The following is a 49,472-nucleotide window of genomic DNA, read 5'->3' as shown; positions in this document are numbered from 1 at the left end:
TAGAAGCCCCGCAAGGGGTTCCAAGCTGACTGGTACTAATCGGCCAACACTAAACAACAAACAAAACACGCATAACAACCTGACGCGAACAACCACTATACAACATCACTACCAACCCAACCCCCCCCAAAAAAAGGGGGGCCACGGAAAAATAAATACAGAAAACGGTAGACCCACTTTGGGGGGTCACAGCGACCAGGAAACGCCCGGACCCATTCCGAACCCGGAAGCTAAGCTGGCCAACGGCAAAGGTACTGCACCCGAGAGGATGTGGGAGAAAAGCACACCCCCCAAAACCAACCAAACCGAGATAGCCCCACACCACACGGTGCGGGGCTATCTCGCTTTAATACCATACACACACTATGTATTGGCCCATGGATCGAACTTTTGAGCCAAAATAGTCCAGTACTCCAGTGCGGGACACGCCAAATTTTTGTCGGCAACCTCCTCCAAAGTCCCCTGAGGGGATCTTTTTATTCCGAAGATGGCTAGCGCAAGAACAAAATTCTCTTCGTATTTCTTGGGACCTGCTGCGGTCATCGAATGTACAGTGACCGCGTTTTGGCTATTTTCCGTATTCTGGATTTACGAGAAATCTCCACAAGACAGCGATTTTCTACAGATGAGTTCACGTGTTAGCAGCACTTACTTACAAAGCGGTTATACCGTCGCCTCGAACAAGCGATGCCCCACCTATTCTCCTTCAGTAATACCCGCAGGGACGATAAAGGCACATGTGGCAGTAGTTTTGAGGTACTCAATAGACATGTCATCACGTGACATATTCTTGAAAACCTGTGCGAAGCGGTCTGGATCGTTGACGTAGGCTATGAAAAACAGTCCAGCGTCCAAACGGCCTAACTCATCGTTTCTATCGACAAAGTTGTATCCGCGACGAGGGACTGTGCTTAGAAGCATCACACTTATAGAGCATCAGTCCCGACCTACCCGAGCTATCTTACACTTGGGACTGGTCAGTCAGCTCTTGGCGTCTTTATTAGGCGGCGAATGATGCCGTCGATAACCACGATGGTCCAAACGGCCAGAGCTACCCACGTGAATGCGTGGCCCAGAGTATGGAGTGGGTCTGATGATGTGACGACTCCGACTCGCACGCACATAGAGGCAAAGGTGGCGATAGGGAAGACCAGTGACCACAGCTCAATGCTGTAGCTGACGGGGATACGCCTCACGCAGAGGCGCCACGCACTAAGAAGTATTAGTCCTACAGTGAGCCACGCCGCAATTCCCCACAGTGCAACGGAAATATTCGCTGCTACATCATGTACAGAGGCTGCCAGATTACTTCTTTGTGCTAGAAGTGCGATTTCCCCCCCAGCTAAACCTGATGTTGCAAGAGATCCCATGACCACCCAAAATGAAGGACCTAGATCCTTAGGTGGGATTCCGTATCGCAGAATTCTCACTGATAGCAGCCCGGCACTGATTGCATAGAGGGCCAAACCACTTGCCCACCCGATAAGTGCCACGATAACGAGGGCTTCTTGAGTTAACCCCGAGAATCGGCCAGCGACCAACGCGCTGAGCATTGCTACTGTTCCCGCCGCAGTGGTCCATAAAAACCAGCTGCCATTGACTTTTGTCAGCAGGTGGTTTCCCGCGCTGGTTTCTTGGGTAAATGTTGGAGTAGTGGTACCGAAGAATCCGTGGGTATGTGCGATGGCCGACCAGGGCACGGCATAGCTTAGTGGTAGCCACACTACGGTTGCGCAAACCCACAGGGCAAAAGCCCACGTCCACATGCCAGCAAAGGCGAAGCGTGATCCCAGTACTGCAAAAGCTGAGGGAATGGTGAGGAAACCGAAAGCGGTGGTGGGGTCTGCAAACTGAGTGCGTACTGACTGCCATCCAATGATGAGGCGAATGACAAATAGGCATGAAATCACAAGGAGAGCCAAAGCAGCGATTGCCCACAGCACCTCAGAGAGAAATGCGTAGCCTACTAGATGCAAAGCAATCGATAATGCGCTTGAAGCCATGACGAAGGAAAAGGTGGCTGGTTGCCAAGTGCGAATGGTGTGTGCCAACTGATGCATGCACTTCTCCTTAGGCTCTAGTTCTTTATACCGCATCCTGGGCGATGTGGTAGGTGCCGGGGCGGTATGCCGCCCCGGGTACAGTTTTATGACCCCGTACGTGGGAAAGGGGGAGCGTCCTGCTCAAGCTGCTCTTGGAATCCTGAGCGTGTAAGAGGTTTGACCCCAGTTTCAGGGGACGTTAGCGCGGTCTTCAGTCTGTGAATTCCGATCAACGCACCTCCTTGCGCACTTGCAAACTGGTCGAGAGTAGAAGCCGTTGTTACAGGTGGAATAGATACTGCCTGGCGTATCTTTGTCTTCAATGCGGGGAGATAGTGCGGCGCCAGTGGAGTGAGCGGTCCAGCTAGAACAAAAACAGCCGGGTCAATGACAGAGATTGCAAGAATGAGGGCATCAGAAATGCTCTCTACGTAATCTTTGACTCGTGCGATTGCGGAAGTATCTCCTTCAAGGCCGGCAATGATTGTCTCGTGCAGGGGATCTTCTTGGGGGAGGGAAGAAAGCCAGTCAATGTGTTCTTCAGAGGGAAGAAGAGTGCTGCGTGAAAGGTCACCAGCAATCCCATGGGAACCTAGTTGTGGTTTCCCATCGACAATGAGGCCCAACGATGGTCTGCGTCCCAGCTTTACAAAGAGCATATTGGAGTATTGCTGCGCAGCGCCAATACATTTTTCTGCCCACGTTGCTGCACGCACGTCGTTAAGGGCGATGATCGGCGAGGAGAAGACATCGCGAAAAATATCTGCCGGATAGGCACCGTGCCATTCGGGGACCACCACAGAATCAACGACGCGTCCATCTTCACTCACGTGGCCAGGTAGGGCGAGGACGGTCAGCCACACGGCGGGGTTGCCAAGCTTCTGTAAAAGGTCGACGGTAAGATGCTTGACTGTTTTCCGGCGCTGTTCAGTATTTGCTGCGGGAGTCAGCCTATCTTCGGCAGTTCCCAGTTGCTTACCCCATAAATCGAGTACTGTCAGTCTCACCGCGTGTGCACCGATGTCAACCCCGACCACGCACCCTTGGGGCTGACGTAGTGAATACAGTTGAGCTGGCCTTCCACGTCCAGGCGTGTCTGGCTCACTTGAGCGCACCCATCCTTTTTCTTGGAGCCCCCGCAGCACGTCCCCTAAGGCGGGTGCTGTGAGACCGGTGCTGAGTGTGAGCTCGGAGATTCGCTGAGGAGTGGATGTCAGCTTGTTCAACACGACGTATTCATTCCACGAGCGCATAGAACTGGGGCTTGCTGGGCGCCGAAGATGCTCCGTTACCATTCTGTTGCCTTTCTGTTCTTGCGCTGCGCAAGGGGACGCCTCTATACGAACAAAAGAGTCTTATGGAAAGAGTCTTTAAATAATAGGTCAATGTGGACGTCAAAAGGCTTTCACCTGAGGAATATCAGGAACTAGGTCATGTCCCGGTCTAGTTGGATGCACATATTGAGGAGACAAGGGTGAATACCAGTAAGTTACGAAAGACTATGGCTCTGAGCCTCGTGCTCACATTAGGTTCGGGTGTGCTTGCCGCGTGCTAGGGCTCTGGGGATAAAACGGAGCAATCTACTTCTTCAGGATCGCAGTCGGCCGAGGCTGGCGAAGCTGCGACCATCGAATACCTACACCGTTTGCCAGATGGCGATGGCATGGTCAAAGTTGATGAAATTGTTGCCAAGTGGAATGCCGAACATCCTGATATTCAGGTCTCAGCCACGAAATCTGATGGCAAAGCTGCTGAGATGATCAAAAAGCTGGAAACTGATATCAAAGCGAACAATGGGCCTTGCCTAGCTCAGCTTGGATACGGTGAGGTTCCCGAGATGTTCGTCAAGGGAATGACGGAAGACGTCACTGAGTACGCAAAAGAATACGAAAAGAACTTTGCCGGGGCTTTCTCACTCATGAAGGTAGGGGAAACCGTAGTTGGTCTTCCACAAGATACTGGCCCACTGGTCTACTACTACAACAAGGCCGCTTTTGATGAGCTTGGTATTTCGGTCCCCACCACTATTGATGAGTTCCAGGCTGCTGCTGCGAAAGCCGCCGAGAACGGCAAATACATCGCCGCTTTTCAGCCGGACGAGGCGCAATACTGACTCTCAGCTCAGTCGGCTGCCGCGGGTGGTAGCTGGTATAACGCCGAAAATGATGCGTGGAAGGTAGATGCCAATGGCAAAGCCTCCGAAACGGTCGCTTCTTTCTGGCAAAAGATGCTTGACGATAAGACAGTGGTCTCGCTAGAACGCTGGGGAGAAGCCTTTAGCAAAGCCCTTGTTGATCAGCAGCTCATCGGTACAATCGGTGCTGCGTGGGAGGCTCCTTTGCTCATGGATACGATGGCGGGTACCGCTAACGACGGACAGTGGGCAGTGGCGCAGATTCCTGATTTCGGGGCGGGCGCTCTGACCGGACCCGACGGCGGCTCAGGTGTGGCAGTGATGAAGGGGTGTGCTTTCCCTGAACAGGCCATGGAGTTTAACAACTGGTTCAACACGCAAATTGATGACCTAGTCAGCCAAGGACTTGTCGTAGCCGCTCGCGGTGACGTGAAGACCCCAGAAGCATTGCAGAAATTCTATGGTGGCCAAGACATCTACGGAGAACTAGCAACGGCCAATGCCAATATGACCGCTGATTTTGGGTACATGCCCTTCTTCTCAGCAGTTGGTGCGCAGATGATGGAAGCTGCTGCAGCGGCTGGAAGCGGCAGCGGGTCGGTAGCCGACGTCTTCACGGTTGCGCAAGATACCTCAGTTCAGGTACTCAAAGACAACGGTCTTCCAGTAGCTGAGTAGAACATTACAGTCAGGGGCGGGATGCTCATCAGTGGTGTCCCGCCTCGACAACAGTCGATTCTTTAGGAGACTATCTTGCCGGTCACAGCGGCAAAAACCGCCCCAGTAACACCGCGTAAATCTCACAGTCGAGAGCGGCGTGAGAGCATCACAGGATGGTGTTTCGCACTGCCATTCTTCATCTCATTTGCCGTCGTCTTCCTCATTCCCATCTGCGTCTCTGCATATTCGTCTTTTTTTTAAAGCGCAACCCAAAGGCGGGGGCCTTTTCGGCGGAGGTGAATCGCAAGATGTATTCGTCGGATTTCACAACTATCAAGAAGTTCTCACCAACGGCCGGTTTTGGGCAGGTATGGGGCGTGTCATCGGATATGCACTATTCCAGATACCGGTGATGACGCTCATGGCCTTGGGGCTGGCACTCCTCCTTGATTCATTTCTCACCAGGCACGTCACGGTGTATCGTCTGGGATATTTCCTTCCCTACGCGATCCCAGGGATCGTTGCCGCGATGGTGTGGCTTTACCTCTACACACCTGAAATCTCTCCGCTTGTAAAAGGGCTTGAGTCCATAGGTATTCACATAGATTTCATGGGGTCAGGAATGATCCTGGCATCGATGGCCAATATGACCACATGGACATACACCGGCTATAACATGCTGATTTTTCTTGCGGCCTTACAGTCAATTCCGAACGAGCTTTATGATGCGGCATATATCGATGGGGCTAGTGGATGGCAGACTGCCCGCCACGTAAAAATCCCCATGGTTCGCGGCGCAGTACTTCTCTCAGTGCTCTTGTCGATTATTGGAACCATCCAACTCTTCAACGAACCGACAGTGATGGAAACCGTCAACCCGTGGATGGGGAAGGACTACACGCCAATGATGATGTCGTACAACACGATGATGGGGACGATCTCACCCTCTGGCGATGGTCCTGCCTCTGCTGTTTCCATCGTCATGGCGATCATCGCAGGTCTGTTAGCTGTCCTTTACGCATTTGCTCAAAGGAGGTTCAGCAAGTGAGTACCACCGAAGAACTCATAGAAAAACGTCCTGACGCAAGGAAACGCAAGGCCACAACTACTCACTCGTCGGGGCGTGTCCTTCCTCCCAAATCACTCCAGCCCTCATCACTGGCTAGGACTATTACCCTCGTGGTTTTGATTGCGGCTCTACTCTATTTCCTCTTGCCGATCATCTGGGTGATCATTGTCCTCGACAAAGACGAATGCCGAGCTCACCTCGACGAATGGCTTTTGGTTTGGCACCATCAATCTTGCTGAAAACTATGAAAAATTGATGTCCTGGACTCAGGGTCTCTTCTGGCGTTGGGTGGGGAACTCGCTGTTTTACTCTCTTACTGCTGGGATCATAGGTACTCTCATTTCGGTTGCTTGCGGCTACGCGCTGTCTAAGTTCCAGTTCCGCGGCAAAAAAGTCGCCACTGCATTCATCATGATCGGTATGCTCATCCCCGTCGCGATTTTGACGGTACCTCTCTACATTGTTTTTCACTCTGTTGGCATGACCGATACCGTCTGGGCCATCATCATTCCCAGTTGGGTCTCACCTTTTGGGGTGTTCCTTGGCATGGTGTATTCCGACTCTTCAGTTCCAACGGAACTCCTGGAAGCTGCTCGCATCGACGGAGCCTCAGAAGCAAGAATCTTCTTCACCATTGTTTTGCGTCTTTTAGGACCAGCAATGGTAACAATCTTCCTCTTCATCTTCGTTGCCACCTGGAATAACTTTCTTTTGCCCCTGATGATGGTGAGCTCAGCTGAGATCAAACCGGTCACGCTGGGATTGTATGGAATGATGAGCTATTTTGCTCCGCAAAAGGGTGCCGTCATGTTGGGTGCGCTCCTTCGAGTAGTCCCACTGATCGTCCTATTCCTGACCCTACAGAAGTATTGGCAGGCGGGGCTTGCAGCAGGAGCAGTCAAGGGATAACGCGCGCAGCGAAGCTCGATGCTTCGCTGACCTGATTTGGAGAAAACAATGACCAACGATTTACGCCTCACTCTACCCATTGAGCGGGGACTAGATGAAGAGATCCGCGCGCTCATGCAACGCCTGGGAGCAGACGCGGTGCGAAACTTAGATGGAACAGAACTTCCCGACTGGGTAATCGATGAATCAGCTAAGGTCTATGCCACATATTTTTGCGCGCGAGGCGACGAAGAGTGGGCAAGCCTTGCTGGCGAAGAGCGTGTCCGCCAGTTCCTGATGTCAACGCCCACGACGGCGCCGTCATCCGCACCCCTCACCATCAACGTTATGGAAGGCTATTTGCCAGCGCAGTTCGCCCCCGATCCTACCGCTGACATTAACCGCTACTGGCAGGTTATCGACAGGACTACTGGCAAGACCTTGCCCCACGAGTCCTGGTCAGTGGTTGATGCCGCGCCACTTCCTCTACGAGACCCAGTCAGACTCGTTGGTGAACTTCCCGTTGAAGCAAAGTCAGCGATCGTCACCATCGCTAATCCAGAACCGTTCCATGTCTACACCGTGAACTTCCTGGCCAAACAGATTTGGGACTCAACTCAGATCTACAACTACTTGACCAACGAGTGGGCAAAAGATCCCAACCGCGTGAAATCGCGACCCTACGACGTTGCGTATCCTCGCACCTGGGAGCGTGTGCAGTCATCCTTATCCCAGTGGTTACAGTCCCATCCAGAAGTTGACGTTGTCCGTTTCACAACTTTTTTCTACCACTTCACTTTGACTTTTGATGATCGTGCCAGAGAAAAATATGTCGATTGGTTCGGGTATTCAGCGTCCGTTTCAGTGCCGGCACTTGAAGATTTTGCTAAAGAATACGGATATGCGCTCACGCCCGAAGACTTCGTTGATGCCGGATATTACAACTCTCCCTTCAGGCCGCCCCGTGCGCAGTTCCTCGACTGGGTAGATTTCCTTTCACGCCGCGTGAGCCGCCAGGCACAAACCCTAGTGAAAACCGTTCACGACGCTGGGCGCGAAGCCATGATGTTCCTTGGCGACAACTGGATAGGCACCGAACCTTACGGAAGATACTTTTCCGAGATCGGACTCGATGCAGTTGTTGGCTCAGTGGGGTCAGCGGCCACCTGCCGGATGATCTCCGATATACCAGGTGTTCGCTACACGGAAGGCCGGTTCCTGCCCTACTTCTTCCCCGACGTATTCTCTCCAGGCGGCGATCCCGTCGCCGAAGCTAACGAGTCATGGCTGGCGGCCCGGCGGGCAATAGTGCGATCGCCGCTCGACAGAATTGGCTACGGAGGGTACCTGTCCCTCGCCATGAAATTTCCAGATTTTATTGACCGCGTTGAAGAGATCATCAACGAATTTAGGCAAATTCATCAGCGCAGTGGAGGCCATCGTCCCGCAAACGCGCAACCCGTTATAGGGATCCTTAACGCATGGGGGGCACTGCGAACCTGGCAAACGCACATGGTCGCACACGCCCTGTGGTACAAGCAGATCTACAGCTATCAGGGGGTGATCGAGTCCCTTGCAGGACTCCCATTTGAGGTTCGCTTCATTTCTTTCGATGAGGTCATAAACGATCCTCATGCCCTTGCAGGCATTGACGTCATCATCAACGCTGGCGCGCGTGGAACTGCCTTTAGCGGCGGACCCGCCTGGAATGACATCACATTACAAGAACGCCTGCGCGCATTCGTATATGCCGGAGGTGGACTTATCGGAGTTGGATCACCCACTGCGCGTGACGGAGAGGTCGGAACGACGTTTGCGCTTGCGGATGTCTTTGGTGTGGATCAAGAAATAGGTTGGGGCCTGTCAACGGACCGCTATAGTGACCATGCTGCATCTTCGCACTTCATTACCACCGACATTCCTCAGCCTTATGATTTCGGAGAAGACCCAGGCGATATCGTCTCTCTTGGTGCAAAAGTCCTGTATGAAAGTGATGGTTCAATTCGCCTCGCTGTCAACGAGTTTGGCCAGGGAAGAGCAGTCTACTGCGCTGGACTGCCCTACACCTCGGATAACTCGCGGCTACTGCATCGAGCGCTAGTGTGGGCGGCCAAACAGGAAAAGAACTGGGACCACGTGCTGGCCAGCAGCAATAGTGCGGTTGAAGTTGCTTGGTATCCGCAACAAGGTTGCTACTACGCCTACAACAACACCCTGGAGTCTGTGACGTCAATGATCAGCGGGCACGGATTATGCGTTGAACTCGCATTGCAGCCAATGGAAGGGCGCTGGGGAGAAATCTCAGACGCTTCATGATTTCGGTCCCCCGCGCGCGGTTCGATGTGTATGTTTGTCCCCAGGGCATTTGCAATGGGGACAAACGACTGTAATTGATGGAATTACTGTAGGAGAGCAATCAGGAACGGGCTTAGCAGGGTTCGAAGCCTACTCTGAGGAGGCCTCGCATCAGCGGTATACCTCCCGCCGGTGGCCAACACTGAGCACGAGGATCACGATTTCCTTGTCTATAACCTCATAGACCACGCGATAATCTCCGACGCGGATACGTAGTTCCCCAGAGCCTCCTTTCAACTGTTTGCAGCCTCTAGGGCATGGGTTTGCTGCCAACGCATCAATGGAGCGAAGAATGCGTTGTGCAGAAGCGCGGTCGATCTTGCGTAGAGATTAGAGTGCGGAGTGCGCGTACGTTATTTTGAAATGTAATTCGGACCTTACAGGCCAAACTCAGCCATGACATCAGCATGTCCAACACGTGGCGCGGATTCATTGCGGGCCTGCGCTGCTGCTTGAATGTCGCTCTGGTCTTCCAGTGCTTCCAAAGCTCGGTCGAAGAAGTCAGGAGATACGACGACCGCGCGCCGGACAACTCCGCGTGAGGTGATTTCAACAGGTTCTCGCTGCGCAGCAGCAATGTATTCGCTCTGCTGCGCGCGGAACTGGGAAAGGGTAACCGAAGTCATAACAACATAGTACGTCTTGTACAAGATGTACGTAAGGTTAGAGGGGAAGCGCCAGTGCATGCGCCTCGCGCACATGACAGCGTCCTAATACCCGTGGCAGTTAGATATTTGTCACCGGGACACTGTTTTATTCGGGGGGATTTGCAACGAACCTGTCCTCCAAAACTGGAACGGCGCACCACATCAATACAATTTTCGCTACGCTCAGGATGAAAACCGACCAGATAGCTGTGAAGTGTCGGGGTTAGCACTGTTTCTGAAGGAGCCAGCATGGCCATAGACAAGCTTGCTATCGAAGAGAACTCGTTGCACCGCAAGCTACGAGCCCGACACATGGCGATGATTGCCATTGGTGGAGCGATCGGTACGGGGCTCTTCGTCGCTTCCGGTGAAACGATCTCAACCGCGGGGCCAGGCGGGGCGCTAGTCGCCTATGTCGTTATTGGACTCATGGTGTACTTGCTAATGCAATCCCTGGGCGAAATGTCCACATACCTGCCAGTTGCAGGATCCTTCGGAGAATACGGAAGCCGCTTCATCAGCCCCAGTTTCGGTTTTGCAATCGGCTGGAACTACTGGTACAACTGGGCAATTACTGTTGCCGCTGAACTGGCCGCGGCGGCCTTGGTCATGAAATTTTGGTTCCCAACGGTGCCCGGTTGGATATGGTCTGCTATCTTTCTGGCGATTCTCTTCGGACTGAATGCGCTCTCGGCACTGGGATACGGGGAAAGTGAATTCTGGTTTGCCCTCATCAAAGTGGCTGCAGTAATCCTGTTCCTGATCCTGGGGGTACTCACCATCTTCGGAGTGATGGGTGGCGCCTCTCCAGGGTTTACGAACTGGACAGTCGGGGAGGCGCCTTTCGTCGGAGGAGGCATGGGCATCCTGGCGGTGTTCATGGTTGCCGGGTTCTCATTCCAAGGAACTGAGATGGTTGCTGTGGCGGCGGGAGAGGCGCAAGACCCCGAGAAGAACATTCCCCGGGCAATCCGCACTATCTTTTGGCGCATCCTCCTGTTCTACATCGGTGCCATTGCAGTCATTGGCTTCCTGATTCCCTATACTGATCCAAACCTGTTGCGTGCAGGAGTTGAAGATATTTCGGTATCTCCCTTCACGCTTGTATTTGAACGGGCCGGTATCGCTGCGGCCGCAGCTGTGATGAACGCAGTCATTCTCACCTCGGTCCTGTCTGCGGGAACTTCAGGTCTCTACGTATCAACGCGGACACTCTACGCACTAGCGCAACGGGGACAAGCGCCGCGTTTCCTGGGGCGCACGAATAAGCGAGGCGTACCGATGGCTGCCCTCATCGCAACAACACTGATCGGCGCTGCTTGTTTCATGTCTTCGCTGGTGGGCGACGGTAATGCTTACGTGTGGCTGGTTAACGCCTCGGGTCTTGCTGGCTTCATCACCTGGATGGGCGTGGCATGGTCGCATTGGAAGTTCCGTCGCGCCTACGTGGCCCAGGGGAATGACCCGAAAGACTTGCCGTTCCGCGCCAAGTTCTATCCAGCGGGCCCCGTTGTTGCGCTCATCATGTGTACCGTGGTGATCCTCGGGCAAGGCTACGATGCCATTTTTGGGTCCCACGATTTCACGGCGCTCATATCCAGCTATATTGGTTTGCCGCTGTTCTTTGGGCTGTGGGCGGTCCATAAGCTGGTGACGAAGGCTCCGAAGGTCGATCCGAAGACCGCGGACTTGGCGCGCTCATAGCCTTCGCCCATCAGGTGCTGGGTTTTTGCGACCTGTGGTCTTTCATAACAGGCACATAACCAGCAGCTGACGGATGGGGAGGTTCAGGCAAGCGGCCTGCGAGGCTCCAACCCAGCCTCGCGGTATAGCTCGTCAATAGCATGCATCGTCTGCACTGCAGCCTGTGCATCGGTGGGAACTGTGCCACCGCCCTGTACTGCGGCGGCAAGGGCACCCAACATGTGCGAATAGCTGGACGCACCCTCAGCTAGAACGTCACGGTGCCCCCCGTCTCCATCAATCACAAGCGATCCCCCGCCTTGTGGATGAACAAAATGGTCCAGGGTGAGGGTGCCGCCAGTGCCACGAACAACTAGACGTTGGACCTCTGAGGTGCCCTCCTCCATAGAAGTAAAGAGAGCAACATCTGCGCCAGCGCCACTCTTGTAGTGCCCCTCCAGCGAATAGTCGACACCATCAATGTCTTCCGCTTTAGCAGATATGAGATCCAAGTCGCCGAACAAATACCGTAGCAGTGTCAGCGGATAAACTCCCAAATCCATGAGGGCTCCGCCACCAAGCTGCGGATTCCACCGAATATCACCGCGATCAGGAATCGGCACATCGAAAACTGCTGAGGCCTCTAGGACAGTGCCGATCTCCCCGCTACGCAGCGCAGTAAGAGCCTCATGCCACAGCGGATGATACTGCGAATGCATTGCCTCCATGACCACGACCCCGCGGTGCCGGGCTGCCTGCGCTACTTCCTCAGCCTCCTCACCATTAGCGGTAAAGGGTTTTTCGCACAGCACGTGTTTGCCCGCTTTGATGGCTTTCAGAGTCCACCGGCCGTGAAGAGCCGCTGGTGTCGGAATATACACAACGTCCACATCGGGAGAGTCGATCACCGCCTGGTAGTCGTCAAGAACCTGCGGAATGCTATGTTCGGTAGCAAAAGCCTCAGCGCGGTCACGCTGGCGCGCTGCCACCGCAACTACCTCGATATCCTGATGATCTTTAGCGGGAACAATCACAGCAGTAGGAGCAATATTGGCTGCTCCTAATATGCCAATGCGCACGGTCATGGGGTTCTCCTTGTTGGCTGATTCGTGCATTAGCATACTGCTTTCAACTAGGGGGGCGCGCGGTGCCCGGCATAGACTGGATGCACGAGCAAGGAGGAAATGTGGCCAGCCAGGAAGAGTGGCAAGACGCAAGAAACCCCAGTACGTCCCCTGAACGTTTATCGCAGTTGGCAGCCAGCTACCCAGAGTTGCGGCCCGTGATTGCGCAGAATCCGTCATGTCCACCCGAGGTGCGTGCGCGTATCGCGTCCGAAGCTGCGGTTCAGCCGCCACTGCGTCAATCGGCTTTTCCTGCGCGTCAAGCACCTGTGCCTGAGCCGTATCAACCTACGCCGACCATGATGCCAGCACCCCTACCAACGGCGGGGGCAGCGGCGCCGACACCGGCACGCAGGCCCATGTCAACCATCGCTGTTGTCGGACTTACCGCATTAGCAGTTACATTGGTGGCAATCGTGCTGGCGGTCATTTTGTGGCCCCGCGGCAGCGGCGAGTCAATCCCAGTCGCCGACGGAACTCAGTCGTCTCAGTCGCAGGGCGCGTCCGGGACTGCGTCGGATAACTCAGGACAAAGTGAGGACTCGCAGCAGACCGCACCGGTGCAAGAACTGGAGCAGTCGCCACAGCGGTATGTGCGTCCGGCCCCTGCGAACGCTCTTCGCGAGGCGAAAGTTGATACTCCGTCGAAGAATATCTCCTGCGAACTGCGCTCCGACGGAGCCTACTGCTCCATCAAGGACCGAGATTTTGGGTCTGGGGGTTGCAGCGCCGACGCGACCTGGTACTCCATTGCGACAACCACCCAGGGAGTGGAAGAACGTTGTGGGCAGAGCTTCTTGGGGAATGTAGGCGATCGTTTCTATGAGCTTCAATACGGGCAGACCACTGTCAACGGGGATTTTGCCTGCACGGTCGAAGAAACAGGGATGACATGTTGGAATCAGAAGACAGGAGCGGGTTTCACCCTGGCGAGGGCTGGGTACCAGACCTTCTAAACATCGGCTTAGAAAAGGGCACTTCCAACGCGTACTATTGTGGCCCCTTCGGCTATCGCTTGCGGAAAATCGCCCGACATTCCCATAGAGAGCTCCGGCAGAGTCGGGGCGACTTTGTCACGGAGTTCTCGCAGCTTGCGAAAAGTCTCGCGAGCAACAGTCGGATCGTCGCTGTGTGGTGCCATCGTCATGAATCCTCGGACATCGAGGTGCTCAAGACCTTCCGCGACCTCGAGGGCCTCCGGGACCTGCTGGGGTGCAAAACCCGTCTTGCTTTCTTCGCCGCTGATGTTGACCTGCAGCAGTATGGGAAGCGCTCGGTCCAGACGCCGGTCTAATGCGCGGGCAAGACGCACCGAGTCGACTGATTGGCATTCGGACGCATAACGAGCAATGAGTCCCGCCTTGTTGGTCTGTAGCCGCCCGATCATCACCCAGTTGATCTGGGGGAATAGTTGGGCGCGCTCAGCTAATTGTTGGGGTCGGTTTTCTCCCATGCGGGTCACCCCAGCGTCGATGAGCTCTTGAATCTGCGCCAGGTCATAGTATTTTGTGACGGGAAGCAGCGTGATCTCATCGGGGCTGCGTCCGGCAGCTTGGGCGGCGCGCGAAATGTTCTCTAGAACTGTGTGAAGGTTACTCATTGGTGGTGTGCGAGGTGGATGCGGGCGGTTCACGGAAGACATCGATCAGTCCGGTGCGCCACCGCAGGAAGCGATACCAGGGGCGCAGCGGATAGTCTTTGGCAGGAAGACGCTCCCAGACCTGTTCGTCCCCGTACGCGGGGTATTCCTCATCGTGAGAGTGTCGGGTGTGTAAGCGCAGTGCAACTGCTTTGGTCTGTGAGACAGCGAATTGCTGCAGCGCGTCGAGCAAGGCCGCTTCTTTGGATGCCGAGGGGTCCGCGAACCAGAGAGGACCGTCCGGCGCCCAGAGAATGGTTTTCCCTTTGAGTTGATACTCACGCAGATAGACGAGAGCACAGTCACCCCAGGTCAAGCAGTAGTGCTTAGGGGAGGGGTCGTCGTCCTCGTGGAGAGGATCTTGCTCCGCACGCAGGGTGATGCCGTGTGCTTGCGCTGCGGCAACGTAGTCCTCTGCGGAGATAGCGCACAATTGATGCATGAGCGGCATTCTAGTCCTGAAAGGACGTTAAGTAATCACTTGCCGCAATCTGTACTTAGTGCGTGGTGGCATCCTCCACCACGATATTAACCATAGCCTGGGCGATGTGGTAGTTGCCGGGGTGATATACGGCTCCGTGTACGGTTTTATGACCCCGTACGTGGTGAGGGAGAGAGGGGAGAGCGAGAGCAAGATCACCCCAAGCCCCCCTTGCTCAAGCAAAGAATCAACCCTAACATAGATAGTTGCGCCCTAGTATCCGAGGTGAGCTGTATCCTTCCGCCGAAAAGCGCCAAGCGGGAGACGGCAGCGTCAGTTAGGGATCGGGGTGCGTGTGCGCGAGACCATTTGCTGGGAAGGAACACCCTTTGGCTGCCAGTTCGAATGCCGCATACGAGCCTAAGACTCGCATCAGCTTCGCGAAACTTCATGAACCACTCCAGCCCCCGAACCTTCTTGACGTTCAGACTCAAAGCTTTGACTGGCTTTTGGGCTCCGACGCATGGAAGAACCGGGTGGCTCTTGCAAAAGAAACTGGGAATGATAACGTTCCTGACGTTTCGGGACTAGAAGAGATCTTCGCTGAGATTTCTCCGATCCAAGACTTGGGCGAAACAATGTCCTTGTCATTCCAGGATCCTGAGCTCATGCCACCTAAGTACTCGATTGAAGAGTGCAAGGCGAAGGACATGACCTACGCTGCTCCGATGTATGTCAGAGCTGAGTACTTCAACAAAGACACGGGGGAAATCAAGAAGCAGACTGTCTTCATGGGAGAGTTCCCCCTGATGACTCCCCGCGGTACCTTTATTATTAATGGTACTGAGCGTGTTGTTGTTTCTCAGTTGGTGCGCTCTCCGGGAGTGTACTTTGAGAAGCTGGTTGATAAGACCTCTGAACACGACATTTTCTCTGCTCGTTTCATTCCATCGCGTGGTGCTTGGTTGGAATTTGAAATCGATAAGCGCGACGCAGTGGGCGTGCGTATTGACCGTCGCCGTAAGCTGTCGGCAACACACTTCCTGAAGGCACTAGGCCTTACTGAAGCTGAGATTGAAACCGAGTTCGCCGATTACCCAGTGATGCTGGAAACCCTGCGCAAGGATTCTGCGAAGGACCAGGACGAGGCCCTCATCGACATCTACAAGAAGGTGCGTCCGGGTGAGCCACCGTCGCGTGAAGCTGGTGAAAACCTGCTGAACTCTTTCTACTTCGCTGATAAGCGTTATGACCTTGCTAAGGTTGGCCGCTACAAGATCAACAAGAAGCTCGGCTTGGATCTTGATCCCCGCCAATCCACGCTTACTCTGGATGACATTGTTGCTGCGCTGAAGTACCTGTTGGCACTTCGTGAGGGTGAATCGACCGTTGCAGGCATGAAGAATGGTGAGCCGATTGAGGTTCGCGTCGAAAGTGACGACATTGACCATTTCGGCAACCGCCGCGTTCGCGCCGTCGGTGAACTGATCCAAGGCCAGGTTCGCACAGGACTGTCGCGCATGGAGCGTACTGTTCGTGAGCGCATGTCCACACAGGACGCTGAGGCGATCACTCCTACCTCACTGATCAATATTCGTCCTGTGGTTGCAGCTATCAAAGAGTTCTTCGGAACCTCACAGCTGTCACAGTTCATGGACCAGAACAACCCGCTTGCAGGTTTGACTCACAAGCGTCGTCTGTCTGCTCTAGGGCCTGGTGGTCTATCCCGTGACCGCGCCAGCATGGACGTTCGTGACGTTCACCCATCACACTACGGACGCATGTGTCCCATTGAGACTCCTGAAGGCCCGAACATTGGTCTGATCGGATCGCTGGCAACCTTCGCTCGCATCAATCCATTCGGTTTCATTGAGACTCCGTACCGCATTGTTCGTGACGGACGCGCGACCGATGAGATTCGCTACCTCACGGCTGATGACGAGTTTGGCCAGTACATTGCTCAGGCATCGTCTCGTCTGAACCCGGATGGGACTTTTGCTGAGAAGTATGTCCTATGCCGTATTGCTGGTGAGGATCCTCAGCTGGTTACTGCCGATAAGGTCACCTTCATGGACGTGTCTGCACGTCAGATGGTCTCTGTTGGTACGTCGCTTATTCCATTCCTTGAGCACGATGACGCTAACCGCGCGCTTATGGGTGCAAACATGCAGCGTCAGGCTGTTCCGTTGCTGACCACTGAAGCTCCTTTGGTGGGAACCGGCATGGAGCGCCGCGCAGCTGAAGACGCGGGCGATATGATTCTTGCTCGCAACCCTGGTGTTGTCACTGAGGTGTCTGCTGACCTGGTTGTTGTCGCTAACGATGAGGGTGGACGCGACGTCTACCGCCTCGAAAAGTTTGAGCGCTCTAACCCCGGTAACTGCATCAACCAGCGCGTACTGGTTTCTGAAGGTGACGTTATTACTGCTGGTGCAGTGATTGCTGACGGTCCTGCGACCGACGGTGGAGAGCTGGCCCTCGGTAAGAACCTGCTGGTTGCTTACATGTCTTGGGAAGGCCTCAACTATGAGGACGCGATTATTCTTTCGCGCCGCGTGGTGGAAGACGACGTTCTCACCTCGATTCACATTGAGGAATACGAGATCGACGCCCGTGAAACCAAACTGGGTGTCGAAGAGATCACCCGCGATATCCCCAACGTTTCTGAGGAATCTTTGGCCGACTTGGATGAGCGCGGCATCGTGCGTATCGGCGCTGAGGTTCGCGCTGGCGATCTGCTGGTTGGTAAGGTCACCCCGAAGGGTGAAACTGAGCTGACCTCGGAAGAGCGCCTGCTGCGCGCTATCTTTGGCGAGAAAGCCCGCGAAGTTCGCAACACCTCGCTCACAGTTCCTCACGGGGCTGAAGGCATCGTCATTGGCGTTCGCGAATTCAATGAGGACGAGGATGACTTGCCTCCGGGCGTTCGCCAGACTGTTCGCGTCTACGTTGCGCAACGTCGTAAGATCACCATTGGTGATAAGATGGCTGGTCGTCACGGAAATAAGGGTGTTGTTTCTAAGATTTTGCCCGTGGAGGACATGCCGTTCTTGGAAGATGGAACCCCAGTCGATATCATCTTGAACCCGATGGGTGTTCCCGGTCGTATGAACGTCGGCCAGGTTCTCGAATTCCACCTAGGGTGGATTGCTCATGAGGGGTGGGACGCTGAAGAAGCGAAGCGCCAGGGGGCTGAGTGGACAAGTCGTCTGCCAGACCACGCGCTCAAAGCTGACCCAGGCTCCACTGTGGCTACCCCCGTCTTTGACGGTTTAGAAGCCGATGAACTCTTGGGTCTGCTGTCGGTAACCCGTCCGAACCGCGACGGCAAGCGCCTTGTGAACGAACTTGGTAAAGCCCAGCTCTTCGACGGACGTTCCGGTGAACCATTCCCTTACCCGATTGCGGTGGGATACAAGTACATGCTGAAGCTGCACCACTTGGTGGATGACAAGATTCACGCACGTTCAACTGGCCCGTACTCGATGATTACCCAGCAGCCGTTGGGTGGTAAGGCACAGTTCGGTGGTCAGCGTTTCGGTGAGATGGAAGTGTGGGCGTTGGAAGCGTATGGCGCCGCCTATGCTCTGCAAGAGCTCCTCACCATCAAGTCTGACGATACGTCTGGTCGTGTGAAAGTGTGGGAGGCCATCGTTCGTGGTGAAGACATTCCCGAACCCGGCATCCCGGAATCCTTCCGCGTGCTCATCCAGGAAATGCGTTCTCTCTGTCTCGCGGTTGACGCGTTAGACGCTGAGGGTAATGCCATTGACCTGAAGGAATCTGAAGAGGATATGCGTGCAGGTGAAGAACTGGGGATTGCCCTAGATGTCCGCCCGCACACTGCCAGCTCTATCGAAGCGATCTGAGAGTAGGAAATAACAAGTGCTAGACGCAAAGACTTTTGAGAGTCTGAAGATCTCGCTGGCGACGCCTGCTGACATCGAAGAATGGTCTTTTGGCGAGGTGAAAAAGCCAGAGACCATCAACTACCGCACCTTGCGTCCTGAAAAGGACGGTCTCTTCTGCGAACGCATTTTCGGTCCCACCAAAGACTGGGAGTGCAACTGCGGAAAGTACAAGCGTGTCCGCTACAAGGGCATTATTTGTGAGCGTTGTGGGGTTGAGGTAACCCGTTCCAAGGTTCGCCGTGAACGTATGGGACACATTGACCTTGCCGCGCCGGTCACTCACATTTGGTACTTCAAGGGTGTGCCATCACGCCTTGGCTACCTGCTGAACCTGGCTCCAAAGGACCTGGAAAAGGTCATCTACTTCGCCGCATACATGATTACTTCTGTTGACGAGGCAGGGCGCCGCGAAGACGAAGCAATGCTGCGTGATGAGCTTGAGGTCGAAAAGAAGCGTATGGCCAATGCGCGAGACAACGCTATTGGCAAGCGCATGGAGGCCCTTGAGGCCAAAGTAGCTGAGCTTGAAGCCGCGGATGCAAAGAAGAGTGTCATTGAGGCTGAAAAGAAGGCTGCTGACCGCGAGATGGGGCAGATCCGCCGTAAGTGGGAAGCAGAAATTGAGCGCCTAGAGCAGGTGTGGGAACGCTTCCGTGACTTGAAGGTCGGAGACCTTGAGGGGGACGAGCGCATCTACCGTGCGATGGTGACCCGTTATGGCACCTACTTTGAGGGTGGCATGGGTGCTGAGGCAATCCAGAAGCGCCTTCTTGACTTTGATCTTGAGAGCGAAGTGGCTGAGCTGCGTGAAATCATTGCCAGTGGCACCGGTCAGAAGAAGACCCGTGCTATCAAGCGGCTGAAGGTTGTCAACGCTTTCCTGGCCACCGGCAACTCACCAGCCTCTATGGTGCTTGACAAGCTTCCTGTGATTCCACCGGACATTCGTCCGATGGTCCAGCTTGACGGTGGGCGTTTCGCAACCTCTGACCTCAACGACCTGTACCGCCGTGTCATCAACCGCAACAACCGTTTGAAGCGACTGCTGGAACTGGACGCACCTGAGATCATTATTAACAACGAAAAGCGCATGCTGCAGGAATCTGTGGACGCACTCTTCGATAATGGTCGTCGCGGTCGCCCCGTGCAGGGCGCGGGCAACCGTCCCCTCAAGTCCATCTCTGACATGCTCAAGGGCAAGCAGGGCCGTTTCCGCCAGAACCTTCTGGGTAAGCGTGTGGACTACTCGGGCCGTTCGGTCATCGTTGTGGGTCCTCAGCTGAAGCTGCACCAGTGTGGTCTGCCTAAGCAGATGGCTTTGGAGCTTTTCCAACCGTTCGTCATCAAGCGTTTGGTTGATAAGAACTTTGCTCAGAACCAAAAGGCTGCACGCCGTAAGGTTGAGCGCCAACACCCCGTGGTGTGGGACGTTTTGGATGAGGTCATTCGTGAGCACCCCGTGTTGCTTAACCGCGCACCTACGCTGCACCGCCTTGGCATTCAAGCCTTCGAGCCTCAGCTGATTGAGGGTAAAGCTATTCAGCTGCACCCACTGGCATGTACCGCATTCAACGCCGACTTTGACGGCGACCAGATGGCAGTTCACCTGCCATTGGGTGCGGAAGCCCAGGCTGAAGCACGCATCTTGATGTTGTCCACCAACAACATTTTGAAGCCTTCGGATGGACGCCCGGTAGCCATGCCCGCGCAGGACATGGTGTACGGCATCTTCTACCTCACTGCAGAACACGATGCCGAGTATGAGGCAACGCTTGGCGATCATATTCCTGCGTACTCGTCGGTTGCTGAAGCTATTATGGCTTTCGATGCGGGTCAGATTGATTTGAACCGCAAGATCAACCTGCGTTTCACCGACTTGGTTCCGCCGAAAGGTTGGGAGGCACCGGAAGGCTGGAGCGAGGGACAACCGGTTGAGTTGGTCACCACTTTGGGCCGTGCTCTCTTCAACGAGGCACTTCCTGTCGACTATCCCTATGTGAATGAGGTTGTCAAGAAGGGTCTCCTCTCAGAGGTCGTCAACGAACTGGCTGAAAACTACCCGAACGTGTTGGTAGCGGAGTGCCTTGATGCGCTCAAGGCGGCTGGCTTCCACTGGGCCACCTGGTCAGGCGTTACTATCGCTTTCTCGGACATCCAGGGTGCTCCTAACAAAGCCAAGATTATGGCTGAGTATGAGGAGAAGGCTGCTCGCGTTCAGGCTGAAGCCGACATGGGCATGATTGGCGAACAAGAGCGTTACGAAGAACTGGTTGATATTTGGACTGAATGTACCGCCGTTGTCGCTAAGGATATGCGCGACAGCTTCTCGCCGACGAACACCGTGTATCGCATGGTTGACTCGGGTGCCCGTGGTAACTGGAGCCAGATTCAGCAGATCGCTGGTATGCGCGGTCTCGTGTCTGACCCGAAGCAGAAGCTTATTGAGAACCCCATCAAGGCTTCCTACCGTGAAGGTTTGACGGTTGCTGAGTACTTCATTGCTACTCACGGCGCTCGTAAGGGAACGGCTGATACGGCTCTTCGTACTGCTGAGTCTGGATACCTCACCCGTCGTTTGGTCGACGTGTCTCAGGATGTCATTGTCCGTGAAGAGGACTGTGGCACCCGGATGGGTATCGATATTGACATTGCTACTCGCAATGAGGATGGCACCTGGTCTGTTTCGGACATCATCGGGACTACCGCATACGCGCGGACTCTGGCCCGCGACGCTGTGAATGAGGCGGGCGAGGTTATTGCTGAGGCCGGTTCTGATGTGGGCGATGTCCTCATTGAGAAGCTGGTAGCTGCTGGCGTTCACAAGATTCGTGTCCGTTCGGTCCTCACCTGTGATTCACTGGTGGGTGCTTGCGCAGCGTGCTACGGCCGTTCACTTGCTTCTGGTAAGCGTGTCGATATTGGCGAGGCAGTCGGTATTATCGCCGCCCAGTCGATTGGTGAGCCTGGAACCCAGCTGACGATGCGTACCTTCCACACCGGTGGTGCAGCTTCTGGTGGTCAGGACATCACCCAGGGTCTGCCTCGTGTCCAAGAGCTCTTTGAGGCTCGCACCCCCAAGGGTGAGGCGCGCATGGCTGAGGCTTCAGGTGTTGTCACCATTGAAGAAGAAGTACAGCCGGGCCGCAAGATGCGCCGCATCATTATCGCTCGCGACGATGACAAGGGCGAGTGGGAGACTGAGCTTCCTTCGTACCAGAAACTTCTGGTCAAGGACGGCGATCACGTCAAGGCTGGCGAGCAGCTTTCCGAAGGTCCTTTGGATCCGAAGGAAGTTCTTCGCCTGCGCGGGGCCAAGGCAGCTCAGACAATGCTGGTTGCCGAAGTTCAGGCTATTTACCGTAGCCAGGGCGTGGACATTCACGCCAAGCACATTGAGGTCATCATCCGTCAGATGATGCGTCGCGTCACCGTTCTCGATGCTGGTGACACGCACTTCATGCCTGGCGAGTTGGTGGACGCTGTGGCCTTCCGTGAAGAAAACCGCCGCATTGCCGCTCAAGGTGGTAAGTTCGCTGATGGACGTCAGATGCTCATGGGTATCACCAAGGCTTCGCTAGCGACAGACTCGTGGCTCTCGGCTGCGTCCTTCCAGGAAACCACCAAGGTTCTTACCGAGGCGGCAATGAACGCCAAGGTTGATCCACTGGTAGGACTCAAGGAGAACGTCATTCTCGGTAAGTTGATCCCAGCTGGAACGGGTCTTGCCCGTTACAACGAGGTCACCGTGGAGCCGACTCCGGAAGCCATGGCGGAGATGAACTACTCTCCAGTCGATTTCCAGATCGACCAGGACGAGGCCGGATTGGAAGACTTCGTCCACTCCTTGGAGAACATCGACTTCGGATTGGGCTTCTCATCTAATCAATAAGTCGTAGAAAACCTGAGCTGAACCCTGAGAGTCCCCTGATTCTCAGGGTTCAGCCGTTAAAAGTGGGTTGGACAATGGTAGCCTCGTAAGAGCAACGACCGATAGGAGCACTAATGTTTAAGAAACTCTTCAAACTTACTTTCTGGGCTGGCGCCATTGCCGCTGCAGGAGTCGTCGCTCTCCAGTTTGAGCCAGTACGCGACGCTGTGAAGAAACTGGGAGTAGACCTGTAACTTCAACGCGCCGGTTTCTCGGCGTAGAGGACTTCATAGGAAACCCGCTCAGATACGTAGTAACTTTACGTTCTAGGCGGGTTTTTGTGTGCTCTTTTTATGAACGGGAACCTGGAATTATGCCTATGCATGTAGGTGAGGAGTAAGTGTTCCTACGAGTGTCTAACAGAATCTCGAAGCCTGTAGTCCGCAATGCGTTTTGGAAGCATTCTCAAAATGGGAGTAAGTAAAGGTCCAAGCAACGCTGTTATAACACTGCGGGTCAAGTGTTATTAGCAAAATAATCGAAAAAAAGTGTGCCGATGCACAATGTTACCTAGGTACATGGTCCTGTATTGAATTATTTGGCTATTGTGCCTTCTCGCGGCGGTGTTGACGTTAATATGACACTGTTGGGATAGAAAATAGGGCACTTTCCCGACCGGCCGGTAACCCGCAAACCCCTTTTGGGCAACTAGAAAAATGTTAGCCTCTTACATGACTGAAGTTGGGAAATTAGTTCGCGTATAAGTGACTTGGGGAGGTGGGCTGACGCGGGGTGTAGGGCGACACTCCACAAGAGGCATGTGAATACCATCAGGATTCACACAGTTTCAGCCTCTTTTTCACAAGCAAAGTAGATTGCCGGTTTACATTCCGGCAAGGGTAGCGCTATTTAGTGCGCCCAATTTTTGATACTGGGGATTTCGGGAATGAAAAGAATCAGGGAAATACAATCGGGCGGAGGACTGCGTGGCCTATATCGCGCAGTATTCGCCACAATAGTGAGTGCGGCGCTCATATTCGCCGGTGTTGTTGCGCCTGGAACTATGGCGCATGCGGCCGAAGTTGATGCTGGCAACGACGTCACTCTTCACTTTCCAGACGAAGTATTTAACGAGGGAATCGAGCCCGGCACAAACTATACGTTCAGCGTGGACTACGGCTTTCTAGCGCAGGGCTCCACAGCCACTATTACTCCACCGGCTGGCGTGAAGTTCCCAGACTCGGTTTTAGTGGTACCGGCGGGAAATAAGGAGATCGCCTCAATCGAACGCGATGGCGAAAACGGTCTCAAAATCGTATTCAAAGACACTTTTTCCCCAGGCTTTAGCCAGGGGTATGTAGACCTAAACTTTTCTATTGACAATGTCGAGAAGTCAGAAAAGATTTCCTGGCCGTGGACTATCAACGGTCAGTCGACTCCCATCACGATTACAGTGCTCACACCCGGTGATAAGTATGTGCCGGTGATTACAGAGAATAGCCTGAGCAAAAGGGGTGATGGGTCACTGGGGAACGCCACTGTCGAAGATGGCGTTGTGATTCTCCCCGAAGGTCTCAAAGACAAAAGGATCACATATACAGTGACAGTTAAGAGCGCTGAGGCTCGCACTGTCACCTTGACGGACACTCTCGATAGTGACCTTGAACTGGTAGGACCACTCACTGGAACAAAAGAAACACGGGACAGTGAAGGCTTGAACTACACAAAGTCAGAGGTGGCCCCAGTCCTCATTTCTGGAACGGGCTTCACTCATACTTTTGAAGCCGAAGCAAACTCTACGTACACCTTCACGTATCAAGCGAAGGTTGCCGACCTCGAGGGTTTGCAGCAGCGGCTACAGGAAGCCTATGACAACAGCTCTCAGCAGCCAGGCTCTTCGTTTAGCGTGAAACTCAATAACACCGTGGTAGACGGGGACGGAAAAACCGGCTCCCATGACACCTGGTTTGGCGGAAACGTTCCAAGCGAGCCAGTAGAACCACAACCTGCCGTCGATGACGCATTCAAAAAGTCGAGTGACTTGCCGTCTCCCTACGTGACGATCGTTAACGAGGATGGGACACTGCCAGCATCGATCCCCGTGACGTATACGTTGAATGCGAAACTTAGTACGTGGGCAGATTTTGAAGACTCTAAATATGCCCTGACAACGAATGTTGTCATTACGGACACCCTTCCGGACCAGACTTCCTGGACAGGAACTGTCAGTGCAACAGGCATCGCCGGGCATGAAACGCTGCAACGAGCACCAGAAGGGGTGACTGCTGAGCAGCTTGCCGGTGACGACTATGTGGGAATGTACCTGCTAGAAGGCAAGACCCTTATTGTTAACGTTGGAAAAGACACCTCTTCCGATGTGACTGTAACTGCCGGAGCTCAAATCGACACTCTTCAGGGGTTGTCAACTTCGGTTCCGGGGGAGTGGGAGTCCAACCAGGGTGAAAAATACGTTGACCTTAAATATGAGGGCCTAAAGAATAGAGCTTCCTTCGCCTACAACGACAAGACGGTACCTCGTGAAGTTACGCACACGATTTATCGTGAGCAAGATCCCAGCAAAGGCGTTGTAGACGGCAACAAGTTCTCCAAAACAGCGGAAGGACTCGACGGCGGAAAACTCACGCTTGTACCCGGGGAACCAGCAAGCCTCACCTACAAGTTCACAGTCAACGCTGGCTTCGATGCAGCGAAATCTACCATCATTGACTATGTCGACCATTCAGTTTTCGATGTTTCAGAAAGGACTTTGCCGGCAATCAAAGAGTCGATAACTGGAAAGTATCACTGGAATTACCCTCTCGATAAAGACAGTTTTGATGTTGCAATCGACGCGGACGGAAACCTGGTTCTCACGCCTAAGGCGGGAAACGGATTCCCGCATGCGGCAAGCTGGGGAGCAACCGCTGAAGCGCCATACACACAGCGCTTTGAGGTCTCTATTACTCTTCCGCTGAAGCTATTGCAGGGTAAGCAGTCGATTACTGTCAGTAACAAGGCCACCTATCAGGGAACCGATGAGAAGGAAGTTTTCGTCTCCGAGTCAGTTACCAAGGCCAGCTCTTTTGGTAGCGAAATGGAGGTCCGTAAGCGCGTTACTGAAGAGGGAAGCGCTGATTTCACTACTAACCTGCGCGCGGTCATTGATGAGGATACCGGTGAGCTTATCAAAGACAAGTTTATCTACCGGGTCGATTTGATTCCCCATGGATCATTCAATCGTATGGTTCGCGATGTTGTCGACGAGTTGCCTGCAGGAATGAACTTCCTCGGATTCCTCAACGAATCACAGGTGAGCGAGCCTGAGGTTCCCAGTACTAACGTCAGTGAGACGCGGGTTGGTAACCTTGCAGTCAACTACGATGTGGACGCAAATTCAATCACCGTCGCAAAAGGAAGTGTCGAGGAGGGCAAGGAACTGACGCTATATTTTGCGGTGCAAATCTCAGAATATAGCCCTGGAATCGGCATTAATAACGTCATTGGACGCACCGGCGCTATTATCACACCGACAGGTGACTATCCGCTCAACATCTCTAAGGTTGATTCGTCCAATGCCGCAGTGGATATCACTGACCGCGAAGCACGATTCAACATCATGAATGCAGATGGCGAAGTTGTTGTTGCTGACGCCTACGTTGTTGACGGCAAGCTCAAGGTCAAGAATGCTGATACGGGTGAAGATGCCGTCCCAACTGTCAAAGAACCAGGCACCTACACAGTGGAAGAGATTAAGGCACCTGCTGGGTACCAGCTGGCTACTGAACCTATCACAGTGGTAGTCGACGAAAATGGCAGATCGGAAGAAGTTAAGTTCTACAACGATCCGGGTGAGACTCCAGAAACCAAGACGGGCACGTTCTCGGTGCAGAAGCTAGTAGAGGTTGCGGATGGTGACCAGGCTGCAAATGAAGCCGCGACGGAAGCACTGAAAGACGTCGAATACACCATCACCGCATCATGGGAGGGTGGAAGTAAAGATTTTACCGTCAAACCTGGTGGTGAACCTGTAGTTCTTGAACCAGAACTGCCTGTTGGTACTGAAGTTGTGTTCTCTGAATCACTCAAGCCCAATGCTGAAACACCCGGCTATCAGTGGGTGAAGGGCGCGCTGATGGACGGCAACACCCAACTCACTGATTCGAAACTCACGATTGGCGAGACTGAAGAGCCAGTAGCTCTCACAGTGGTGAATACCTACACCGTTGAGCAGCCTAAGACCTATGCGATTGGTGATGTGGTGTGGGTTGATACTCATGCTGATGTTGATCCAGCTTTGAATGGTAATCAGGGTGATGATGAGGGCGATAGTGGTGTGAAGTTCCTTGAGGGTGTCAAGGTGTCGTTGCTTGATGCTGAAGGGAATCCTGTTGAGGGTGTTGAGCCAACATACACAAACAAGGATGGCCGTTACATCTTCGATAACCTACCTGCAGGTGAGTATGTTGTTCACTTTGAGTTGACTGATGAGCAGAAGGCTCGCTACCAGTTCACAACAGCGAATAAGGAAGGTGTCGATCCGGCGCTGAAATCTGATGCTGATGTTGAAACGGGTAAGACCCAGACCATCGTGTTAAACGATGAGAACACTCAACTGGTCAAGGACTCTGCCACGTATGAGGCCGCCGGTGGTATTGCTTTCACCGCCACCGAGGGGATAGACCCCACCTGGGATGCAGGCGTAGTCCTCATCCCCACCACACCCGAGCCAGAGCCTGAGGTTGGGACATTCCAGTTACAGAAGGTTGTATCTGGTGTAGCGGAGGCAGATCTAGCTGACAAGAGCTTTGAAGTCACTGCGACATGGACTGCTGACGGAAAGAAACAGGAACAAAAATTCCAATTGCCCGCCAATGGTGAAAAGGTTGCAGGACCGGAAGTTCCCGTTGGAACAGTTGTTAGCATCTTGGAGCAAGCAGATCGCGAAATCCCAGGATACAACTACACTGGCACGACACTTTCTGGTGATGGAGTTACAGAATCGTCCGTAACCGTAGGAACGGATAAGGCTGCTACTGTCACGGTAACGAACACCTATGAGGAAGAAGAACCTCCCGCACCTGAACCTGAGGTTGGTTTGGTGTCGTTGTCGAAGGTTGTTGTTGGTCTTGATGAAGGCGAGAGTGCTGGGGATCATGACTTTGTGTTCTCGTGGTCTGCGGTTGCTCCTGAGGGCGTGGAGCTTGGTGATGTTCCTGCCCAGGGTAGTGTCACTGTGAAGGGTGATGCGGTTCCGGTTGTTGTTTCGGATGCTGATGGCACGCCTGTGAGCTTCCCTGCCCAGACTGTGGTGACTTTCGAAGAGACTGAGCCTGCACAGATTGAGGGGTACTCCTTCAATGCTGAGGTTCCAGTCTTTGCTGAGGGCGCCGGTTCGGTGACTGTAGTCAAAGACGAGACCGTGAACGCGGTCGCAACCAACACCTACACCAAGAACACATCACCCGAACCTACTGACCCGAATGCACCCACCGGTCCTAAGACTCCTGCCAAGGAAACACCTGAACCAAAGAAACCAACTGAAAAGCTGGCGGTAACTGGTGCGACTATTGGTTGGCTTGCCGCGGCAGCTGCAGCTCTCCTCTTAGGTGGCGGTGTTGCTGTGACGACAGTGAGGACCAAACGGTTGAAATAGGTAAAAGCTAGGCGCGTCTAAGGACTGCGCCCCCCGAAAAAGCGCCCCGGAGATTCCCCCCCAAGATCCCCGGGGCGCTAACCTGTATGCTGTCAAGCCTCTTCGCACTTCCACTATTTACCTGCCTGCGTCCGAACCAACTACACCTTTGAATTGCACAGATACGCTGTTACTAGTTCCAGAGCGAGTTCGTCTCGCGAGGCTAAGGCGAGGCCTGACTCAGGCCTCGCTTGCCGAGAGGCTTGGTATTTCTGACAGGATACTCAGAAAGTATGAATCAATGTTCACATCGGCTGAGCTTGCTTCGAAACTAGGCGAAATTCTTGACTATCCAACTCAGTATTCTGTTCGAAAGAATCCTCCGGAAGTTGAATCTAGTGCATTAAATTTCCACGCTGGTCGCTCCACCACCAAGCGTCAACGAGATGGGGACTGTCCTGGGATCTGTGTAAGTGGCCTTATCCGCTGGCTGGTTGGTCGGCGTGGAAGGTGGGCATGGTTTATGTCTGCCCGCACACTGGATGCTGTGGCATCGAAGAAGAAGAAAACGAGCGTGGAGCCGACGCCTGAGATGGTCGCTGCGGCTGAGTTGGTCCGGCAGGCCAAGGCCGCTGGATTGGATTTGACGGGTCCTGATGGGTTGCCCAAGTAGTTCACGAAAACGGTCCTGGAGACCGCGTTGAATGAGGAAATGACTGAGCATCTGGGCCGGGAGAAACACGAGAAGTCAGCCGAAGGAAGAGCATCGAACTCACGGAACGGCACCACGCAGAAGACCGTGTTGACTGATAGCGTCGGTGAGGTCCAGATCGAGGTGCCCAGGGATCGGGAAGGGACCTTTGAGCCGGTGATTGTGCGGAAACGCCAACGCCGTCTAAACGACGTGGATGAGGTGGTGTTATCGCTTTACGCCAAGGGACTCACGACTGGAGATCAGTGCTCACTTCCAGGATATTTACGGGGCGTCGGTGTCGAAAGAGACGGTCAGCCCGGTCACAGGCCGGGTCGTAGAAGAAATGCACGAGTGGGCCAGTCGTCCTCTGGATTCGGTGTACGCCGCTATCTTCATAGACGCCATCGTTGTGAAAGTGCGTGACGGCCAGGTAGCTAACAGGGCCTTCTATGCTGCTATCAGTGTTGGTCTGGATGGCGCTAGGGGCGTACTGGGTATCTGGGGTTCCCCTGGGGGCGAAGGCGCGAAATACTGGCTCTGGGTGCTCACCGAAATCAAGAACCGAGGCGTTACCGACACCTTCTTCCTGGTCTGCGACGGACTGAAGGGCCTCCCCGACGCGGTCGAGGCCCTTTGGCCCAAAGCTACAGTCCAGACATGTGTTCTTCACCTGATCAGGAACACTTTCCGCTACGCATCCAAGAAGTACTGGGACGAACTCAAACGCGATGTCCGACCCATCTCTCCCCCGCCAACGAAGCGGGAGGTACCCCCACGCACCCAGTCTGGAGGCAGCCGAAGCCGCTAGAGACCTGATGTTTGAGAAATGGGGGGACCGGTATCCCGCGACCTGGAAGCTATGGGAGAACGCGTGGGAACAATTCACCCCGTTCCTTCAGTACGACGCCGAGATCCGTAAAGTTATCTGCTCGACTAATGCTATTGAGAGTCTGAATGCTAGGTTCCGACGCTCTGTCAGGACCCGGGGACACTTCCTTTACCGAAAGCAGCACTGAAATGCTTGTACCTCACGGTGCGGTCCCTCGACCCAACCGGGAGGGGCCAGGTACGCTGGACAATGCGATGGAAACCCGCATTGAACGCGTTTGCCATTCCCCCGCCAACGAAGCGGGAGGTACCCCCACTTTCGCCCACCGCTGGCCAGACGCGAAAGACTATTAAATGAAAAACGCCAGTTACACAGATAACGTTATAGTCCCTGAAAGCGGATCCGCGTCCCCTACCGCTATGCGTGATAGGAGAGGGCAGCCGAATCGTCCGATGGTCATCGGGTGCTGAAAGTATCCACACTTGGTAGAAACCTGCCTTCCACTTGTCCTTTAGCCCCGCAAGCACTGCGTTCCCTAAGAGCCGCTCATTTTGGTCCCGACTTCGGCATAGTCGCTTTCCGTTTGCCTGCGTCCACCGCATCCCGCTGATTTTCTGGAGAATTGCTGGTACGCATGGTTTGATCTGCTGGTCAGCGTAGAATGCTACATAATCTACGTTTTGGAAGGACCTACCCGCCTGAAACACATAAACGCGCCCTGGTGTCACGGGCTTACTGTCGCGTTTTCAGTCTCCTCACAACGTCAAATACTTGCGCCGATTGTTGAATCCAAGGCGTTCCAGGAATTCCGTTCTTTTGCGGGGGAACAGTCTCTAGCACACGTACAATTGTGTTTCTTAGGAGGACCTCGAAGTGGTGAATCAGCTCGAATAGTGCTGCGGATGCCCGTGCATTCCAAACATAGAGTGCATCTGCAAGCTCCTTGTTCATGTGGGCTGCCTGGAGATACTCTTCGAACCGCTCTGGCGATACCCAGCTAGGGTTAATGCTCGGATATGACATAGCTTCTATGCCAATCTGACACTAGCCCCAGGAAGGCCTCTATCAGCAGTCAATTTCCGTTGGTTCGCTGAAGTGTCCCTGGGGCTTTGCCTTTGGGGACAGCTTTAAAACCGTGTACGTGAGGGCGTGAGCGTACTTCACGCCGTCTCGCGCACCACTAGTGATGTCGGTAGCTGGATACTGCGAGGCTCGGTTGCCCCACCGATCATCTCGGTAATCAACTGTGCCATGAGCCAGCCTTGCTTCCAACTGTCTTGACGCACCGTTGTCAGTAAAGGTTCACTGGACACAGCGGCTTTCGAGTCGTCAAACCCTACGACCGCAACATCGTCAGGGATACGTTTCCCCGATGCCAAGAGGATATCGACGGCAGCGCGAGCCATGAGGTCGTTAGCGACGAAGAGACCGTCAAAGGGCTCGTGCTTAGCTAGGAGGCGGCGAGCAGCATTGGCGCCACTTTGGGCCGAATAATCGCCGTTTTCGATGGGGCCTAGAGTTCCTGATTCTTCGGTGACATCCATAAACCCCCACAGCCGTTCTTTGCCCGAAGGCATGTCGTCAGGTCCCGTGATCATAGCGATCCTTTGACACTTGCGATCTACGAGGTGCTGCACCGCCTTGCGCGCCCCATCCCTATTGTCCGCATCGACATAGGTGGCGTGAGTGGGGTCTCGAAGGGGGCGTCCACCGTAGACCACAGGAACGCGGCGTTCTAAAGCCTCGACCATCTCATGAGAGGTGTGATGGGAAAGAACGAGAATGCCATCGGACTGACCCCCAGCCAGGAACGCGAGAGTCTTCTGAAATGCTTTCTCCGAAGTGACCATGAGGTTCAGTACCAGGGGAGTCTCAGACATGTAATCTTCAATTCCTGAGATCACCGATCCGAAAAAGGGGTCGCCGAAGAATCGGTCCATCTTTTCTGGAATCAGAGCAGTCACAACAGCAGCGCGACGGGTCGCAAGGCCCCGAGCCATATTGTTGGGTATGTACCCCAGTTGGTTGATGGCATCTTGGACAGCCTGCTCGGCTCGCTCACTCACGCCGGGAAGCCCATTGATCACTCGTGACACTGTAGAACGAGAGACCCCAGCTAACTTGCCGACAGACTCCAATGTGACCGCTTTAGGATCATCTGTCACGGTCGCTCCTCCCTTCCATCAAGGCAATCATGTCACGAGTCTCTGCCCTCTAGTAACGTATCGCGTCGAACAACACTGCCTGCGTTCGGAGCCACAGCAAGCGTCCGCTCGCGTGTAATGCGTGAATATGCAAGGCCGCTGTCTTTGATGATACGTTCTTGAGTCTCGTAGTCGACGTAGATAATGCCGAACCGCTTTCCATAGCCCCAGGCCCACTCGAAATTATCGAGAAGTGACCAATAGAAGTAGCCGCGCACGTCGGCGCCCTCGTCGATAGCATCCAAGACTGCACCTAGGTGCAACTGAATATATGCGTCGCGCTGCGGATCGTGTACTTTCGGCCCCGTAGCGGTGTAGGTGACCTCGTCATCATAGGCAGCCCCGTTTTCTGTCACGTAGATGGCTGTTTCTGCAGGGCCCGTGTACTCCTCATGAACCCGCAGCAATAATGCTTTCAATGCTGCTGGATCCACGTCCCAGTTTTGGTCGGTTCGCGGGAATCGAGAATCAGGCCAGGTGAAGCCGTGTGATGCGGGCATCGGCGACTGAGTGGCGCGAGTCGTGGGGGCACCCCCTGAGGGAAGTAAACCGAGGTCCACGATTCCCCGTTCGCGCAGTTGTGCCGGTGGCTGAGTAGCTGCCGTCACAACGTCCCCCTTGTAGTAGTTGATCCCCAGCGTGTCGATAGGGGTGCTGATGACATCAAGGTCACCGGGAAGTACCGCTGCCCGGAACGTATCGACGGCCGTAGGGTCAACGTCAGCAAACGCCTGGAGAATATCGGATGGATAATGGCCTCGGAAAAGAGGGTCGAGGAACCACCGATTGATTTGACCATCAACTAGCTGCGCCGCTTTCTGGTCGCCAGGCGAGTCGGGCTCAAGAGGCTGCGCAATTGTCATATTGAGTGTCAATCCGACGTCGTATGCTGGATCTTGGCGACGCAGCTCTTGGATGACCCAACCATGACCTAGAAGCAGATGATGGCTGGCCAGCATCCCCTCGGCCAGACTGAAATGACCAGGCGCGTGTTCCCCGGCCGTGTAGCTGAGGAAAGAGGCGCACCAGGGTTCGTTGAGAGTTGTCCACACGTGGACCCGATCACCCAACGCCTCGTGAACAGTCATCGAATAGTCAAAGAACCGCTGCGCGGTGTCGCGCGCCGCCCAACCGCCACCGTCCTGCAACCGTTGTGGCAGATCCCAATGGTAGAGGGTGAGCCATGGAATAATGTCAGAGTTTATAAGCTCATCGACCAGTCTCTTGTAGAAATCGAGACCCTCTTTGTTGATCGAAACACCGTCAGGACACACGCGTGCCCAGGATACAGAGAACCGATAACTATCGAGTCCCAGCTTTCGCATGAGGGCGACGTCATCCTTGTAGCGGTGATAGTGGTCGCATGCAATGTCACCTGTATCCCCACCGACCACGGCACCTGGAACCCTAGCAAACGTGTCCCATATCGAGGGGCCTCGGCCGCCCTCGTTTGCAGCGCCTTCAATCTGGAATGCCGCTGCTGCAGCGCCCAGGATGAAATCATGAGGAAATGGTCGAGGAGGTTCGCAGTGAGCGGCAGTAAGAGCCTCCTGCAGTCTGGTATCTTTCGTCATTAGCCTTTAACAGCTCCTTGCATAATGCCTGCTACTAGTTGTTTACCAGCGACAGCGAATAACAACAACAATGGAATGGTGGACAAGAGTACTCCTGCCAGCACCACCGAATAATCGACCGAGTAGTTGGCTTGCAGAAGGGATAGCGCCACCGGCAACGTTGGATCTTGCGGATTCAAAACAATGAATGGCCAGAAGAAGTTATTCCACGCGGAGACAAAAGTGAACAGAGCCAACATCGTCGCTGCGGGACGTGCTGCAGGCAAACCGACCGTGAGAAATGTTCGGAATTGTGAAGCCCCGTCGACGCGCGCCGCCTCGACCAGTTCATCAGGAACCGTTTGCTGCAAGTATTGAGTCATCCAGAAAACGCCAAATGCGCTGGTGAGAGCGGGGATGATGATCGCACCAATCTGGCCGGTCCATCCCAACTTTGCAAACATGATGTAAAGCGGTACGACGCCCAGTTGAGCTGGAACCGCCATCGTTGCAATCACGAACACCAAGAGTACCCGCGAACCACGGAACTTGAGTTTCGCAAAGGCCCATCCCGCCAACGTGGAAAAGAGTACAACGGAAGCGGCAATGATGGCTGAGGAGTACAACGAGTTCCACAGTGCCTTCCAGAAATTCACCGCAGGATTATTGATGACTGCGGCTGCGTTTTTGAAGAAGTTTCCGCCAGGTAGCCAGCTCATATTGGGGTCACGCAGAGCGTACATATCTTTCGAGCCCACCAAGAATGACCAGTAGAACGGGAATAGGAAGCCAAGTAGGATCGCGGCCAAAATCCCGTAAATGTACCAGGCTGGCCGGTCCATGTGGCGGCGAATCCAACGCCGCCCCTTCTTTTGCTGGGGGGCGTCTTCCATGAGTACCTCAGGCGTCGCTACAGGTACTGGATCAATTGCGCTCATCAGTAGCTCCCGTCGTCACTAGTGCAGCTTGTTTCGCTTCGGCCAGCTGCTGTTTTTTGCGAGCCTTCACTTCGGCCTGTAGTTTCTTCGCATCTGCCTTCATTTTCTTGCGAGTCTTGCGGTCCATAGAACCGGTGTCAGCTACCACTGACTGGGTTACCAGCAGGTTGATTACGCCGATCACCAAAATCATGAGGAAGAGAATCCAAGCGATTGCCGCGGCTTGACCAAAGTCCCAATCACCCCAACCGGTCTGATAGAGGAGTAGTGAAATAGTGAGCCACTGGTTGTCTGGGCCACCCAGACCCGTCTGGTCATACATGCGCGGCTCATCAAAGATCTGTAGGCCACCGATTGTCGATGTGATGATGACGAAGATGAGAGTCGGTTTCAGCGAAGGCATGGTAATGGAGAAGAACTGCTGAATCTTTCCTGCGCCGTCAACTGTTGCGGCTTCGTAAAGGTCACGAGGAATCGCCTGCATTGCTGCCAGGAGAATCAAGGTGTTATAGCCTGTCCAACGAAAGTTCACCATTGTAGCGATCGCGATGTGACTCCAAAAAGGACTCACGTGCCACGGGACGGGGCTAATACCAATGCCACTCAATAGATTGTTGACCATCCCGTACTTGTCGCTGAACATATTGCCGAAGATCAACGCCACGGCAACCGGGGCCATGACGTAGGGGACAAGGACGCCCATACGCCAGAAGGTCTTGGCTCGAAGGTTCTGGTCCAGCATTGCCGCAATGAATACCGCAGCGATAAGTTGCGGTACTGAAGAAAGTATAAAAATACTAAAGGTGTTGCGAACAGCAATCCAGAACTTTGGCAAAGTGAGTACGTACTCGTATTGTTCAAAGCCGACGAAACTGCCGGTGCCTCGAATCATGTCCCAATCCATGAACGAAATGAAAGCGGTGTAGAGGATGGGGAACAGCCCTACGATGGCAAAGACGATGAAGAATGGGGAGATGTAGAGGTAGGGGGCTAGTTTGAAGTCCCAACGACCAATTGTGTCTCCGAATCCGATGCGCCGCGGGGCGCGAGCTTTGTCGCTCGCACCCCGCATCTTTGTAGCTTGGTTAGCCACTGATATTCCTTACAGAATCCGCGGGCTATTTGATAGCGCCGACTTCTTCAACAAACTTATTCCACGATACGTCTGGTGTTTCGGCGCCATCAGCAACGCGGGTAAGGGCATCCTGGAATGCGGTCATCACCTTGAAATAGTTCGGTCCCTTGAAGGGGCTGACAGTCACGGCATTTGCGCGATCGGCTAGGATTTGACCGATTGGCGCGTCGTTGAAGTACTCATTCTTGGAATCGAGCAGTTCCGAAGAAGAAAGAGCTTCCTTCTGTGAGGGGAAAGTGCCTACGTTCTCGAACGCCTTGAGCTGGACTTCAGGTGAAGTTAGCCAGTCGGCCAATTCCTGTGCTTCCGTGACGTGAGCTCCATTGGCGGGAATCGTCAAGTATGAGCCTCCCCAGTTACCGCCGCCATTGGGGAAGACATTTGCGATGTCCCACGTGGTGACATCAGGAGCATTATCAGCGATGATACCGAGGAACCAGCCGGGGCATAGCGTTGCTGCGAAGTCGCCGTTTGACATGCCGGCATACCAGTCGTCACTCCACTGTCCTAGTTTCGCGGATTGAGTTTCTGACGCCTTGTTCAACTGATCCCAGATTTCTTTGACCTCAGGGTTTGTTGTAGCGATAATCTCGCCTGTTTCAGGATCTTCAAAGGCAGCCTCGACCTGGTTCAACATACCTTGGGCGATAGCACCGGCAGAATCATAGAACGCTTTGCCACCGGAACCCGCCACGTACTGGTCACCTACCTCGAAGAACTTGTTCCAGTCGCCTTCGAGCAGTTTCGCTACCTCTTCGCGGTCGGTGGGGAGTCCTGCTGCTTCGAAGAGATCTGAACGGTAACAGATGCCTTCAGGTCCGATGTCGGTTCCATAACCGATTAGGTTGCCTGCCGAGTCGGTTGCACCTTCGACCTTCCAGTCAAGCCAGCGGGACTTGAGGTCTTCAGGAACCGGCGCCAGCAGATCGGCATACTCCATCACTTCAGGCATCCAGTCGACTTCGACTGCTTCAATGTCAGCCAAACCTGTCTTGCCAAGCTTCTGGAAGTAATTGGCGCGAGCATCGTCAGATTTGGCCGCGCGGTTATGGACAATCGTAATGTTTGGATGGGCGTCCATGTACTCCTGGAGAAGCTCATCGGAGTAGCCAAATTCATTGAATGTCGCGACGGTCAGAGTAATTTTTTCGTCTGATGAAGCCGAGCTTGTAGATTCGGCTTCTCCACCGGATTCAGCCGTTCCGCCGGACGAACACGCGGCTAACACGAATGCTGCAGCTACCGCCGATGCACCCAATGTCGCCCTAGAGATATTCTTTCGGAGCATCTTCACTTCCTTGTGTTGAGGCGACCGCAGTCGCCTAGGTACGAGACGAGGGTTCTTCCCAGACGTCTTGGTTCTTGGGATCGCTCCCAGGAACTGTTTCCACTATACCGGGAGCGCTCCCAAAATGGGGTAAAAATGGGTTACGTTTGTATAACGGTGATATTTCAGCATTTTGGTACTGTGGTGAGAGTGGACGTGGTGGTCGGTCGACCTACACTCATACCCCTCCGTCAGGTGCGTGTTATGTGTGTGTTTCGATATGCAATAACGGACATATAACACGCACCTGACAGAAGGGTGTTATTTGTGTACTGACACGTCCATGTCGTGAATGGCCCCGTATTGGATACGTTGTGAGACGTTGCATTGAAAACGAGGGCTGGACGGGAAACCTATTAATGGGAGCATAGTGAGACCTGTCGGGTAGAATTCTGCATCGATTCTTAGTGTGAGATCCTCTCGGCCACGTGTGCGATCGTCGGCGAACAATGTGTCGATCGCGGGTACTGCGTTCGCCGCGGCGAACGCTGAAATGGCTAGAGCTGTCGCTTTAGAAAAGGCTCACCCGGAGATGTCGAGGCCGCAGTGACGAACATGTAGCTTCATGTGATGTGCACTGTGAATGGGGGCGATCCTGTGGGTTGAATAGTCGATCCTGTGTGGCGCTGAGTTCTTTATAACTGGGGGTTACAAGACCATAATCGCCCATGGTGGCGTATTTTCTCCGCTGTCCTCATGCATAATTTCGGTGCAACGTCCTGGGCGTTGTGGTAGCTGCCGGGGCGGTATGCGGCCCGGTGTACAGTTTCATGACCCCGTACGAGGGGAAGTGTGGTGCCACCGATCGCAAGATTGTTGCTCACATATCTGCCGCATTGCTCTTCGCGCAGCGGTACTGGGAAAAATTCTTGGAACTCCTATTCTAGTTCTAGGATGGACTTGTTGCTTCATCCCGGAGCAATACGTGGGGGCGTCTTTACTGGAATCTGTGAGAATCTATGCGCAACCAACTGAGTATCAAAGTGTATGACAGTCGCGGGCATACGGTAGCTGCCTCTGCTGCGGGCGCATTCGTTAATCTTGTGTGCAGTCGCGAGTATCAGCCTGGTGACCGTATCGGTATGGAAATTGAGCATCCAGGTGCGTTTTGCGAGGTACGCTATGACGACTCTATGCCGCCAGCGATTGTCTATGTGACTGAGCGCTCCGTATCTTTTCCTGTTCCCCACGGTGAGCAAAAGTTGGTGTATTCTCCCAAGTCTTTTGCAGGTACTAAACATGTGACTTCTGCTCGGATTGTGGATGATAGAGAAGCATATGCTCGTCGGAATCTGGCCTTCAACCCTTATGGCTATGCGGGTGCAGTAGGGGTGTATCCCCATGCCAGCGCTAATGTGGAGACGCGTGGTGAATCTGTGTTTGCGGCCAGGAATACGATTGATGGAATCTTTGCTAACGCCTCGCACGGAGAGTACCCCTATCAGAGCTGGGGGATCAATCGAAGGTCGGATGCGCAGCTGTGTCTTGAGCTAGGTGTGTTGTGTCGAATTGATGAGGTACGGCTGACTCTTCGCGCGGATTTTCCTCACGATAATTATTGGACGGCGGCAACACTGTGCTTTGCGGGTGGGGCTGAAGCCAGTGAAGAAATGGTGGCGTTGCAGAAACTGGCAGAACCCCAGGTGTTTCCAGTGGACGTGGAGGCGCGCGAGGTGACAATCAAGGACTTGGTGATGTCTTCTGAGCCCTCTCCTTTTCCGGCTCTCACCCAAATAGAGGTGTGGGGATGTGTAATCCCGGAGGTCGGAACCGAATCTGTTACTAGATGCAATTAGTCTAGACAGTCTAGACAGAATATGATGGAATGTGTATTCTCAGTCACATGAGTAATGTGTGGCAGCTACAGGAAGCAAAACAGCGCTTGAGTGAGGTTATTCGACAAGTCGAAGCTGGCTATCCTCAAGTCATTACGAAGAATGGGCGCAATGTAGCAGTAATTGTCGAGTATGACGGCTTCCAAAAAATGACAGGTGGGCCGGAGCCTTTGTCAGCTTTCTTGGCGCGCAGCGCTGGGGAGATTGACGTTGACATGGATGAATACTTGGAGACTAGGCGTACCGACCCTGAACGGCACGCTGCTATGGCTGAGGCATGACTAATCACTATCTGGTGGATACTAATGTCGTATCCGAAATGACGAAGGTCGTTCCCAACGATGCCGTTGTTCAATGGCTTGCTGGTGGTCCTTCGCTTTATCTGAGTGTTCTGACAGTTGGTGAAATACAGCGGGGAATTACGCGCTTGCCGCAGGAGCAACATCAGAAGAAACTACAACTTTCTTCGTGGCTGAAGCAATTATGTAATCAATACTCTGATCGGATTTTCAATGTGGATATGAAAACCGTGCAGGCATGGGGGAAACTCCCTCGTCTGCGAACGTATCCTGTGATCGACAGTCTATTGGCGGCAACTGCGATTGCTTACGATCTGATTCTAGTAACGCGGAACGTAACCGATTTTGAGGGGCTACCAGTTCGCCTGTTCAATCCTTTTGCTGATCTCTAGTCGGTTCAGCTATAGACACCTTTCGTCCCATGCTAACTGAGCTGCTTCGAGTGCTGGCTGCAGATCGCGCTTCAGTGCATGGGCTAAGTGCCTTAGTGCCGTATTTACACTATCGAGGCTGGCTGCCAATCCATAATGGTTGATTCGCAACAGTTTCCCTCCTAGGACTCCTCCACCTTGGGTGATAAGACCAGTATTCAAAGCCAGTAGCTGAGGAAAACCTGCGATGGATATCGCGGTGGCAACCGGAGCATAGGAAACGGGATCTCCTTGCTGCCAAGGAGCTAGCCCCAAAGCCTCCATTCCCGCAAGGGTAGCTTGAGCGGCGGCGTTGTGTCGCTTAGTGACTTGCGCGAGGTTTTCGTTGTGGATACGTTCAAGTGCCGCGGTCAAAGCGCGTCCTTCCAACCAATTAGGTAAGCCGGGGACGGTGAGGCGATCCGACCGTAACCACGAATCCCGCCAATCGGTAAGGGACAGCACTGATCCTGAGGGGGAGACCGAGTTCGCATCAATGAACTCCCACGCTCGTTGCGATACTGAAACTGCGCTCATGCCGGCTGGACCAGCTAGGGCTTTTTGGGCTCCTATAGCAACGACGTCTACATTCCACTTATCAGTGAGAACCGGTTCGGCGCCAATAGATGCGACCGCGTCCAGTACGGTGATCGCCCCCACCTGATGAGCGGCATCAATAATCGTTGCAGCATCATTCGTGCCTCCAGTGGCAGCCTCAGCATGGACAAGAGATACAATCTGGGGGCGATGCCTGAGAATCTCGGTGGCAGTGATTTCTGCATCGGCAACGCGTTCAAACGGAAATGCAAAATCGGTTACGTCTGAGCCAACTTCTCGCATCCAATTTCCAAAGCCCACGCCATAGGGACCAGTGACCACATTGAAAGCTTTGATTCCCGGCCCTGCAACACTCTTTGCGATTGCTTCCAAGGCGACTATTGCCTCGGATTGGACAAGGATAATGTCGTTTGTTGTTCCCAAAGTGTGTGCCACCAGTTCAGAAAGGTGGTCGATTTCATCAGGGGAGAGCGGTGCTTGGTCAAGTAGAGCTGTGGAAGAAAGCTGTGGTTGGGGGGAGATCGGCATTGGTTGCACTTTCATTCTTATGGGCTATTTTGAGGGTAGTCGGGGAACTGCGGCCAGCAAGTTGCGACTATAGTCATTGCTGGGATGAGAAAAGAACTCGTTTTTTGGAGAATTCTCAATAATCTTTCCATCCTTCATCACGGCTACCGAATCGCAGAGAGCCGCAACGACAGCTAGATCATGTGAGACGCATACAAGTGTCAACTGAAGCTCTGAACGTAGAGTTGCTAAGAGATCAACGATTTTACTTTGTACAGACGCATCTAGTGCGCTGGTAGGTTCATCTGCTACTAGCACTTGCGGTGCTAGCGCTAAAGCTCGTGCTAATGCGATGCGTTGGCGTTGACCTCCGGAGAACTGGCTGGGGTAAGCATCAAGAGAAGATTCACTCAGTTGAACCATATCCATCAGTTCGGTGCAGCGTTGACGTACTCTATTCCTGGGCACGATCCGGTGTAGACGCAGGACTTCTGAAAGCATATTTCGTATGGTCATGCGTGGATTGAGGGAGGTGTATGGATCCTGGTAAACCATCTGTATACGCCGAAATTGTTCCCGGCTGCGTGTTCTGGGTAGTAACTCTTCGCCTAGGCGAATACAGCCGGAAGTTGCAGGATGTAGGCCTACAATTGCTCTGGCAACAGTAGTTTTGCCCGATCCAGATTCGCCGACTAGTCCCAACGCGCCGCCAGAAGGTATGGAAAGCGAGACATCTTTTACGGCATCAAATTTGCCGAAACGCACGTTGATGTGGGAGACTTCTAGATCTGTCATTTCTGATCCTCATCGGGTAGAGGAAGAACCGAATCAATCAACATCCGTGTGTACTGCTCTTGAGGATGGTTCAATACTTCCAGCGTTGGGCCAGACTCGATGATTTTTCCGTGACTCATCACCGCCATGCGAGAGCATATTCCTGACACCACTGCAAGGTTGTGACTTACAAAAACAATGGTGAGTCTGCGTTCAACATGGAGGTCCTGAAGTAGTTCCAGTACCTGTTGTTGGACGGTTACATCCAAGGCCGTGGTTGGTTCATCACACAACAAAATGTCAGGACTTGTCGCCAAAGCTATTGCGATGACGACCCGTTGACGTTGACCTCCGGAAAGCTGGTGCGGATACCAGTGATAACGCTCATCTGGCTGAGGCAGGCGAACTGCACTCATCAGGTCTAGCGCGCGTTTTTTCGCCTGGACGCGAGCCTCACGTCCCCAGCCAAGACGGCTGTTGGCTAGCACCGAATCGGCTATTTGTTTACCGATTTTTTCAAGAGGATCGAGAGCCGCAAGAGGATCCTGGAATACCATTCCAACTCTGCCTTCTACGTTCACGGTTCCCCCACTTTGTTGGATTCCTGGGGGAAGGATTCCTAGGATCGCGCGCAAGGTGAGACTTTTGCCCGAACCAGATTCGCCAACCAGTCCTATTATCTCTCCGGGAGTAACCACAAGATTGAGGTTCTCAACCAAGCAAGTAGAACTTTTGCCGCGGGTGGAGATACTGAGATTGCTGACGGTGATTGAACCCCGCACGGGGTTGTCGTCGCGAACTGGTTTCATTGGACCCTCCAAGCGTCCCCCAAACCATCGGCAATGAGGGACAATGAAATCCCCACATACACGACTGCGAATCCTGGGATAGCTGATATCCACCATTTTGTGGTGATAAAGGATTGTCCGTCAGAGATCATGGTTCCCCAATCTGGCGTAGGGGGTTGCACGCCAAGACCTAGATAACTGAGGGTGACGACGGCAACCATAATCAGAAGTATTTCTGTCATGAGTAATACCAGAGCTTGGGGCAATACGTTAGGAAGAAGCTGGCGTGCAAGAATGCGAGGCACCGGCATTCCCGCGCCGCGGGCTGCCTCCACCCATCCTGAGCTGCGCAGGGCGCGCGTTGCTACTCGCATCACTCGGTAATATCCGATCCACCCGACCAGTGCGAATGCCACATAAATTCCACGCTCACCGACTCCGACCGCGAACACGAGGGCAATGACAATCACGTAGAACGGGAATGCAATTACCGTGTCAGTGATCCTGCTGATGATCGCGTCGAACCAGCCACCACAGAAGCCCGCGACGATACCGAGGGAAACCCCAACGATGAAAGGAATAATGGATGCAAAGATGGCGATGCGTAGGTCGGTGCGTGCAGCGTACAGCATCCTTGTAAAGATATCGCGCCCCAGTTGGTCAGTACCCAAGATGTGTTCCGGCGAGGGGGGAAGCAGTCCGCTGGACAGATCCTGAACAGCTGGGTCAAATGGGGCTATTACTGGGGCTAATGCTGCCAGTAATGCTAGGGCACTGAACATCACAAGGCCTACCACAAAAGCTTTCGATGCGAATGCTCTGCGCCAATAGGGGACATATATTGCGCGAGGGGAGTCCTCGCGAGTAGCGGGTGCCTCAGCCTCTTCTACCATTGGGAAGGTTTCTCTCATGATGATCCAAGTCGTAGTCGAGGGTCGATTGCTGCGCTGCAGAGGTCGACAATGATGGTGATGAGTACGACGAAAAAAGCGCAATATAGTGCAACGCCTTGGACAACAGGAAAGTCTCGGCTGCTAATCGCATTGAAGAGTAGGCTTCCCACACCGTTAATCGCAAAGACCTTTTCTACGACTAAGGTTCCGCCAATCATGAAAGCAACATTGACCCCAAAAAGGTTCAGTGTTGGTACCGCCGCATTCCTAAGAACATGCCGGAACTGAATGGTTCTCTCTGGAATATGTGCTGCTCGTAGAGTCGTTACAAAATCGGCGTGCGTAACGTCCAACAGTTCTGATCGAAGTGATCTGACGAGGGGCGGAATCGCGGCAATTGCAACAGCAACCCCCGGCAGCACCAAGCTTAGGAATGGTTGGAGGGGGCCGTCGCCTATCCCTCCTACAGGCAGCCATTTGAGGTTGACTGCGAAAACGATGATGAGAAGAAGGCCGACCCAAAAAGTTGGCATTCCCATTCCGACAGCAGGGATCACCCGCACCATATGGTCGACAGGACCGTCCTGGTGGGAAGCCGCAGCGACCGAAAGTGGTACGGCGATGGCGAGGGTGAGCATTACCGCGATTGCAACAATTCCTAGACTTAAAGGAGCTCGTTCCAGAATCAACGTGCGGGTTGATTCGCCGTAGACCAATGACTCACCTGTATCGAAATGAGTGAACAGCTGCGTAACAAAGTGAGAAAACTGCACCCATACAGGTTGATCAAGCCCCAGTTGTTCTCGCAGAGCTATTACCGATGCGTCAGTAGCTTGATCTCCCAAGATAATACGGGCTGGGTCACCGGGGACGAGGCGCAGTAGGAAAAATACCGCGACAACGACCCCGATGACAACCGGCAGTACTCGCGAAAGAAAGCGCTTGACAATACGCCAAGTGACATTCTTTATAGACGAAAATGTGAACATGTCTTTGTCTGTTAATTCTTATTGGCCGAGGAGAACATCCTGGAATAGCATGCTGCCATTAGGAAGAACGGTGAGACCTTCAACTGAATCCGTTGTGGCTTTGACTGCACTCGTGTAGTAGAGGGGAATGTAGGGAACTTGCTCTGCCATGATCTTTTGAATGTCGAAGTAGATTTTCTCCCGATCTTCGCCATCAGCTGTACTGCGACCTTCGTGAAGTAGCTTTGTGACCTCATCGTTGGTGTAGAAAGTCCAATACGATTTACTGAAGCCTTCCGGATCAGCTTGGAATGAGACCAAGCCGTCGGGGTCAGCGCTGTCAGACTGTCCAGAGTTGATCATGAAATCGTAGTTATAGTCCCCATAGACCTTGGAACTGAATGTCGCAGCCTCTAAGGATTCGATCTCGACGGTGATTCCCAGCTCTGCCAAAGACTGTTGGACGATTTGAGCTTCTTGAGCAAGCGCCGCATTTCCGGATTTTATTGACAGTGTGGCACTAAACCCGTTGGGATATGCGGACTTAGCTAACTCAGCTTTTGCAGTATCAAGATCAAAGCCGAGAGCGTAGCCTTCACCATTCGCAGAGTATTCAATAGTGGGCGGAATGAGTGAGTTTGCCACTGTTGCAGTACCAAAAGTAACTGCGTTGACGATTCCTTCTCGATCAATGGCATGAGCCACAGCCCTGCGAACGTGTTCATCAGCAAAATACTCGTTTTGAGTATTGAAGAAGACTTGTTCTATTTCCCAAGATTTATTCGTCAACACCTGAACACTAGGGTTGCTCTCAAGTTCAGACACGTTAGCGTATGGGACATGATCAATGACGTCCAGTTGCCCCGCGACTAACTGTTGTTGCAGTTGGGTGTCGTCAGGAACCAGTTTGTACACTAACGAATCGATGTAGGGTTTCCCTTCTTGCCAATAGTTTTCGTTCTTCACAAATGATATGTCACCGTTGGGGTCCCATTGGTCGACGACAAATGGTCCGGTAGCAATCGGATTCTGAAAGAATTCTTCTTCGGTTTTTCCTCCAAAGTTGGCTGGGTAGATTCCGTTAGAAAAATTCGCTAGTTCTGATATTAGTGGAGTGTAAGCGCTCGAGAGAGTGATGATTACTGTTGTGTCATTTTGAGCAGTAATAGAATCTATTGGTCCCGCGAGGGGGAGGGGCGACTCATCCCCAAGGTCCTTGTGGCGTTCTAAGGAAAAAACCACGTCCTCAGCTGTCAATTCACTGCCGTCTGAAAACTTCACACCATCACGCAATGTGAAAGTGTAAGTGAGTCCGTCGTCACTGATTGCGTATTCAGAGGCGAGCCAAGGAATAATGGAGCCATCGGCATCAAAAGAAACTAATGATTCAAATACCTTATCGATTGCGAAGGCGTTGTTGGCAGTAATCTGTGTGGCAGGGTCTAGTGCTGTGACAGCGCTCATTCGTCCTACTCTTAGAGTCCCGCCCGCGCTGGATGTAATGTCGCCACTAGCAGCAGTATTTGACTGTGATTGTGGGGGGCTTCCCGCGCAGCCAGCTAACGCGAGTGCTGAGATAAGGAATATAGAGGCGGCTTTTGATAGCTGCTGGATTGAGCGTGACGTATTACTCATGTGGGGGTCATCTTCCTATAATTAATTATTAAACTGCGTGACGATGGTTTGAAGTAACGTATGGTGCTACCTGTTCGAGGTACTACGACGCCTTCAGGTAATGAAAGAAATAGTCCCTAAACTGTGACGACGCGTCCAGTCTTGACTACCGCTGCGATTGCATGTGGATCCGCGTATGTGGCGGATTCTAGCGGGTTGCGAGCAAAGATAACGGCGTCGGCGGGCATTCGCTCTTTCAGTAAGAAAGAAGTGCGACATCGACAATCAAGGAGTTCTGCTCCATTGGTGGTAGCTGCCTGCAGCAGTTCCTTTGGTGACAGTCCGGCATCAAGAAGGGCTAGAAGTTCATCGGCGTTGGAACCATGCTGTTCTACGCTTCCGAAATCGGTGCCCACGGCAATTTTTACACCGTGTTCCATGGCTGTGCGAACTGCTCGGGGGTGCACATCAACAATGTGTTTGACGCGGTCGTGAAGGAATGACGGCAACGAGCCTAGGGTGATCATGTCGTAGACCTTGCGATAGATGCACAAAGTTGGGACAAACGTGACTTCTGATTCGGCGGCAGCACGGGCCTGGTCGTCATCGAGGAAAATACCGTGTTCGATCGAAGATGCGCCAGCTTCGATTGCCCAAGTGATAGCCTCTCCACCCCACGCGTGGACCATAACGCGGCAACCGGACTGAGTTGCAATATTGACGACGCTTCGGATCTGTGAGGCAGAAAAATGGGAATTGAGAGAACTTGATGGTGAGCTGATGCCGTCGGTGGCTATGAGTTTTACCCAGCTTGCTCCATTGCTCAATACCCTTTCAGTCGCGCGCTCAATGCCTCCAGCTTCCTGCGCAGACGCCGCGGTAATGCAATCGATGCTTCCTGAAATGGTAGGAGAGGGGAGTTCTCCGTTGTTAGCGCGACCAATCCAGGTTTTGCTCAGACCTCCTGCGTCGCGAGCCCCAGTAAATCCTGCGGTTAGTGTCGAATGCAGATTCTGAGAGATCAGCCTTTGTAGTTCTTCGGGGGAGCGTCTCTTCCTGTCGTCTTCGGAGAAATCAGTCCACCCCAAGTGGACGTGGGCATCAACGAATCCAGGAACCACCCACAAGTTTTCGCCTGAGATAGGCATGCGACCACTTTCAGAGAAATCGAAAGTGCCAGCAGACCAGCCCAAGTTGGCCACTTGGGTGAACCGGAAATCTTCACCGAGTACGCGCGTTCCAATGATACCTGTGGAGGACTCAGTGTCACTCATGAGGCACCCTTTCACTTACCAGTACTGGGCCTGTGAGGGTGCGCGTATGACGCCCTTCACAGTTGGCGTCAATGCATAACCGTTTACTTACTCTAATTACTGTTGCAGTTTATTGATATGCAATGAAGTTAAAAGTAGGGTGACAAGTATTTGGCTGGCCCAGAGGTCCATATGGTGGACGTCCTGGTTTTATAGAAAAAGGAATTCTTGCGAGGACTGACTTACAAACTCTCGCACAGGAGGAACGGAGACACAATCTCCTGACAAAAGGGTTGTTATGGGAATTATCTATGTCATCAAACCTGAACTTAGGAATCATTGCTCTGTGCAAGTATGTGTTCCATCATCAAGTCCCACTGCTCGACTAGATCTACCTGGTCAATCCGTTGTAGCCAGCGTAGTTGGATTCCGTCCATGGCTGCCAGAATCTGCAGTGCAATTACTTCCGGAGGCGACACCTTTTCGGACTTAGCGTCCCTTCTGAAAAGATCATGTACCTCGTCTTCTGTGATAAAGCAAAAGATGAACAAGGTTCCTACAGAAAATTTCTTCTGCTCACACTCAATCTTGAGAACGAATCCGCCAAGGCAATGGCGCTATTTTCAGTGCCTATCAGTAGAATCCCGCGGAATAAGTGTGTGTGGGACGTTGATATCGTCAATTCTCTCGATAGTCTTTTCACCAGTATCATTCAGTGTGATGAGCGCGTCCACTGCCTGCCTAGCAATGCTCTCCTTGTCGGGTCGAATGAATGGTGGTGATGGACGGCAACGAAAACCGTGCGACGTCAGTATCGTCCCATCCGACCAATAGAATGCCTTTTGGAATGTTTGCGCCGATGTCCGCAAGCGCCCGCAAAGCACCAGCTGCCATGAATGCCATTCATGGCAAAAATCGCGTCAGGTAACTCGTTTTCTGTTAGCCATACTGCCGTCTGACGGTGAGCTCCATCGTTTGTGCACGGAGACACTTCGATTCGCCGGTAAATGCTCTCCATCATGCTTGCCGCGGCCAAATATTCTCGGAGTCCTTCAGTTCTCGGGGTACCGGGACCAGAAGTCCTCGCAGTATTCATAGATCCATGTGCTACGAAGTTGCGTGCCCTTCTCAACGAGGTGTTCTGCGACCTGTGCGGACGCAGTCTTCCCGTCTATTTTAAAATGTGGTACTCCTGCCCCACGGTTTTTCTCCGATGAGAACGAAAGGGAGATTCGTCCACGACGCCATAAGGTCTCTATCAGCGACTTCAATTGAAATGAAGTAGTACGCACTGAGCGCACGTTTCTGTCTTCATGTACAGTGAAGAGCCTGCGTGTTGACACCTCCCGAACCTAAATTAATGCCCCTCAAAATTTCTATTCGTTACGGGATTTTCACATTATTCTTTTTTGTGACGGCTGTGTCTAAGCTTTCGTTAGTAACGTCGATAATGTCATTGTAACTGCGTGGGTGTAGAAGTGAGACAAGCCCTAGTTGTGTGTTTCAAATACGGCTAGCGACCATGATCACAGAATCCTTTTTATTTCATTCTTTCAAACTTGACGATCATTCAGGTAGGCCCCTCGCATGCTTAGTGAGAGTCCCTTGTCCCTGGAAATAGCACAATTATTCTCCTATTTAAATCGTTCACTCGTATGTGCATGGGGCGGTCTAGCTAGAGTTCTGGGAAACCATAAAGCAACGGGGTCTCTCTTGAGATCTCTCTTTGAAAAGAGATTGGGCCGCGTCCAATCGGTCGCGCGACGCATTAGGAGAATAGCCTCTTGGAGAGTGTGTCTGATGTAGGTTGGCGATATTTGGAGGTCTCAGAGGCTATTGTTACGAAATAGTAACGGTGCTTTGTCTCCACTAGACAACGTTGTCTCATTCACAATACACTCGCCTTGTCTACAAAAGACACCGTTCCGTAGAGCAATGAGGTCTCGGAATCTAGTGTGTAAACCCCAAGAAAAATGGAGTGACAATGAAGACAACACGACGTTCAATAGCCGCACTTGCGGCCACCTTAGTTCTGGGAGTATCGCTGACAGCGTGTTCTGACGGTACTGCTGAAAAGAGTCCCGCCTCTGGCACTGCAGAGTCCGGAGCGACTGAAAAGGCTGGCTCTGGAGAGATCAAAAAGGTGGGCATGACCTTGCAAGATGTCTCTAATCCATTCTTCGCGGCTATGCAGAATGGTATGGAAGAAGAGTCCAAGGCCAAAGGCTTTGAGATTAACATCCAAGATGGCCGTCAGGATGTGGGAACTCAGAGTGACCAGATTGATACCTTCATTCAACAGGGGGTAGACCTTATTCTTGTGACTCCAGTCGACACTGATGGAATTGGTGCAGCGGTTGGGAGGGCACAGGCCGCAGGTATTCCAGTTGTCGCTGTTGACGCAGCAGCAAAGGGAGCCGATGCTGAGGTGACAACAGACAATGTGATGGCAGGACGTCTTGCCTGTGAGGCCTTGGTAGATAAATTAGGCGGAAAAGGAAACATCCTTATCGTTGACGGAACCCCTCAAACTGCGGTGCAAGACAGGGTGAAGGGATGCGAAGAGGTCCTGGCTGACAATCCCGAGGTAAAGGTACTGGCAAAGCAGTCTGGCACCAACGACCGAGCATCTGCTTTACAGGTGACGACTGATATGCTTACCGCGAATCCTGATGTTAATGGCATTTTTGCCATTAACGACCCCTCAGCATTAGGTGCAGACCTCGCTGTTCAGCAGGCTGGAAAAAATGGAATTGTCATCGTTGGAGTTGATGGCTCACCGGAGGCGGTGAAGGCGCTGCAGGATACCGCATCGAATTT

At 53.3% G+C, this 49,472-nt stretch carries 36 protein-coding genes, 1 rRNA gene and 4 pseudogenes (1 of these 41 cut by a window edge); 17 read left to right on the top strand and 24 right to left on the bottom strand.

Features of this window, described 5'->3' with window-relative positions; translation table 11 throughout:
- Positions 1 to 178 precede the first annotated feature (178 nt).
- A 5S ribosomal RNA gene (gene rrf / locus FYJ24_RS07950) occupies positions 179 to 295 on the top strand.
- Between the two features lie 68 nt (positions 296 to 363).
- On the opposite strand, the gene FYJ24_RS07945 is transcribed toward rrf, so the two are convergent.
- The 4 genes from FYJ24_RS07945 to FYJ24_RS07930 form a co-directional block, all read right to left on the bottom strand.
- The gene (locus FYJ24_RS07945; protein WP_154545264.1) at positions 364 to 543 is read right to left on the bottom strand and encodes a hypothetical protein; all 180 of its coding nucleotides are present in this window, start codon (positions 541 to 543) and stop codon (positions 364 to 366) included.
- Between the two features lie 153 nt (positions 544 to 696).
- Entirely contained in the window at positions 697 to 921 is a 225-nt protein-coding gene (locus FYJ24_RS07940) for a Dyp-type peroxidase domain-containing protein (RefSeq protein ID WP_154545300.1), read from the bottom strand.
- Positions 922 to 977: 56 nt separating this feature from the next.
- Positions 978 to 2,060: a tellurite resistance/C4-dicarboxylate transporter family protein gene (locus FYJ24_RS07935; protein WP_206192590.1), complete on the bottom strand. Its 1,083-nt coding sequence runs from the start codon at positions 2,058 to 2,060 to the stop codon at positions 978 to 980.
- A gap of 86 nt (positions 2,061 to 2,146) precedes the next feature.
- Entirely contained in the window at positions 2,147 to 3,337 is a 1,191-nt protein-coding gene (locus FYJ24_RS07930) for an ROK family transcriptional regulator (protein WP_154545260.1), read from the bottom strand.
- A 368-nt stretch (positions 3,338 to 3,705) separates the two neighbouring features.
- Between FYJ24_RS07930 and FYJ24_RS12965 the strand changes: the two genes are divergently transcribed.
- From FYJ24_RS12965 to gnpA, 5 genes and pseudogenes are all read left to right on the top strand, one after another.
- Positions 3,706 to 4,155 (top strand): ABC transporter substrate-binding protein, encoded by a 450-nt coding sequence (locus FYJ24_RS12965; protein ID WP_225872072.1) that lies wholly within the window; start codon positions 3,706 to 3,708, stop codon positions 4,153 to 4,155.
- A 114-nt stretch (positions 4,156 to 4,269) separates the two neighbouring features.
- Positions 4,270 to 4,854, top strand: a complete 585-nt coding sequence (locus FYJ24_RS12960) for a type 2 periplasmic-binding domain-containing protein (RefSeq protein WP_225872071.1) — start codon at positions 4,270 to 4,272, stop codon at positions 4,852 to 4,854.
- 75 nt (positions 4,855 to 4,929) lie between these two features.
- Positions 4,930 to 5,884: pseudogene (locus FYJ24_RS07920) on the top strand (carbohydrate ABC transporter permease).
- Between the two features lie 110 nt (positions 5,885 to 5,994).
- A pseudogene (locus tag FYJ24_RS07915) lies at positions 5,995 to 6,814 on the top strand (carbohydrate ABC transporter permease).
- Between the two features lie 48 nt (positions 6,815 to 6,862).
- Positions 6,863 to 9,109 carry a 1,3-beta-galactosyl-N-acetylhexosamine phosphorylase gene (gene gnpA / locus FYJ24_RS07910; protein ID WP_154545258.1) on the top strand — a complete coding sequence of 749 codons (2,247 nt, stop codon included), beginning with the start codon at positions 6,863 to 6,865 and terminating at the stop codon, positions 9,107 to 9,109.
- A 150-nt stretch (positions 9,110 to 9,259) separates the two neighbouring features.
- Here gnpA and FYJ24_RS07905 read toward each other — a convergent pair whose 3' ends face one another.
- Both FYJ24_RS07905 and FYJ24_RS07900 read right to left on the bottom strand, forming a co-directional pair.
- Entirely contained in the window at positions 9,260 to 9,466 is a 207-nt protein-coding gene (locus FYJ24_RS07905) for a type II toxin-antitoxin system RelE family toxin (RefSeq protein ID WP_404814708.1), read from the bottom strand.
- Between the two features lie 59 nt (positions 9,467 to 9,525).
- Positions 9,526 to 9,774: a type II toxin-antitoxin system prevent-host-death family antitoxin gene (locus FYJ24_RS07900; RefSeq protein ID WP_154545254.1), complete on the bottom strand. Its 249-nt coding sequence runs from the start codon at positions 9,772 to 9,774 to the stop codon at positions 9,526 to 9,528.
- Between the two features lie 270 nt (positions 9,775 to 10,044).
- Between FYJ24_RS07900 and FYJ24_RS07895 the strand changes: the two genes are divergently transcribed.
- Positions 10,045 to 11,499, top strand: a complete 1,455-nt coding sequence (locus tag FYJ24_RS07895) for an amino acid permease (RefSeq protein ID WP_206192589.1) — start codon at positions 10,045 to 10,047, stop codon at positions 11,497 to 11,499.
- Between the two features lie 83 nt (positions 11,500 to 11,582).
- Here FYJ24_RS07895 and FYJ24_RS07890 read toward each other — a convergent pair whose 3' ends face one another.
- Entirely contained in the window at positions 11,583 to 12,563 is a 981-nt protein-coding gene (locus FYJ24_RS07890; RefSeq protein WP_206192588.1) for a Gfo/Idh/MocA family protein, read from the bottom strand.
- A gap of 101 nt (positions 12,564 to 12,664) precedes the next feature.
- On the opposite strand from FYJ24_RS07890, the gene FYJ24_RS07885 reads away from it, so the two are divergent.
- Positions 12,665 to 13,558 (top strand): variant leucine-rich repeat-containing protein, encoded by an 894-nt coding sequence (locus tag FYJ24_RS07885; protein WP_206192587.1) that lies wholly within the window; start codon positions 12,665 to 12,667, stop codon positions 13,556 to 13,558.
- Between the two features lie 8 nt (positions 13,559 to 13,566).
- Here the strand turns inward: FYJ24_RS07885 and FYJ24_RS07880 are convergent, their stop codons facing one another.
- Together FYJ24_RS07880 and FYJ24_RS07875 are read right to left on the bottom strand one after the other, a co-directional pair.
- Positions 13,567 to 14,202: a YggS family pyridoxal phosphate-dependent enzyme gene (locus FYJ24_RS07880; RefSeq protein ID WP_154545248.1), complete on the bottom strand. Its 636-nt coding sequence runs from the start codon at positions 14,200 to 14,202 to the stop codon at positions 13,567 to 13,569.
- Positions 14,195 to 14,683: a hypothetical protein gene (locus FYJ24_RS07875; RefSeq protein WP_154545246.1), complete on the bottom strand. Its 489-nt coding sequence runs from the start codon at positions 14,681 to 14,683 to the stop codon at positions 14,195 to 14,197. The genes FYJ24_RS07880 and FYJ24_RS07875 overlap by 8 nt, the downstream gene beginning before the upstream one ends.
- 368 nt (positions 14,684 to 15,051) lie before the next feature.
- Here FYJ24_RS07875 and rpoB point away from each other — a divergent pair, with 368 nt between their 5' ends.
- The 5 genes and pseudogenes from rpoB (at position 15,052) to FYJ24_RS07850 (ending at position 29,953) form a co-directional block, all read left to right on the top strand.
- Complete coding sequence (rpoB, locus tag FYJ24_RS07870) at positions 15,052 to 18,531, top strand: DNA-directed RNA polymerase subunit beta (RefSeq protein ID WP_154545245.1); 3,480 nt, start codon at positions 15,052 to 15,054, stop codon at positions 18,529 to 18,531.
- 16 nt (positions 18,532 to 18,547) lie between these two features.
- Complete coding sequence (locus tag FYJ24_RS07865; RefSeq protein WP_318656590.1) at positions 18,548 to 22,462, top strand: DNA-directed RNA polymerase subunit beta'; 3,915 nt, start codon at positions 18,548 to 18,550, stop codon at positions 22,460 to 22,462.
- 925 nt (positions 22,463 to 23,387) lie between these two features.
- Positions 23,388 to 28,094: a DUF5979 domain-containing protein gene (locus tag FYJ24_RS07860; RefSeq protein ID WP_154545243.1), complete on the top strand. Its 4,707-nt coding sequence runs from the start codon at positions 23,388 to 23,390 to the stop codon at positions 28,092 to 28,094.
- A gap of 148 nt (positions 28,095 to 28,242) precedes the next feature.
- Positions 28,243 to 28,425: pseudogene (locus FYJ24_RS07855) on the top strand (helix-turn-helix domain-containing protein); the annotation flags it as partial.
- 240 nt (positions 28,426 to 28,665) lie between these two features.
- Positions 28,666 to 29,953, top strand: a pseudogene (locus tag FYJ24_RS07850) (IS256 family transposase).
- Between the two features lie 375 nt (positions 29,954 to 30,328).
- Here FYJ24_RS07850 and FYJ24_RS07845 read toward each other — a convergent pair.
- From FYJ24_RS07845 to FYJ24_RS07820, 6 genes are all read right to left on the bottom strand, one after another.
- Positions 30,329 to 30,619, bottom strand: coding sequence for a hypothetical protein (locus FYJ24_RS07845; protein ID WP_154545241.1), 291 nt, complete (start codon positions 30,617 to 30,619; stop codon positions 30,329 to 30,331).
- 137 nt (positions 30,620 to 30,756) lie between these two features.
- The gene (locus tag FYJ24_RS07840) at positions 30,757 to 31,761 is read right to left on the bottom strand and encodes a LacI family DNA-binding transcriptional regulator (protein WP_154545239.1); all 1,005 of its coding nucleotides are present in this window, start codon (positions 31,759 to 31,761) and stop codon (positions 30,757 to 30,759) included.
- A gap of 32 nt (positions 31,762 to 31,793) precedes the next feature.
- Entirely contained in the window at positions 31,794 to 33,374 is a 1,581-nt protein-coding gene (locus FYJ24_RS07835) for a glycoside hydrolase family 1 protein (protein ID WP_154545237.1), read from the bottom strand.
- Positions 33,374 to 34,291, bottom strand: a complete 918-nt coding sequence (locus FYJ24_RS07830; RefSeq protein ID WP_154545235.1) for a carbohydrate ABC transporter permease — start codon at positions 34,289 to 34,291, stop codon at positions 33,374 to 33,376. Before FYJ24_RS07830 ends, FYJ24_RS07835 begins: the two co-directional genes overlap by 1 nt.
- Positions 34,278 to 35,384, bottom strand: a complete 1,107-nt coding sequence (locus FYJ24_RS07825; RefSeq protein WP_318656589.1) for a carbohydrate ABC transporter permease — start codon at positions 35,382 to 35,384, stop codon at positions 34,278 to 34,280. Before FYJ24_RS07825 ends, FYJ24_RS07830 begins: the two co-directional genes overlap by 14 nt.
- 25 nt (positions 35,385 to 35,409) lie before the next feature.
- The gene (locus FYJ24_RS07820; protein WP_154545233.1) at positions 35,410 to 36,714 is read right to left on the bottom strand and encodes an ABC transporter substrate-binding protein; all 1,305 of its coding nucleotides are present in this window, start codon (positions 36,712 to 36,714) and stop codon (positions 35,410 to 35,412) included.
- 998 nt (positions 36,715 to 37,712) lie between these two features.
- Between FYJ24_RS07820 and FYJ24_RS07815 the strand changes: the two genes are divergently transcribed.
- The 3 genes from FYJ24_RS07815 to FYJ24_RS07805 are packed head-to-tail and all read left to right on the top strand — an operon-like array spanning position 37,713 to position 39,279.
- Positions 37,713 to 38,549 (top strand): carbohydrate-binding protein, encoded by an 837-nt coding sequence (locus FYJ24_RS07815; RefSeq protein WP_154545231.1) that lies wholly within the window; start codon positions 37,713 to 37,715, stop codon positions 38,547 to 38,549.
- 47 nt (positions 38,550 to 38,596) lie between these two features.
- Positions 38,597 to 38,869 (top strand): type II toxin-antitoxin system Phd/YefM family antitoxin, encoded by a 273-nt coding sequence (locus FYJ24_RS07810; RefSeq protein WP_206192586.1) that lies wholly within the window; start codon positions 38,597 to 38,599, stop codon positions 38,867 to 38,869.
- Positions 38,866 to 39,279, top strand: a complete 414-nt coding sequence (locus FYJ24_RS07805) for a type II toxin-antitoxin system VapC family toxin (protein WP_154545227.1) — start codon at positions 38,866 to 38,868, stop codon at positions 39,277 to 39,279. The genes FYJ24_RS07810 and FYJ24_RS07805 overlap by 4 nt, the downstream gene beginning before the upstream one ends.
- Before the next feature lie 9 nt (positions 39,280 to 39,288).
- Here the strand turns inward: FYJ24_RS07805 and FYJ24_RS07800 are convergent, their stop codons facing one another.
- The 9 genes from FYJ24_RS07800 to FYJ24_RS07760 form a co-directional block, all read right to left on the bottom strand.
- The gene (locus FYJ24_RS07800) at positions 39,289 to 40,398 is read right to left on the bottom strand and encodes an aminotransferase class V-fold PLP-dependent enzyme (RefSeq protein WP_154545225.1); all 1,110 of its coding nucleotides are present in this window, start codon (positions 40,396 to 40,398) and stop codon (positions 39,289 to 39,291) included.
- 9 nt (positions 40,399 to 40,407) lie between these two features.
- On the bottom strand, positions 40,408 to 41,157 hold the full coding sequence (locus tag FYJ24_RS07795; protein WP_154545223.1) for an ABC transporter ATP-binding protein: 750 nt from the start codon (positions 41,155 to 41,157) through the stop codon (positions 40,408 to 40,410).
- On the bottom strand, positions 41,154 to 41,945 hold the full coding sequence (locus FYJ24_RS07790) for an ABC transporter ATP-binding protein (RefSeq protein WP_154545221.1): 792 nt from the start codon (positions 41,943 to 41,945) through the stop codon (positions 41,154 to 41,156). The genes FYJ24_RS07795 and FYJ24_RS07790 overlap by 4 nt, the downstream gene beginning before the upstream one ends.
- Positions 41,942 to 42,835: an ABC transporter permease gene (locus FYJ24_RS07785; RefSeq protein ID WP_206192585.1), complete on the bottom strand. Its 894-nt coding sequence runs from the start codon at positions 42,833 to 42,835 to the stop codon at positions 41,942 to 41,944. Before FYJ24_RS07785 ends, FYJ24_RS07790 begins: the two co-directional genes overlap by 4 nt.
- The gene (locus FYJ24_RS07780) at positions 42,832 to 43,806 is read right to left on the bottom strand and encodes an ABC transporter permease (protein WP_154545219.1); all 975 of its coding nucleotides are present in this window, start codon (positions 43,804 to 43,806) and stop codon (positions 42,832 to 42,834) included. The genes FYJ24_RS07785 and FYJ24_RS07780 overlap by 4 nt, the downstream gene beginning before the upstream one ends.
- An 18-nt stretch (positions 43,807 to 43,824) precedes the next feature.
- Entirely contained in the window at positions 43,825 to 45,420 is a 1,596-nt protein-coding gene (locus FYJ24_RS07775; RefSeq protein ID WP_154545217.1) for an ABC transporter substrate-binding protein, read from the bottom strand.
- Between the two features lie 116 nt (positions 45,421 to 45,536).
- Positions 45,537 to 46,673, bottom strand: coding sequence for an amidohydrolase family protein (locus FYJ24_RS07770; RefSeq protein WP_154545215.1), 1,137 nt, complete (start codon positions 46,671 to 46,673; stop codon positions 45,537 to 45,539).
- Between the two features lie 308 nt (positions 46,674 to 46,981).
- Positions 46,982 to 47,203, bottom strand: a complete 222-nt coding sequence (locus FYJ24_RS07765; protein WP_154545213.1) for a hypothetical protein — start codon at positions 47,201 to 47,203, stop codon at positions 46,982 to 46,984.
- 190 nt (positions 47,204 to 47,393) lie between these two features.
- Positions 47,394 to 47,555, bottom strand: a complete 162-nt coding sequence (locus FYJ24_RS07760) for a substrate-binding domain-containing protein (RefSeq protein ID WP_154545211.1) — start codon at positions 47,553 to 47,555, stop codon at positions 47,394 to 47,396.
- A gap of 1,081 nt (positions 47,556 to 48,636) precedes the next feature.
- Between FYJ24_RS07760 and FYJ24_RS07755 the strand changes: the two genes are divergently transcribed.
- Positions 48,637 to 49,472, top strand: the 5' portion of a protein-coding gene (locus FYJ24_RS07755) for an ABC transporter substrate-binding protein (protein ID WP_154545209.1). The gene runs 157 nt beyond the window's last position; the window shows 836 of its 993 coding nt (coding positions 1-836); its start codon is at positions 48,637 to 48,639; its stop codon lies off the right edge, out of view.

It is taken from the genome of Scrofimicrobium canadense (assembly GCF_009696615.1).
In the GTDB taxonomy this organism is placed as follows: Bacteria; Actinomycetota; Actinomycetes; order Actinomycetales; family Actinomycetaceae; genus Scrofimicrobium; species Scrofimicrobium canadense.
This window is presented reverse-complemented; position numbering and strand designations above follow the sequence as displayed.

Coding starts and splice junctions, on each gene's coding strand:
- FYJ24_RS07945 (WP_154545264.1), bottom strand. CDS start 543: ATGACCGCAGCAGGTCCCAAGAAATACGAAGAGAATTTTGTTCTTGCG.
- FYJ24_RS07940 (WP_154545300.1), bottom strand. CDS start 921: ATGCTTCTAAGCACAGTCCCTCGTCGCGGATACAACTTTGTCGATAGA.
- FYJ24_RS07935 (WP_206192590.1), bottom strand. CDS start 2,060: ATGCATCAGTTGGCACACACCATTCGCACTTGGCAACCAGCCACCTTT.
- FYJ24_RS07930 (WP_154545260.1), bottom strand. CDS start 3,337: ATGGTAACGGAGCATCTTCGGCGCCCAGCAAGCCCCAGTTCTATGCGC.
- FYJ24_RS12965 (WP_225872072.1), top strand. CDS start 3,706: ATGGTCAAAGTTGATGAAATTGTTGCCAAGTGGAATGCCGAACATCCT.
- FYJ24_RS12960 (WP_225872071.1), top strand. CDS start 4,270: ATGCTTGACGATAAGACAGTGGTCTCGCTAGAACGCTGGGGAGAAGCC.
- gnpA (WP_154545258.1), top strand. CDS start 6,863: ATGACCAACGATTTACGCCTCACTCTACCCATTGAGCGGGGACTAGAT.
- FYJ24_RS07900 (WP_154545254.1), bottom strand. CDS start 9,774: ATGACTTCGGTTACCCTTTCCCAGTTCCGCGCGCAGCAGAGCGAATAC.
- FYJ24_RS07895 (WP_206192589.1), top strand. CDS start 10,045: ATGGCCATAGACAAGCTTGCTATCGAAGAGAACTCGTTGCACCGCAAG.
- FYJ24_RS07890 (WP_206192588.1), bottom strand. CDS start 12,563: ATGACCGTGCGCATTGGCATATTAGGAGCAGCCAATATTGCTCCTACT.
- FYJ24_RS07880 (WP_154545248.1), bottom strand. CDS start 14,202: ATGAGTAACCTTCACACAGTTCTAGAGAACATTTCGCGCGCCGCCCAA.
- FYJ24_RS07875 (WP_154545246.1), bottom strand. CDS start 14,683: ATGCATCAATTGTGCGCTATCTCCGCAGAGGACTACGTTGCCGCAGCG.
- FYJ24_RS07860 (WP_154545243.1), top strand. CDS start 23,388: ATGAAAAGAATCAGGGAAATACAATCGGGCGGAGGACTGCGTGGCCTA.
- FYJ24_RS07845 (WP_154545241.1), bottom strand. CDS start 30,619: ATGTCATATCCGAGCATTAACCCTAGCTGGGTATCGCCAGAGCGGTTC.
- FYJ24_RS07835 (WP_154545237.1), bottom strand. CDS start 33,374: ATGACGAAAGATACCAGACTGCAGGAGGCTCTTACTGCCGCTCACTGC.
- FYJ24_RS07830 (WP_154545235.1), bottom strand. CDS start 34,291: ATGAGCGCAATTGATCCAGTACCTGTAGCGACGCCTGAGGTACTCATG.
- FYJ24_RS07820 (WP_154545233.1), bottom strand. CDS start 36,714: ATGCTCCGAAAGAATATCTCTAGGGCGACATTGGGTGCATCGGCGGTA.
- FYJ24_RS07815 (WP_154545231.1), top strand. CDS start 37,713: ATGCGCAACCAACTGAGTATCAAAGTGTATGACAGTCGCGGGCATACG.
- FYJ24_RS07810 (WP_206192586.1), top strand. CDS start 38,597: ATGAGTAATGTGTGGCAGCTACAGGAAGCAAAACAGCGCTTGAGTGAG.
- FYJ24_RS07805 (WP_154545227.1), top strand. CDS start 38,866: ATGACTAATCACTATCTGGTGGATACTAATGTCGTATCCGAAATGACG.
- FYJ24_RS07800 (WP_154545225.1), bottom strand. CDS start 40,398: ATGAAAGTGCAACCAATGCCGATCTCCCCCCAACCACAGCTTTCTTCC.
- FYJ24_RS07795 (WP_154545223.1), bottom strand. CDS start 41,157: ATGACAGATCTAGAAGTCTCCCACATCAACGTGCGTTTCGGCAAATTT.
- FYJ24_RS07790 (WP_154545221.1), bottom strand. CDS start 41,945: ATGAAACCAGTTCGCGACGACAACCCCGTGCGGGGTTCAATCACCGTC.
- FYJ24_RS07785 (WP_206192585.1), bottom strand. CDS start 42,835: ATGAGAGAAACCTTCCCAATGGTAGAAGAGGCTGAGGCACCCGCTACT.
- FYJ24_RS07780 (WP_154545219.1), bottom strand. CDS start 43,806: ATGTTCACATTTTCGTCTATAAAGAATGTCACTTGGCGTATTGTCAAG.
- FYJ24_RS07775 (WP_154545217.1), bottom strand. CDS start 45,420: ATGAGTAATACGTCACGCTCAATCCAGCAGCTATCAAAAGCCGCCTCT.
- FYJ24_RS07770 (WP_154545215.1), bottom strand. CDS start 46,673: ATGAGTGACACTGAGTCCTCCACAGGTATCATTGGAACGCGCGTACTC.
- FYJ24_RS07760 (WP_154545211.1), bottom strand. CDS start 47,555: ATGGCATTCATGGCAGCTGGTGCTTTGCGGGCGCTTGCGGACATCGGC.